At 44.3% G+C, this 57,108-nt stretch carries 61 protein-coding genes (2 of these 61 cut by a window edge); 32 read left to right on the top strand and 29 right to left on the bottom strand.

The window, feature by feature from the left end; all coding sequences use genetic code 11:
• On the bottom strand, positions 1 to 410 hold the 5' portion of the coding sequence (locus GO495_RS17225) for a YoaK family protein (protein ID WP_157300955.1). 313 nt of this gene lie to the left of the window's left edge; only the first 410 of its 723 coding nucleotides appear in the window; the start codon lies at positions 408 to 410; the stop codon falls past the left edge of the window.
• 83 nt (positions 411 to 493) lie between these two features.
• Between GO495_RS17225 and GO495_RS17220 the strand changes: the two genes are divergently transcribed.
• Positions 494 to 1,693 carry an NAD(P)-dependent oxidoreductase gene (locus GO495_RS17220; RefSeq protein WP_157300954.1) on the top strand — a complete coding sequence of 400 codons (1,200 nt, stop codon included), beginning with the start codon at positions 494 to 496 and terminating at the stop codon, positions 1,691 to 1,693.
• On the opposite strand, the gene GO495_RS17215 is transcribed toward GO495_RS17220, so the two are convergent.
• The 3 genes from GO495_RS17215 to GO495_RS17205 are packed head-to-tail and all read right to left on the bottom strand — an operon-like array spanning position 1,688 to position 4,685.
• Positions 1,688 to 2,413 (bottom strand): tRNA1(Val) (adenine(37)-N6)-methyltransferase, encoded by a 726-nt coding sequence (locus GO495_RS17215; protein WP_157300953.1) that lies wholly within the window; start codon positions 2,411 to 2,413, stop codon positions 1,688 to 1,690. The genes GO495_RS17220 and GO495_RS17215 overlap by 6 nt on opposite strands.
• Positions 2,414 to 2,417: 4 nt before the next feature.
• Positions 2,418 to 3,413 carry a tRNA (adenosine(37)-N6)-threonylcarbamoyltransferase complex transferase subunit TsaD gene (tsaD, locus tag GO495_RS17210; protein WP_157300952.1) on the bottom strand — a complete coding sequence of 332 codons (996 nt, stop codon included), beginning with the start codon at positions 3,411 to 3,413 and terminating at the stop codon, positions 2,418 to 2,420.
• A gap of 18 nt (positions 3,414 to 3,431) precedes the next feature.
• A complete protein-coding gene (locus tag GO495_RS17205; RefSeq protein ID WP_157300951.1) occupies positions 3,432 to 4,685 on the bottom strand; it encodes an ABC transporter permease in 1,254 nt (417 codons plus the stop codon).
• Positions 4,686 to 4,776: 91 nt separating this feature from the next.
• Here GO495_RS17205 and GO495_RS17200 point away from each other — a divergent pair, with 91 nt between their 5' ends.
• On the top strand, positions 4,777 to 6,360 hold the full coding sequence (locus GO495_RS17200) for a peptide chain release factor 3 (RefSeq protein ID WP_157300950.1): 1,584 nt from the start codon (positions 4,777 to 4,779) through the stop codon (positions 6,358 to 6,360).
• Positions 6,361 to 6,577: 217 nt separating this feature from the next.
• Here GO495_RS17200 and GO495_RS17195 read toward each other — a convergent pair whose 3' ends face one another.
• The 5 genes from GO495_RS17195 to porG form a co-directional block, all read right to left on the bottom strand.
• The gene (locus tag GO495_RS17195; protein ID WP_157300949.1) at positions 6,578 to 7,057 is read right to left on the bottom strand and encodes a DUF6265 family protein; all 480 of its coding nucleotides are present in this window, start codon (positions 7,055 to 7,057) and stop codon (positions 6,578 to 6,580) included.
• Positions 7,029 to 8,942, bottom strand: coding sequence for a menaquinone biosynthesis decarboxylase (locus GO495_RS17190; RefSeq protein ID WP_157300948.1), 1,914 nt, complete (start codon positions 8,940 to 8,942; stop codon positions 7,029 to 7,031). The genes GO495_RS17195 and GO495_RS17190 overlap by 29 nt, the downstream gene beginning before the upstream one ends.
• A gap of 101 nt (positions 8,943 to 9,043) precedes the next feature.
• Entirely contained in the window at positions 9,044 to 9,385 is a 342-nt protein-coding gene (locus GO495_RS17185) for a hypothetical protein (protein ID WP_157300947.1), read from the bottom strand.
• 56 nt (positions 9,386 to 9,441) lie between these two features.
• Positions 9,442 to 9,702 (bottom strand): hypothetical protein, encoded by a 261-nt coding sequence (locus tag GO495_RS17180; protein WP_157300946.1) that lies wholly within the window; start codon positions 9,700 to 9,702, stop codon positions 9,442 to 9,444.
• A 208-nt stretch (positions 9,703 to 9,910) separates the two neighbouring features.
• A complete protein-coding gene (gene porG, locus GO495_RS17175) occupies positions 9,911 to 10,801 on the bottom strand; it encodes a type IX secretion system protein PorG (protein WP_157300945.1) in 891 nt (296 codons plus the stop codon).
• Positions 10,802 to 11,131: 330 nt separating this feature from the next.
• Here porG and GO495_RS17170 point away from each other — a divergent pair, with 330 nt between their 5' ends.
• From GO495_RS17170 to GO495_RS17150, 5 genes are read left to right on the top strand one after another with little or no spacing between them, the layout of a single operon-like run.
• Positions 11,132 to 12,061 (top strand): helix-turn-helix transcriptional regulator, encoded by a 930-nt coding sequence (locus tag GO495_RS17170; protein WP_157300944.1) that lies wholly within the window; start codon positions 11,132 to 11,134, stop codon positions 12,059 to 12,061.
• 25 nt (positions 12,062 to 12,086) lie between these two features.
• Positions 12,087 to 13,199 (top strand): AI-2E family transporter, encoded by a 1,113-nt coding sequence (locus GO495_RS17165; RefSeq protein WP_157300943.1) that lies wholly within the window; start codon positions 12,087 to 12,089, stop codon positions 13,197 to 13,199.
• Positions 13,183 to 13,761 (top strand): GNAT family N-acetyltransferase, encoded by a 579-nt coding sequence (locus tag GO495_RS17160; protein WP_157300942.1) that lies wholly within the window; start codon positions 13,183 to 13,185, stop codon positions 13,759 to 13,761. Before GO495_RS17165 ends, GO495_RS17160 begins: the two co-directional genes overlap by 17 nt.
• A gap of 12 nt (positions 13,762 to 13,773) precedes the next feature.
• Complete coding sequence (locus tag GO495_RS17155; RefSeq protein ID WP_157300941.1) at positions 13,774 to 14,265, top strand: GNAT family N-acetyltransferase; 492 nt, start codon at positions 13,774 to 13,776, stop codon at positions 14,263 to 14,265.
• A 3-nt stretch (positions 14,266 to 14,268) separates the two neighbouring features.
• Positions 14,269 to 14,682: an EamA family transporter gene (locus GO495_RS17150; RefSeq protein ID WP_157300940.1), complete on the top strand. Its 414-nt coding sequence runs from the start codon at positions 14,269 to 14,271 to the stop codon at positions 14,680 to 14,682.
• Here GO495_RS17150 and GO495_RS17145 read toward each other — a convergent pair.
• On the bottom strand, positions 14,651 to 15,316 hold the full coding sequence (locus GO495_RS17145) for a helix-turn-helix transcriptional regulator (RefSeq protein ID WP_157300939.1): 666 nt from the start codon (positions 15,314 to 15,316) through the stop codon (positions 14,651 to 14,653). The genes GO495_RS17150 and GO495_RS17145 overlap by 32 nt on opposite strands.
• 78 nt (positions 15,317 to 15,394) lie before the next feature.
• Between GO495_RS17145 and GO495_RS17140 the strand changes: the two genes are divergently transcribed.
• The 9 genes from GO495_RS17140 (at position 15,395) to GO495_RS17100 (ending at position 23,927) form a co-directional block, all read left to right on the top strand.
• Positions 15,395 to 15,955, top strand: coding sequence for an NADPH-dependent FMN reductase (locus tag GO495_RS17140; protein ID WP_157300938.1), 561 nt, complete (start codon positions 15,395 to 15,397; stop codon positions 15,953 to 15,955).
• Between the two features lie 18 nt (positions 15,956 to 15,973).
• Positions 15,974 to 16,303 (top strand): HesB/IscA family protein, encoded by a 330-nt coding sequence (locus GO495_RS17135; protein ID WP_089787123.1) that lies wholly within the window; start codon positions 15,974 to 15,976, stop codon positions 16,301 to 16,303.
• 22 nt (positions 16,304 to 16,325) lie between these two features.
• On the top strand, positions 16,326 to 17,771 hold the full coding sequence (sufB, locus tag GO495_RS17130) for a Fe-S cluster assembly protein SufB (protein WP_157300937.1): 1,446 nt from the start codon (positions 16,326 to 16,328) through the stop codon (positions 17,769 to 17,771).
• Between the two features lie 45 nt (positions 17,772 to 17,816).
• Positions 17,817 to 18,581 (top strand): Fe-S cluster assembly ATPase SufC, encoded by a 765-nt coding sequence (sufC, locus tag GO495_RS17125; RefSeq protein WP_157300936.1) that lies wholly within the window; start codon positions 17,817 to 17,819, stop codon positions 18,579 to 18,581.
• A 14-nt stretch (positions 18,582 to 18,595) separates the two neighbouring features.
• On the top strand, positions 18,596 to 19,918 hold the full coding sequence (gene sufD, locus GO495_RS17120; RefSeq protein WP_157300935.1) for a Fe-S cluster assembly protein SufD: 1,323 nt from the start codon (positions 18,596 to 18,598) through the stop codon (positions 19,916 to 19,918).
• Positions 19,919 to 20,007: 89 nt separating this feature from the next.
• Positions 20,008 to 21,255, top strand: a complete 1,248-nt coding sequence (locus GO495_RS17115) for an aminotransferase class V-fold PLP-dependent enzyme (protein ID WP_157300934.1) — start codon at positions 20,008 to 20,010, stop codon at positions 21,253 to 21,255.
• 7 nt (positions 21,256 to 21,262) lie between these two features.
• Positions 21,263 to 21,709: a SufE family protein gene (locus tag GO495_RS17110; protein WP_157300933.1), complete on the top strand. Its 447-nt coding sequence runs from the start codon at positions 21,263 to 21,265 to the stop codon at positions 21,707 to 21,709.
• Positions 21,706 to 22,011, top strand: coding sequence for an iron-sulfur cluster assembly protein (locus tag GO495_RS17105; RefSeq protein ID WP_157300932.1), 306 nt, complete (start codon positions 21,706 to 21,708; stop codon positions 22,009 to 22,011). The genes GO495_RS17110 and GO495_RS17105 overlap by 4 nt, the downstream gene beginning before the upstream one ends.
• A 344-nt stretch (positions 22,012 to 22,355) precedes the next feature.
• Positions 22,356 to 23,927 (top strand): hybrid sensor histidine kinase/response regulator, encoded by a 1,572-nt coding sequence (locus GO495_RS17100; RefSeq protein WP_157300931.1) that lies wholly within the window; start codon positions 22,356 to 22,358, stop codon positions 23,925 to 23,927.
• On the opposite strand, the gene GO495_RS17095 is transcribed toward GO495_RS17100, so the two are convergent.
• Together GO495_RS17095 and GO495_RS17090 are read right to left on the bottom strand one after the other, a co-directional pair.
• A complete protein-coding gene (locus tag GO495_RS17095; RefSeq protein ID WP_157300930.1) occupies positions 23,928 to 24,494 on the bottom strand; it encodes a chemotaxis protein CheB in 567 nt (188 codons plus the stop codon).
• Positions 24,491 to 25,321, bottom strand: coding sequence for a CheR family methyltransferase (locus tag GO495_RS17090; protein ID WP_157300929.1), 831 nt, complete (start codon positions 25,319 to 25,321; stop codon positions 24,491 to 24,493). The genes GO495_RS17095 and GO495_RS17090 overlap by 4 nt, the downstream gene beginning before the upstream one ends.
• Positions 25,322 to 25,868: 547 nt before the next feature.
• Here GO495_RS17090 and GO495_RS17085 point away from each other — a divergent pair.
• Complete coding sequence (locus GO495_RS17085; protein ID WP_157300928.1) at positions 25,869 to 26,672, top strand: hypothetical protein; 804 nt, start codon at positions 25,869 to 25,871, stop codon at positions 26,670 to 26,672.
• A 183-nt stretch (positions 26,673 to 26,855) separates the two neighbouring features.
• On the opposite strand, the gene GO495_RS17080 is transcribed toward GO495_RS17085, so the two are convergent.
• The 3 genes from GO495_RS17080 to GO495_RS17070 all read right to left on the bottom strand — a co-directional run bounded on the left by GO495_RS17080 (position 26,856) and on the right by GO495_RS17070 (position 29,980).
• Positions 26,856 to 29,093, bottom strand: a complete 2,238-nt coding sequence (locus tag GO495_RS17080; RefSeq protein ID WP_157300927.1) for a monovalent cation:proton antiporter family protein — start codon at positions 29,091 to 29,093, stop codon at positions 26,856 to 26,858.
• Positions 29,094 to 29,181: 88 nt separating this feature from the next.
• Positions 29,182 to 29,511: a hypothetical protein gene (locus GO495_RS17075; RefSeq protein WP_157300926.1), complete on the bottom strand. Its 330-nt coding sequence runs from the start codon at positions 29,509 to 29,511 to the stop codon at positions 29,182 to 29,184.
• Between the two features lie 16 nt (positions 29,512 to 29,527).
• A complete protein-coding gene (locus GO495_RS17070) occupies positions 29,528 to 29,980 on the bottom strand; it encodes a MarR family winged helix-turn-helix transcriptional regulator (protein WP_157300925.1) in 453 nt (150 codons plus the stop codon).
• A gap of 138 nt (positions 29,981 to 30,118) precedes the next feature.
• Here GO495_RS17070 and GO495_RS17065 point away from each other — a divergent pair, with 138 nt between their 5' ends.
• The 4 genes from GO495_RS17065 to GO495_RS17050 all read left to right on the top strand — a co-directional run bounded on the left by GO495_RS17065 (position 30,119) and on the right by GO495_RS17050 (position 33,242).
• The gene (locus GO495_RS17065; protein WP_420808918.1) at positions 30,119 to 30,685 is read left to right on the top strand and encodes a YeeE/YedE family protein; all 567 of its coding nucleotides are present in this window, start codon (positions 30,119 to 30,121) and stop codon (positions 30,683 to 30,685) included.
• Between the two features lie 11 nt (positions 30,686 to 30,696).
• Positions 30,697 to 31,164, top strand: a complete 468-nt coding sequence (locus GO495_RS17060; protein WP_157300923.1) for a DUF6691 family protein — start codon at positions 30,697 to 30,699, stop codon at positions 31,162 to 31,164.
• Between the two features lie 268 nt (positions 31,165 to 31,432).
• A complete protein-coding gene (locus GO495_RS17055; protein WP_157300922.1) occupies positions 31,433 to 32,206 on the top strand; it encodes an SDR family NAD(P)-dependent oxidoreductase in 774 nt (257 codons plus the stop codon).
• A gap of 229 nt (positions 32,207 to 32,435) precedes the next feature.
• On the top strand, positions 32,436 to 33,242 hold the full coding sequence (locus tag GO495_RS17050; RefSeq protein ID WP_157300921.1) for a phytanoyl-CoA dioxygenase family protein: 807 nt from the start codon (positions 32,436 to 32,438) through the stop codon (positions 33,240 to 33,242).
• 40 nt (positions 33,243 to 33,282) lie between these two features.
• Here the strand turns inward: GO495_RS17050 and GO495_RS17045 are convergent, their stop codons facing one another.
• Positions 33,283 to 33,672, bottom strand: a complete 390-nt coding sequence (locus GO495_RS17045) for a winged helix-turn-helix transcriptional regulator (protein WP_157300920.1) — start codon at positions 33,670 to 33,672, stop codon at positions 33,283 to 33,285.
• Between the two features lie 288 nt (positions 33,673 to 33,960).
• Here GO495_RS17045 and GO495_RS17040 point away from each other — a divergent pair, with 288 nt between their 5' ends.
• The 3 genes from GO495_RS17040 to GO495_RS17030 are packed head-to-tail and all read left to right on the top strand — an operon-like array spanning position 33,961 to position 35,497.
• Positions 33,961 to 34,533: a YceI family protein gene (locus tag GO495_RS17040; protein WP_157300919.1), complete on the top strand. Its 573-nt coding sequence runs from the start codon at positions 33,961 to 33,963 to the stop codon at positions 34,531 to 34,533.
• 11 nt (positions 34,534 to 34,544) lie between these two features.
• Positions 34,545 to 35,078: a YceI family protein gene (locus GO495_RS17035; RefSeq protein WP_157300918.1), complete on the top strand. Its 534-nt coding sequence runs from the start codon at positions 34,545 to 34,547 to the stop codon at positions 35,076 to 35,078.
• A 26-nt stretch (positions 35,079 to 35,104) separates the two neighbouring features.
• Entirely contained in the window at positions 35,105 to 35,497 is a 393-nt protein-coding gene (locus GO495_RS17030; protein WP_157300917.1) for a hypothetical protein, read from the top strand.
• A gap of 301 nt (positions 35,498 to 35,798) precedes the next feature.
• Here GO495_RS17030 and GO495_RS17025 read toward each other — a convergent pair whose 3' ends face one another.
• Complete coding sequence (locus tag GO495_RS17025; protein WP_157300916.1) at positions 35,799 to 36,062, bottom strand: hypothetical protein; 264 nt, start codon at positions 36,060 to 36,062, stop codon at positions 35,799 to 35,801.
• Between the two features lie 206 nt (positions 36,063 to 36,268).
• On the opposite strand from GO495_RS17025, the gene GO495_RS17020 reads away from it, so the two are divergent.
• Entirely contained in the window at positions 36,269 to 37,603 is a 1,335-nt protein-coding gene (locus tag GO495_RS17020; protein WP_157300915.1) for an ATP-binding protein, read from the top strand.
• On the opposite strand, the gene GO495_RS17015 is transcribed toward GO495_RS17020, so the two are convergent.
• The 7 genes from GO495_RS17015 to GO495_RS16985 form a co-directional block, all read right to left on the bottom strand.
• Positions 37,598 to 37,861 (bottom strand): hypothetical protein, encoded by a 264-nt coding sequence (locus GO495_RS17015; RefSeq protein ID WP_089787074.1) that lies wholly within the window; start codon positions 37,859 to 37,861, stop codon positions 37,598 to 37,600. The two genes, GO495_RS17020 and GO495_RS17015, sit on opposite strands and share 6 nt — an antisense overlap.
• A gap of 59 nt (positions 37,862 to 37,920) precedes the next feature.
• Entirely contained in the window at positions 37,921 to 38,463 is a 543-nt protein-coding gene (locus GO495_RS17010; protein WP_089787073.1) for a hypothetical protein, read from the bottom strand.
• Between the two features lie 25 nt (positions 38,464 to 38,488).
• Positions 38,489 to 39,505 (bottom strand): zinc-binding alcohol dehydrogenase family protein, encoded by a 1,017-nt coding sequence (locus tag GO495_RS17005; RefSeq protein ID WP_157300914.1) that lies wholly within the window; start codon positions 39,503 to 39,505, stop codon positions 38,489 to 38,491.
• 75 nt (positions 39,506 to 39,580) lie between these two features.
• On the bottom strand, positions 39,581 to 40,408 hold the full coding sequence (locus GO495_RS17000; protein WP_157300913.1) for an MlaD family protein: 828 nt from the start codon (positions 40,406 to 40,408) through the stop codon (positions 39,581 to 39,583).
• Between the two features lie 7 nt (positions 40,409 to 40,415).
• Entirely contained in the window at positions 40,416 to 41,192 is a 777-nt protein-coding gene (locus tag GO495_RS16995; RefSeq protein ID WP_157300912.1) for an ABC transporter ATP-binding protein, read from the bottom strand.
• A 2-nt stretch (positions 41,193 to 41,194) separates the two neighbouring features.
• A complete protein-coding gene (locus GO495_RS16990; RefSeq protein WP_170302689.1) occupies positions 41,195 to 41,968 on the bottom strand; it encodes an MlaE family ABC transporter permease in 774 nt (257 codons plus the stop codon).
• 284 nt (positions 41,969 to 42,252) lie between these two features.
• A complete protein-coding gene (locus tag GO495_RS16985) occupies positions 42,253 to 42,435 on the bottom strand; it encodes a hypothetical protein (RefSeq protein ID WP_157300911.1) in 183 nt (60 codons plus the stop codon).
• Positions 42,436 to 42,469: 34 nt separating this feature from the next.
• Between GO495_RS16985 and GO495_RS16980 the strand changes: the two genes are divergently transcribed.
• From GO495_RS16980 to GO495_RS16965, 4 genes are all read left to right on the top strand, one after another.
• On the top strand, positions 42,470 to 43,375 hold the full coding sequence (locus GO495_RS16980; protein WP_157300910.1) for an acyl-CoA desaturase: 906 nt from the start codon (positions 42,470 to 42,472) through the stop codon (positions 43,373 to 43,375).
• A gap of 111 nt (positions 43,376 to 43,486) precedes the next feature.
• Complete coding sequence (locus GO495_RS16975) at positions 43,487 to 44,152, top strand: FadR/GntR family transcriptional regulator (protein ID WP_205691281.1); 666 nt, start codon at positions 43,487 to 43,489, stop codon at positions 44,150 to 44,152.
• A gap of 43 nt (positions 44,153 to 44,195) precedes the next feature.
• Complete coding sequence (locus GO495_RS16970) at positions 44,196 to 45,032, top strand: sulfite exporter TauE/SafE family protein (RefSeq protein ID WP_157300909.1); 837 nt, start codon at positions 44,196 to 44,198, stop codon at positions 45,030 to 45,032.
• A gap of 2 nt (positions 45,033 to 45,034) precedes the next feature.
• Positions 45,035 to 45,433: a DUF1634 domain-containing protein gene (locus GO495_RS16965; protein ID WP_157300908.1), complete on the top strand. Its 399-nt coding sequence runs from the start codon at positions 45,035 to 45,037 to the stop codon at positions 45,431 to 45,433.
• Between the two features lie 5 nt (positions 45,434 to 45,438).
• On the opposite strand, the gene GO495_RS16960 is transcribed toward GO495_RS16965, so the two are convergent.
• From GO495_RS16960 to GO495_RS16940, 5 genes are all read right to left on the bottom strand, one after another.
• Positions 45,439 to 47,202, bottom strand: coding sequence for an ABC transporter ATP-binding protein (locus GO495_RS16960; protein ID WP_157300907.1), 1,764 nt, complete (start codon positions 47,200 to 47,202; stop codon positions 45,439 to 45,441).
• Entirely contained in the window at positions 47,183 to 48,940 is a 1,758-nt protein-coding gene (locus tag GO495_RS16955; protein WP_157300906.1) for an ABC transporter transmembrane domain-containing protein, read from the bottom strand. The genes GO495_RS16960 and GO495_RS16955 overlap by 20 nt, the downstream gene beginning before the upstream one ends.
• Before the next feature lie 330 nt (positions 48,941 to 49,270).
• Positions 49,271 to 51,991: a glycosyl hydrolase gene (locus GO495_RS16950; RefSeq protein WP_157300905.1), complete on the bottom strand. Its 2,721-nt coding sequence runs from the start codon at positions 51,989 to 51,991 to the stop codon at positions 49,271 to 49,273.
• A 14-nt stretch (positions 51,992 to 52,005) separates the two neighbouring features.
• The gene (locus tag GO495_RS16945; protein WP_157300904.1) at positions 52,006 to 53,418 is read right to left on the bottom strand and encodes an arylsulfatase; all 1,413 of its coding nucleotides are present in this window, start codon (positions 53,416 to 53,418) and stop codon (positions 52,006 to 52,008) included.
• Between the two features lie 78 nt (positions 53,419 to 53,496).
• The gene (locus GO495_RS16940) at positions 53,497 to 54,045 is read right to left on the bottom strand and encodes a DcrB-related protein (protein ID WP_157300903.1); all 549 of its coding nucleotides are present in this window, start codon (positions 54,043 to 54,045) and stop codon (positions 53,497 to 53,499) included.
• A 235-nt stretch (positions 54,046 to 54,280) separates the two neighbouring features.
• Here GO495_RS16940 and GO495_RS16935 point away from each other — a divergent pair, with 235 nt between their 5' ends.
• The 3 genes from GO495_RS16935 to GO495_RS16925 form a co-directional block, all read left to right on the top strand.
• A complete protein-coding gene (locus GO495_RS16935; protein WP_157300902.1) occupies positions 54,281 to 55,219 on the top strand; it encodes a ring-cleaving dioxygenase in 939 nt (312 codons plus the stop codon).
• A 50-nt stretch (positions 55,220 to 55,269) separates the two neighbouring features.
• The gene (locus GO495_RS16930) at positions 55,270 to 56,883 is read left to right on the top strand and encodes a Na+/H+ antiporter (protein ID WP_157300901.1); all 1,614 of its coding nucleotides are present in this window, start codon (positions 55,270 to 55,272) and stop codon (positions 56,881 to 56,883) included.
• A gap of 145 nt (positions 56,884 to 57,028) precedes the next feature.
• A protein-coding gene (locus GO495_RS16925; RefSeq protein ID WP_157300900.1) for a glycine zipper family protein crosses the window boundary here: on the top strand, positions 57,029 to 57,108 show its beginning. The gene runs 358 nt beyond the window's last position; only the first 80 of its 438 coding nucleotides appear in the window; it begins with the start codon at positions 57,029 to 57,031; the stop codon falls past the right edge of the window.

The raw sequence follows: 57,108 nt of genomic DNA, 5'->3' as shown, positions 1-57,108 counted from the left end.
TTTTGCAATCCCATGGCAAATAACAATGCACAGGCGATCACCTGCCCCTGAATACCTGTAAGTGAACTACTGCCCACCATCCCGATAATTGTCAGAATAAGGATCTCGATGAACATAGGAATGGTATGAGCCACTGCCGGCTTTATCCTTATGACCGTTTCAATTAAAAGATTAGAAATGAATGCCCCTGCCAGGAAACAAAAAATGTAAACCAGGAAAACCAGGGCTGTAACGTAATTCTTTTTTACCAGCTCCTCCGAAAAGTAGGCAAAATGACCGGTAACGTTCGTCGTTAGTACTTTAACAGACAAAACGCCCGTAATATTTACAATGCCTGCAATAAATGAAAGTGTGGAAGCCAATCGCAGATTATGGATATATGTTCTACTTTTGCCTTTGTGCCTAAACATGGTTGCAAAATTACGAATAATGTTGATGCTGTTAAATAATTGCTTAGTTTAGAAAACCAAAACAACACAAACCTCAAATTCTGATGTTACAGATTGGCCTTATAAGGGAAGAAAAACAGCCGCATGATAACAGGGTCGCATTCACTCCACTGCAATGCCAATGGATCACACGCAATTATCCACAGGTAAATATTACCGTACAGCCGTCCGATTGGCGCTGCTTTAAAAATGATGAATACCTGAAAGCAGGGGTTACCCTTTCTGAAGACCTCTCCCACTGCCAGATACTGCTGGGGATTAAAGAAGTGCCACCAGAGAAATTGTTAGCAGGTAAAACATATCTGTTCTTCTCTCATACAAGAAAGAAACAACCACAGAATCAGCATTTACTGCAAACCATCCTGCAGAAAAATATCACGCTCATAGATTATGAATGCCTGGTGCATGAAGATGGACAACGTATTCTTGGTTTCGGGTTCTTTGCGGGCGTGGTAGGTGCACATAACGGGATATTAACTTATGGGAAGAAGACACGCACTTTTTCTTTAACGCCCGTGCATGAATGCCATGATTTTAAAGAGCTGATCAATCATTATTTCGGGACTAAATTACCTCCTCTAAAGATCGCTATTACCGGCTCCGGCCGTGTGGCAGCAGGGACCCTGGAAGTAATGGGATTACTGGGGATCAAGTACATTCCACCGGAAGAATATCTGATTAATAATTATGCGTATCCCGTATATACACAGCTGAAAGCCGGAGAACTCTATCTGAGGAGAACGGATAAGACCTATAGCAGAGAAGATTTCCATTTGCACCCGGATAAATATGATTGCAGATTTTTGCCTTTTGTAACGGCGACTGATATATTAATGAACGGGATCTACTGGGATGAACGTATTGCACCTCTGTTCACCTGGACAGACCTTGCAAAAGATAATTTCCGGATAAAGGTGATTGCTGATATTACAGACGATACCAACGGGTCTGTTCCCAGTAATTTAGGGGATTCTACGATTGAAGACCCTGTGTATGGGGTAGACAGGCATACACATCTTAAAACAGCCCCTTATCTGTCTGATACCGTTGATATGATGTGTGTGAGTAACCTCCCTAATGAGTTGCCACGGGATGCTTCGCAATACTTCGGAGATCAGCTGATGAAATATGTGTTTGATGAATTACTGAAAGAGCACAGTGATACTTTACATAATGCTACTATAGCGCAACAGGGCCATCTGACCGAGCGGTTTTCTTATCTGCAGGATTATGCAGATTTATAGATAGAGGTAATATGGTTTTAAAAGATCCGTGAATGCTGCAGTGTATATGTTACCTGTTTCACGGATAGCCATTTCCTCTATATCAGATACTCCTTCTCCCCTCTTAAAAATACCTACGGACCGGAAATAATCGTGTTGTACACTTTGTCTGACGTGCAGTATCTGCTGTGCATGAAACCCTGCGTCAGCGGCTTTTGTAGTGAAATCTTTAAAGGGGTGATAAGGGAGTAAGATGGAGAAAACACCATCCGGACTTAAATGGCTGGTGATTACGTCTAACAGTGATGCGTAATTTAAAGTAGTAGCATGCATGGCCTGGTTACGCAACTGGTCATTGCTTTTCAGGTCTGCTTCGTAAAATGGAGGATTGGTGATGATAAAGTCGTATAATGCTGTTACAGGTAACTCCTTTACATCTCCGGTTATTACACATATTCTGGCGGACCAGGGCGACAGGGCCATATTCCCGGCAGCCTGTGTAGCAGCATCCCCATCCAGTTCAACAGCGGTAATTGTTGCTGTGGGTAGTTGCTGTGCCAGCATCAGGCTTAATAAGCCGGTACCGGTGCCAATATCCATGATCTCTGACGAGGGCAGGGTATTTTCCAGTATGTAACGGGCCGTATAAGCACCCTGAATACAAGCATCTGTGCATACTTTCATTGCACAGTCACCCTGATAGACAGTAAATTCTTTGAAACGGAAATAGTTGTTTGCCATGAGATTAAAAAGCCGCTCTTGCACCAGGAATAACATCCAGTCCTGCAAACTCGCCTGCCTGGTATTTGTACCATGCTGTAATGGCGATCATCGCAGCATTATCCGTACAATATTCAAATTTAGGGATATAGGTATTCCAGCCATATTTCTTCCCCTGCTCTTCCAATGCTTTCCTTAAACCTGAATTCGCACTCACCCCTCCTGCTATACCTATTTCTTTAATACCTGTTTCATTAGAGGCCTTTACCAGTTTATTCATCAGTATACTGATGATACGCTGCTGGATAGAGGCACAAATGTCTGCCAGGTTATCCTGTATAAACTGCAGCTCCTGTTGCTGGATAAAGTAAAGTATAGACGTCTTAAGACCGCTGAAACTGAAGTTAAGTCCGGGTATCTGCGGCTCCGGGAATTTGAACCTTTTAGGGTCTCCCTGAGCAGCATATTTATCGATAAGCGGACCACCAGGATACGGCAAACCCAGTAATTTGGCGCTTTTATCAAAAGCTTCTCCCGCCGCATCGTCCAGTGTTTCACCGATGACTTTCATTTGCAACGGACTGTCGCAGCGCACTATCTGGGTATGCCCACCAGATACGGTGAGGCATAAAAAAGGAAAGGAAGGTTGAGATTCGGCTATGAAATTGGCCAGTACATGGGCCTGCATATGATGCACCGCTATCAACGGGATATCCAGCGCCATGGCCAGGGATTTGGCAAAAGAACTACCGACCAGCAAAGACCCCATCAGGCCGGGGGCCTGGGTAAACGCAATCGCGCTTAACTCCTCTTTGCTAACACCGGCTTTTTTCAACGCCAGGTCTACCACAGGTACGATATTCTCCTGATGCGCCCGGGAGGCCAGTTCAGGCACTACGCCACCGTATTGCTCATGCACGGTCTGATTGGCAATGCAATTGGATAATATTTTCCCATCCACCAGCACAGATGCACCGGTATCATCACAAGAAGACTCTATGGCCAGTATTTTTACAGACATGGGCGCAAAGGTAGGAAATTAGTTACTCCTGATTGCCACCACAGCGTCTAATTTAGAAGCAGAAAACGCCGGGATAAACCCTGCAACCATCCCTACAAAAGCAGAGATAGTCAACCCCAGTATAATATTGGAAAGTGTCAGCGTTACCACGAAAGTACTGAGACTATTGGCTACCAGCGTACCCATGAACACCAGTAACAGGCCTATCGTTCCTCCCACAATACACAACAGGATGGATTCTATGAGGAATTCCATGAGGATCACACTGCGTTTGGCCCCAATGGCTTTTTTAAGCCCGATGATACTGGTACGTTCTTTCACCGTTACGAACATGATATTGGCAATCCCAAACCCTCCTACTACCAGCGCAAAAAAAGCGATGAAAAAGCCTCCCATATTGATAGCTGCAAATACCCCGTTGAGATCATCAGTAGCACTGGTAATCTCGTTAAGGGAGAAGTTATCTTCCATTGTAGGTCTTAACCGGTGAACGGCCCTGATTACCCCCCTCAGCTCATCTTTCATTTCGGGCATGGTAGACGTAGGCGCTGTTTTAACCAGGATATAAGGGTCCGCATAACGCCGTTCATCCACGATAGTACGACCATATTTATAAGGTACTATCACAATATTATCATAGCTGACGATGTCCAGCATGCTGGAACCTTTCTTTTTCAACACTCCTATTATCCTGGTCGGCCTTCCTTCAATACGGATGGTTTTGCCCAGTGCCGCTTCCGCAGAACCAAACAGTCCTTCCCAGAGGTTAGCCCCGATGATGGCCACATTGGACGATCCGTCGTTTTCCTTGCCTATAAAGAAGTGACCCGCTGAAATGGAAATCTGCTGTACTTTGTCATAATCCTGCGTAACAGCCATAAAATCCACTCCTTCCATATAGTCATTCTTATATTCTATCCGCTTATTACCGGAAGAGAATGCAAATGCGGCCGCACTGGCACTATGTACCTTGTCCTGTATGTATTTCAGCTCTTTGTACTCAGGCAGTGGCCTGTTCATGTATTTCCACCAGGGGGCATCCGGCCCACCTTCCCAGGGCCATTTCTGGACGAATATCACGTCATTACCCAGCGCTGCCAGGTCATTCCGTACATTGCTTTCCAGGCTGTTAGTAGCCGTGAGAACGGCAATAATGCAGAATATACCGATGGTTATACCTAAGAGGGAAAGGAAAGTGCGCAGTTTATTAACCCGCAACTCCTGCACAGCCATTTTAAGGCTGCTCCATAATATTTTTATAGTGGCTATCATAGATACATGTAAATTAATGATTAATCATGATATTCACCATTCTTCTCATTCTTTCTAAGTACCTTTGCAAACATTTTTGGTACAAACTAATATGAAGTACGCAAGCGAAATCAACAAACGGAAGACATTTGCCATTATAGCCCACCCGGATGCCGGTAAAACTACCCTTACAGAGAAGTTCCTGTTATTTGGTGGTGCTATCCAGACGGCCGGAGCGGTAAAATCCAACAAGATCAAGAAGCATACTACCTCCGACTTTATGGAAATAGAGCGCCAGCGTGGTATCTCTGTGGCTACTTCCGTAATGACCTTCGAATACAGGGACATGCTGGTAAACCTGCTGGATACTCCTGGTCACAAGGACTTTGCTGAGGATACTTACCGTACGCTCACCGCTGTAGACAGCGTTGTACTGGTGATAGACTGTGTGAAAGGGGTGGAAGAACAAACCGGTAAACTGATGGATGTATGCCGTATGCGTGATACCCCGGTGATCATATTCGTCAATAAGCTGGACCGTGACGGTAAAAACCCTTTCGACCTGCTGGACGAACTGGAAGAAAAGCTCAACATCAAGGTGCGCCCCCTCAGCTGGCCTATTAACGGCGGTAAAGACTTCAAAGGCGTTTATAACCTCTATAATAAAAGCTTCGTGTCCTTTGCTCCCAACAAGAAAGCAACGGATGATGATATCGTTCCCCTCTCAGACCTTACCAGCTCTTATATAGATGAACATTTCAATACACAGGATGCAGCACAGTTACGTGCAGACGTGGAACTGATTGAAGGTGTGTATGATACGTTCGATAACACAGAATACCTGCAGGGTAAAATGGCCCCCGTATTCTTTGGTAGCGCGGTTAACAACTTTGGTGTTAAAGACCTGCTGGACACCTTCGTGGAAATTGCACCTATTCCCCGCAGCCGGGAAGCCAGTACCCGCCCCGTAGATGTACAGGAAGATAAATTCAGTGGCTTTATCTTTAAGATCCATGCGAACTTAGATCCCCGTCACCGCGACCGTATCGCTTTCCTTCGTGTATGCTCCGGACGTTTTGAAAGGAATAAGTTCTTCCATCACGTACGACTGGATAAAGAAGTGCGCTTCAGCAATCCGTACAGCTTCCTGGCCCGTGACAAGAATATAGTAGATGATGCTTATCCGGGAGATGTGGTAGGTTTATTTGATACCGGTAACTTTAAAATAGGGGACACGCTCACGGAAGGAGAAAATTTCTACTTTACAGGTGTTCCCAGCTTCTCTCCGGAGTTGTTTAAAGAGGTGATCAACAAAGACCCGATGAAAACCAAACAGTTGGAAAAAGGTCTTTTACAGTTAACAGATGAAGGGGTGGCACAGTTATTTACCCAGCATGGTGGTAACCGTAAGATCATTGGTTGTGTGGGTGACCTGCAGTTTGAAGTGATCCAGTACCGCCTGTTACAGGAGTATGGCGCTTCCTGCCAGTTCAATACCCTTCCTTTCTTTAAAGCCTGCTGGATTACCGGCAATAAGCAGAAGATAGAAGAGTTTATCCGTTTTAAAGGTGCGAATATCGTATCTGATAAAGATGGTCACCTGGTATACCTGGCACAGTCTGAATGGTACTTAAATACAGAACGTACCAATAATCCTGAAATTGAATTCCATTTCACATCTGAAATACATAAATAATAAAAGCCGCTGCTGAGATCAGTAGCGGCGTATTTTGAATTGTACGACCAACTCGAAGTACAATTGCAGACTGTCTTAAATGTAAAATGTACAGCAAAGCTATATCAGCTTTGCTTTTTTTATTTATCGATTCGGGAATTTGATTTACGCAAAGAGGAATTGAACAGGTCAGAGCCTATTCAGAGCATTAAAAAGGCCCCTTACGGAGCCAATTTACTTATTCTCTGATATACTGTAAGATAATCTCACTAAACGTTTTTTCCTGTTTCCCCTCAAAATGTGCATCCATATGCCGGTCGTCTTTCCACCGGTAAGTGATCTTCTGCGGATAAGGACTATCCAGGTTCTCTGCCACAAATCCCACCGTTTTCAATACGCGTATCTTAAACCGCAAAGGTTGTCCTGTCTGAGGATCTTTCACAGCCGCGATCGTATAAAAGAGACCTTCCGGTGTGCGTAACAGTTTCATTTCATCCTGCTTCACACTGTCCTTCTCTGCAATACGCCAGCTGGTACCCTGCCACACATCATCATTTACCTTCACCCAGTTCTCCCTGAAGGTACTATGTTTGGCCCGCATCAGCCACTTGCCCTCCATACGGTCCAGGAAATGAAAATCGGCATTGGTTACCTGCGCCTGAGCGTGCAGGCATATTATCAGCAGCAGACTACTGCTGAACAATAGCTTCCTCACCATACATCTGTTGTTTATATTTATGTGAAGGGGAAGCGATAAAAGGTCCGATGTTGAGTGATGCCCATTTTTCATCTACCTTTTGGATAGTAGCATTATCAGCTACAATGATATTGGGCCAGTCGCGTTCGAAATTGTCCAGTAAGCGGGTCTTCTGTGTACCATCCAGACCAATACCCGCCGTCGTCTTACCAGGATTACCCGGCACCACAAAATTATCGCGGCGGGGGTCCAGGTTATTACAAAAACGCCATAAAGCAGAAGCCAGGTCGCTTACATCTACGGTATGTTCTACATAGAGGACCATCTTGACCCCTGCCATTTCCGGCAGGCTATATAACTGTTCGTTCAGTTCCTTGATATGGAAAGGACGGCTCTTTTCTACGGCAATTAAAATACAGGGAATATCCTCTTTCAATAAGGAATCATTGATCCCTTTGATTTCACCGAAGCGCTGCATGATCTCTGCGACATTGATTTCCCTGGCAGTTGTGATCATTTCAACATTCCCTTCAATCTCTTCTTCGTATTTACGGGTACCATCAATACACATCTTACCGCCAAACCCCATTTTAGAACAGGAATGGTCCAGTACGTCCATAGGTCCCTGGCTAAAGTAAATATCCGTAGCCGGGTTCAGGTGACGGAACATGTATTGTGCTAACTGTTTGTAGTCATGAATATTGGCGCCTTCATCTGTCACCGCCAGGATCTTGTTGAACATCATTTGTCCGGCCCCCCACATCGCATTCATCACCTTCTGGGCCTGACCAGCATAATCCTTTTTGATCTGTGCGATCACCAGGTTATGGAACACCCCTTCTACCGGCATTTCCATATCGATGATTTCAGGCACCAGCGTCATTTTGATAGGCGCCAGGAAAATCCTTTCCGTGGCCTTCCCTATCCAGGCATCTTCCTGTGGCGGGATCCCAACTATAGTAGACGGGTAAACAGCATCTTTACGGTGAGTGATAGCAGTGACATGGAAACGTGGGTACCAGTCGGCCAGAGAATAATACCCTGTATGATCTCCGAAAGGTCCTTCCCATATCAGCTCTTCATCCGGTTCCACATATCCTTCTATCACGAAATCTGCATCAGCAGGTACTTCCAGTTCGGGCTGGGAAATACATTTTACCAGCTCTACTTTCTGTTTGCGCAGGAAACCTGCCAGCATGTACTCATCTACGTTTTCAGGTAAAGGAGCGGTAGCGGAATAGGTATATACAGGGTCGCCGCCTAAGATAACGGCTACCGGCATACGCTTCTTCAGCTTTTTATATTCCATGAAATGTTTCGCTGATACTTTATGTTTATGCCAGTGCATGCCGGTCATCTTATTATCAAACACCTGCATGCGGTACATCCCTACGTTGCGGGTACCGGTATGCGGATCTTTGGTATGAATAACAGGTAAAGTGATGAACGGGCCACCATCTTTAGGCCAGCAGGTAAGAACAGGTAATTTGCTGAGGTCGGGGTCTGTCATGATAACTTCCTGGCAGCTCCCTTTGCCGCTCACTACTTTAGGCATCCAGGAGGCAAACTGACCCAGTTTAGGTAACATGGAGAGTTTATCCAGTATGCCTTCCTTTGGTTTAGACAGCATTTTAAAGAGATCTTCTATCTCGTGGGCTACATCATCCAGTTCTTTTACGCCCAATGCCAGGCACATACGTTTGTAGCTGCCCATTGAGTTGATTAATACCGGGAAATCGTAACCTGTATTTTCAAAAAGCAATGCTTTGCCACCATGGGGTGATTTGCTCACCCTGTCTGTAATCTCAGCTATTTCCAGCTTAGGATCCACATAGGTCTTGATCCTTACCAGTTCTCCTGCCTTTTCGAGTGTATCTATGAATTGTTTCAGATGTTTATATGCCATAGCCCAGTTACTAAAAACGAATGACGAATTACGATCAGGCGCAAAGATACGCACAATCGTAATTCGTCATTCGTAATTTGTAACAGAAAAACCAATTAAACTTAGAAACCAACTACTATCGGGCCGGTTGCAATTACCACCCGGGGACCACGTGGGTAATATACTCTTGGTGGCGGGGGTGGCGGAGGGCAGGGTTCTTCATAATAAACCACTCTTGGCTCCGGACGGCAGACATAACCACCGCCGTAATAACCGGCATATCTTGGAGCAGGACGGCAATCATCCCTACGGTATTCTCTTTCGTAACCACGGCCACCATGGCCGTATCCGTGTCCGCGTCCTCTGCCACCCCAGTCGCCTCTGTCAAAATCTCTTCTACCCTGTGCCTGAGTGCTAAGTATAGCTCCGCCTATTAGCATTGTAATTAATACTATCCGTTTCATAACTGTATGTTTATGTTGTTTAGAGAAAGGTCGTTGTTGAAATTTTAAGAATGATATTAAGCATAGTAAGCAATGCTGTCCGGATATTTCACTGTATTTGCCGGCATAAAGCTATACCTCTTATAGTGATGATGACGTATTGGTCTGTGATGCCAGTGATGACGCACTACATGACGGTGTGGATGCGGAGGCACTGGTGGTAATGGCGGCCTCGGAAATCCAGGTGGTACTGGTGGTAATGGCGGATGCGGAGGCTGTGCATTTACAAACACTATACTTCCTAAGAAAAATATGCTGAGAAATAATAGCTTTTTCATGATCCAAACATTAAAATAATGAGTTGATATGTGGTGTGATCCGGATCTTATTTTTAACAGTTTTTAACAGTTAGAAACAGGCTGCTAAAGGCTTTACCGTTTCATTCCATCGTGCTGTTGTATATGTAAAGCCAATAAGTATGCCAAAAAAAATCTCCCGGTAGCAACCGGGAGAATAGCATGATATAGAACGATGAATAATATTGTTTTACATACGCGGACAATCTGAAAATTTCTGTTTTCCCCAATGTCCCCAGGGGCCTTTTGTGCCTCCAAAACGATAGCCAAGGGTGAATCCTGAAAAAATGTACCAGTCGTCATACTTCTGAGAGCCTCTTGGGAAACCATCTATAGGATAAGTTCCCTTACCACGGTAGGCATAATCTACCGATTTCTGTCCCCTGTATTGCAGCAGCGTGTTCCTGTCTACATATCCCATACTCACATCATCCAGATAATCTGAAAAAGTTCTCCTGATACCTATTTCAAAGCCCAGTACCCAGGAGTCTGTCAGCAGGAATTTAGCACCTGCACCAAAAGGAATGGCGATAGAACGCAGGTTATACTTTTTTCTATCCGGGTACATAGGCAGTCCCTGCCCTTCTGTAGTTAATGCACGCAGCTTTACCACGTTACCGTTAGCATCTCTGGCGGTAGGATAAAAACTAAAAACGGCGATCCCTCCGAATACATAAGGAGTGAATCGTTTTTCATCAATATCAAGGAAATTAAATTCACCGATCAGGCTTCCTTCTATAATAGGAGAACGGAAACTGAGGTTACGGGCTACCAGCTCCGCTCTTTTATTTGTGCTATCAGCACCGGCGATCCTGCCGTAAGTAAACCCGGCACGCAAACTAAAATAACGGTTAAAGTCCCTTTTGGCAAAAACGCCAATGGAATACCGGGTATACCTGAAGTCTACACGCTTTTCTGCAAGGTCTCCACTGTAATTACTAGCTCCTAAAAAACCACCTACCTGCCAGTACTGCTGACTGAAACCTGCAAAAGGCGCAAAGATCAATACCAGGACTACTACCTTCTTAAATACGGTTACTGTTAAACGGTTCCTCAATGCACATAGATTTGGCACCAACATAAGGGCTGGATTAAATAATAGTGATCTGTACATGATTGATGTACATACTTTCAAGGCAGGTATAAGGGGATATCAGAACAATTGTCTTATAACGTCTAAAACTGACAAAAATTGTAGCACAGGCAATTATACGCTCTAAGAACGGGCGCAAAATAATGCTTTTCTTCTCTCCTGCAAAGCCCGATGTCATATTAATGCAGCATTTATTATCACATCAGTTGTTGGAACGTTTTTTTTCATAATATGCTTTAAAATTCTTATTTTGAGTTAGTTCTAATCAACTTAATAATGTAGACACCCTGCTGATAAATCCTCTTAAAATAACCCGCGATGAAAAACAAACCTCCGACCCAGGAGTCCATGGAACAACTTGCTGTGAAAGCACTGGGCTTTGCCGACGATCACGTAGCCGATTCTTTTGAAATGAAAGACGTATCCGAATGGCTGGGCATCTCCTATTCTTACTTTTACCACAGCTTTACGGCTGTGATGGACGAACCTTACTGGCAATACGTAAAACGTCATCGCCTCGAATTAGCTGCCGGATTGCTAAGACACAGCGGCTATAATATCAGCGATATCGGAGAACGTTCCGGTTATGCTACGGTAGCTGCCTTTACCAAAGCCTTTACGCAATACTTTAATAAGAGTCCGCGTAGTTTCCGTAAGATAGATACCCTGCCCAAAGAAAAACGTACCCTGGAACTGGTAGACGCCATTGTTCAATCCTTCGATAAGAAAGGAAACCTGATTGCCCCCTATTTTTGCTTCGACAGAACAGAACCCGAAGTGCTGCCGGAAGGTATGTTGTTCTATACCCTGCTTTCTCACAAACAGGACCCCGTAGTACAGATGATCATGAAAATGAACCGGGAAGAACAACGGATGCGGAAAATATTATCCGGTCTGGAACTCCCCCATGCAAGAGTGATCACCAGTACCCTCGACGCTGTACCCGTTACAGAATATGAGAAAATGAGCATGTATGCCGGTATACTCGTCCCCGCCAAGGATGTAACCGCACAACTGCTGCATACTACAGCAGCCGAAGGACTGATGGCCAAAAGAATGCCCGGAGGGCATTACCTCCGCCTGCCCTTGCCCATGGATTTTGCAACAGCCGGTATCCCTATGTACGAGTTTATCAACCGGTATGTAAGGGAAGGCGTGTTCAAAATGAGTGGTAATCATTTCTTCATATCACTGCTGGCGCCTAATGCCTGCGAGATATATATTCCATATTTGAAGCAACTATTATAATATATTTGGGTAAAATACACTGTCCATGAATGAAGTGAAGTTACCCTTCAACGCACGGTTGGCTTTTACCCTGATATCCATCTTACTTATTATATACATACTAAGGCTTGGGCATGAACTGATCATACCTCTGATCTTTGCCTTCCTGGTATCTATTACGCTGCTTCCCGTGGCTAACCACCTTGAAAAATGGCGGTTTTCACGGGGAGCAGCTGCTCTTACCGTTATCCTGCTCTTTCTGGTTATCCTCGCAGGCATTACCATGCTGCTGATTTCACAAATGGGTTCTTTTGTGGACGACTTCCCCCACTTACAGGCACAGCTGCTGAAATCCCTGAACGGCCTACAGGGATGGATAAACGTTCATTTCCATATCAATTCACATAAACAGATGGACTACCTGGAACAGGCAGCCATGGGCACCCTCGGTTCTGCTACCAGCTTCCTGAGTACCACGGTATTATCTGTCTCCTCCCTCTTTATCTTCTTCATTTTCGTCATGTTATACACGTTTTTCCTGCTCCTGTACCGGCGGTTGCTCGTCACCTTCCTGATACGGGTGTTCAAGGATGAACACCGGGAGATACTCGAAGACGTTATTATCCAGACACGTTCTATCATTAAAGGGTATTTAACAGGACTCATGATTGAAATGACCGTAGTAGCTATTGTGAACTGCACTATCTTCTGGATACTGGGTATTAAATACGCTACACTGCTGGGTATTATGGCGGCTATCTTCAATATCATCCCTTACGTAGGGATCTTCGTCGCTACCATCCTGTGTATGCTGGTGACCCTGACCAATAGTTCCGTACCCATTACTATTCAGGTAGGGCTTTGCCTGTTATTGGTGCATTTTACCGACAGCAATATCCTGCTGCCCCGTATTGTGGGTTCCAAGGTGAAAATCAATGCGTTGGTAACTATCCTGGGCGTAGTGGCCGGTAACCTCATATGGGGCATTCCGGGTATGTTCCTGGCAATCCCCATTATTGCCATCCTTAAAATCGTTTTTGAACATATAGAATATATGCACCCATGGGCCCTTTTACTGGGTGATGTGACGCTTAAAAAGAAAAAAAACGAAGTAACCGAAGTAACCAAAGACCCCGAACCCGATGTCGCTAGCGAATAATTCAATTACGGAAGTACCCGTACTTACCACAGAGAATCTGATACTGCGTGCCATAGACGAAAAAGACCTGGCAGGCTTGTTCGCTATTTTTTCCAGCGAGCCTGTGATGAAATTTATGGATGTGGAACGTTTTACCAATATTTCCGAGGCTGCTCAGATGGTTACTTTCTTCCGGGAAAAACTAAGTATCGGTGAGGGGATTCGCTGGGCTATCTGCCTGAAAGACAATGATCAACTGATAGGTACCTGTGGTTTTCATCATATCAGTCCAACGCACTATAAATGCGAGATCGGGTATGATCTGCTGCCTGCTTTTTGGGGAAAGGGAATTATGACCAATGCGCTCCATGCCATATTGCAATTCGGGTTTGAACAGATGAATTTCAACAGGATTGAGGCCATTGTAGATCCTGTTAATACAAGGTCTTATGCATTATTGGACAGACTTGGTTTTCAACGGGAAGGATTACACAGACAATCATTTTTCGAGAAGGGCAGGTTTGTAGACGTATACATTTACAGCATGTTACAGGGGGATTATAAAAATGAACTTCATTTTTAATATTTTTGTCCCATGCTATTTAGGAATGCCTCTACAGAAGATCTAAAGGAAATAGTTGAGATCTATAATACTACCATTGCAGGAAGAATGGTAACTGCTGATACTGAACCAGTTACAGTAGATAGCCGGATAAAATGGTTTAATGAACATTCCCCGGAAAAACGCCCCTTATGGATGGTGGAAGAGAACGGTATTTGTGTCGGATGGGTCAGCTTCCAGTCATTTTATGGGCGCCCGGCTTACAATGGAACTGCAGAAATAAGCATCTATCTACATGAAAATCAGCGTGGTAAGGGTCAGGGAAAAGCTATTTTAGAATACGCGATGACACAATGTCCCTCCCTTGAAATACATACTTTACTGGGATTCATCTTTTCGCATAACCTTCCCAGCATCCGGTTGTTTGAGAAACTGGGATTTAAAGAATGGGCACATCTGCCCAATATTGCCGTACTCGATAATGTAGAAAGGAGTTTAAGTATCCTTGGTAAAAGAATTTATTGATCTATGTGGGTGATTTACGCTTTGCTCTCTGCTATTTTTGCTTCGCTGACAGCCATTTTTGCTAAAATAGGTGTGGCGGATATTAATTCGGACCTGGCAACTGCCATCCGGACTATCATCATTGTGATAATGGCCTGGGGTATTGTGCTGTTCCGGGGAGAAAGCAAGGGATTACAGCATATATCAAAACATGGACTGCTTTTCCTGGTATTGTCGGGACTGGCAACAGGGGCATCCTGGATATTTTACTTTAAAGCATTACAGATCGGGAAAGTATCCCAGGTAGCTCCTGTGGATAAACTGAGTGTGGCATTGACTATCGTGCTGTCAATTGTATTTTTACATGAAGCACTGACCATCAAAACTGCCATTGGGGCGGCGTTGATTATGGGAGGTACGCTGGTACTGATTTTATAAGGGCTATTTTATATACACATCTGCGATCTCCGGCAATAATGTGGTTGGTACGGATAACTTCCACTTCATCTCCTAATATAGATGCAAAGGTATTAAGCTCTGATTTACAGATATTTGCACATTTTGAAGCTGCATTACAAATGGGACAGTGATTCTCTACAAAGATAAAACCCTCATCTTCTGCATGCCATTCGGCCAGGTATCCTTCGGAGGTACGTATGGCAGCGAACTGTTCCAGCTTTTCGGCCAGATCGGTGATGCCCTGAAGGGCAAGGGTATATTTTTCCTGTTGCAGACGTTCGCGGGCAGCCACTACTTTTTCAAGCGCTGCATCGCCCAGCTCTTTACGGATGGTTTCTATGAGTTGCAGGGTAAATTCTCCATGCGTATCAGGGAAATGAGCATGCCCCTGGGGGGTAAGATTCCAGATTTGTACGGGACGGCCTACTCCTTTTGTAGTGGTAGCCGACATCACAAGGCCCTCTTCTGCCAGCTTTAATAGCTGCAGCCGAGCGCCTTCTCCTGTTATTTGTAAAGCGGCAGCGAGCATTGCGGCCGATTGTGGCCCTTTCGTCTTCAGTAACTGCAGGAACCGGTCTGCCGTCGCTTTGGTGATGGGTCTATAATTTTCCAAGTTATTACTTGTTTTATTATCAAATGTCGTAATTTTGTAGGAGTAAAAAAAATTTGTTGCTACATCAACATAGATAGAATGAATGTATTGATCTTCAACGGCACGATGGACAGCAGCCCCTATACTACGGCGAATAAACTGACAAGTTACTTTGAAGAGCAATTCCGTCAGAAAGGCTTTAATACAGAGGTGTTCAGTCCGGCAGGTGGCCATATTCCATTTTTTGAATACCCTAAAGGAGAAGTGCCTGCTCCCGTACAGGCGATGTGCGACGCTTTCCTGAAAGCAGATGTGCATGTGTGGTTAACGCCACTTTATCACGGGAGCATGACCGGGGTGATGAAAAACACCCTGGACTGGCTGGAAATGACCAGCAAGCTCAGTCATCCTTATTTAACAGGAAAGGTTGTAGCTTTGGTCTGCTGGGGAGATGGTTCACAGGCTATGCAGGGCATTAATGCGATGGATTCGGTAGCGAAGGCATTAAGGGCATGGGTACTGCCATTTTCCGTACCTATTATGAAAGAACACCTGTACGATGCCGAAACGAATGATTTTACAGTATCCTATAAACATAAGTTCGATATGGTGATCTCCCTGCTGGGGGATGCCAGGATGGTAAGAACGGTTCAACATTAATTATAATAAGGAAGCAATATGATAACAGTATCAGAAAAAGCAGGCGAATATATCAAGGCGCTCATGATCAAAGAAAATCATGCCCCTGATACCTTTGTACGCGTAGGCGTAAAAGGCGGCGGTTGCTCCGGACTGGAATACGTGATGAAATTTGAAAGCACTGATCATCAGGAAGGAGACCAGACATTTGAAGACAGAGGCGTAAAGATAGTGGTGCAGATGAAAAGCCTTTTGTACCTGTACGGTACAGAACTCGACTACTCCGACGGACTGAATGGCAAGGGCCTGTATTTCAACAACCCAAACGCTACCCGTACGTGTAGCTGTGGAGAAAGTTTTGCGGTGTAGCATTAATTAACTAATTCGGAAAATGAGAAATAGCAACGAAATAATAGATGATATAGCCAACAAGGAATACGAGTTCGGCTTTACTACTGACATTGAGATGGATATCGCTCCTGTTGGCCTCAATGAGGACACCATTCGCTTTATCTCTGCTAAAAAGCAGGAACCGGAATGGTTGCTGGAATGGCGACTAAAAGGTTTTGCTGCTTTCAAGAAAATGAAGTTCCCTAACTGGCAGCACTTTCAAATGCCGGAACTGGACCTTCAGAAATTGTCTTACTATGCAGCGCCTAAAGAGAAGAAAAAGCTGAACAGCCTGGATGAAGTAGATCCTGAACTGCTGGCTACCTTCGATAAACTGGGTATCTCACTGAAAGAACAGAAAGTACTGGCTGGCGTGGCCGTAGACGTCGTATTCGACAGCGTATCCGTAGCTACCACCTACCGCGCCAAACTGGAAGAACTGGGCATCATCTTCTGCTCTTTCGGAGAAGCTGTTAAACATCACCCTGAACTGGTAAAGAAATACCTGGGCACCGTGGTTCCTCATTCCGATAATATCTTCGCTGCACTGAACGCCGCCGTATTCTCCGACGGTTCTTTCGTATATATTCCAAAAGGAGTGCGCAGCCCAATGGAGCTGAGTACCTATTTCCGTATCAACGCAGAAAACACCGGTCAGTTTGAACGTACCCTCATCATCGCTGATGAAAGCGCCTACGTAAGCTACCTGGAAGGTTGTACCGCTCCTAAACGCGATGAGAACCAGCTGCATGCCGCAGTAGTGGAACTGGTTGCGCTGGATCACGGAGAAATCAAATACTCTACTGTACAGAACTGGTATCCCGGAGATAAAGACGGTAACGGCGGTATCTTCAACTTCGTTACCAAACGCGGTATCTGCAAAGGTAACGGTAGCAAAATATCCTGGACACAGGTGGAAACCGGATCTGCCATCACCTGGAAATATCCCAGTGTGATCCTCCAGGGTGATAACTCTGAGGGTGAATTCTACTCTGTTGCAGTGACCCGTAACAAACAGATCGCAGACACCGGTACCAAAATATACCACCTGGGCAAAAATACCCGCAGCCGTATCATATCCAAAGGTATCTCTGCTGGTCATAGCGATAATACCTATCGCGGCCTGGTACAGGTAGGACCACGTGCTGCCAATGCACGTAACTATACGCAATGCGATTCCCTGCTAATAGGTGACCGTTGTGGCGCTCATACCTTCCCTTATATAGAATCAAGGAACAGTACTGCTACCGTTGAACACGAGGCTACTACTTCCAAGATCGGGGAAGACCAGATATTTTACCTGAATCAACGTGGTATAGAAACAGAAAAAGCAGTAGCCCTTATCGTAAATGGCTACGCAAAAGAAGTGCTGAACCAGCTCCCGATGGAGTTTGCCGTAGAAGCGCAGAAACTGCTGTCTATCACACTGGAAGGTAGTGTAGGGTAATATATCAACAACATTTATACAAGAAAAACAACAGAGAAATATATCATGCTGACGATTAAAAATCTGCACGCAGAAGTAGACGGTAAAAAAATACTGAAAGGCATTAACCTGGAAATCAAAAGAGGTGAGATGCACGCTATCATGGGACCTAACGGTTCCGGCAAAAGCTCACTGTCTTCTGTACTGGCTGGTCGTGAAAATTATACGGTTACTGAAGGTGAAGTAATCTTTGAAGGTAAGAACCTCCTGGATCTCTCTCCTGAAAACCGTGCCCGCGAAGGTATCTTCCTGGCATTCCAATACCCGGTAGAAATACCAGGTGTATCTAACCTGAATTTTCTGAAGACTGCCTTAAATGAAATCCGGACCTACCACGGCCTGGCTCCTATCGAAGCAAAGGAATTCCTGAAACTGACAAAGGAAAAACAGCAACTGGTAGACTTTAATGCCAATCTGATGAACCGTTCTCTGAACGAAGGTTTTTCCGGTGGTGAAAAGAAACGTAACGAAGTTTTTCAACTGGCCATGCTGGACCCAAAACTGGCTATCCTGGATGAAACGGATTCCGGTCTGGATATCGATGCCCTCCGCATCGTTGCTGCTGGTGTAAACAAACTGCGTAGTGTAGACAAGGCTTTCATGGTTATTACCCACTATCAGCGTCTGCTGGACTATATCGTTCCTGACTTTGTACATGTGTTGTATGATGGCCGTATCGTAAAAACCGGTAACAAAGAACTTGCTTTGGAACTGGAAGAAAAAGGCTACGACTGGCTGAAAGAAGAGGTACACCAGAAAGAATCCGTTTAACATTTAACCAGAACATGACCAGCGACAAATCATTTTTCGACTTTATATCAAACGGGCTGCCGGGGCCGGAGCTGAGGAAAGACGCGGATAACGCGATCCTTCCTGCACGCCAGCTGGCTTTCAGCCGGTTCAGGGCATTGGGTCTGCCTTCTGTGAAAACAGAAGAATGGCGCTATACCAATATACAACGCTTTCTGAAGGACTCTTTTTCCTTAGCGCAGGAAGAAGGTACTATCACCGCTGAACAACTGAAAACGGTGAATACCAGGGTCCCTCAACTGGACAGCTACACAGCTGTACTGGTGAACGGACGCCTGCAAACGGCATTATCCAAACTACCCGCTGAAGGAAAGGTCTCCATCTCTACACTCAGCGGTGCAGCTAACAATACTCAATTACAGTTATGGTTCGATAAACACCCGCACCTGCAACAACAGCCCTTTGCTGCGTTGAATGCGGCCCTGTTTGCAGACGGTCTCTTTATCGAAGCTGGTGTGAATGCCAGTCTGGATAAACCCCTGCACATCCTCCATATCTACACTACCGCAGAAAATGCCTTCATACAGCCCCGCCATCTGCTGGTGCTGCATAAAGGCGCCACACTGGAGATTGTAGAATCTTCCGTAGGCCTGAATGAAACAGCGATCGCTTTTGTAAACAGTGTTACTGAAATAATACTGGAAGAAAACGCAGAGCTGTGGCATTACAACCTGCAGAGCAGTGAAAAGAACAGCCGTCATATTTATCATACTTCTACCGTGCAGAAGGCAGATAGCCGTTACCATCACTTCAACTTCACCCTGCCGTCCGCAGAGCTTACACGCAATAACCTGAGTGTAGCCCTCACCGGCAGCAATACAGAAACAAACCTGCATGGCCTTTACCTCGCTACTGATCAGCAGCATGTAGATAACCATACATTCGTTGATCACCTGGTGCCTAACTGTAACAGTAATGAACTGTACAAAGGCGTGTTACTGGACAACTCCAATGGTGTTTTCACCGGTAAGATCCATGTACACCAGGATGCACAGAAAACCAACGCTTTCCAGCAGAACAATAACCTGCTGATGAGCGAAAAGGCAAGCATCAACTCACAGCCGCAGTTAGAAATATATGCGGATGATGTGAAATGCAGCCATGGTTTCACGGTAGGCCGTTTCAGCGAAGAATCTTTGTTCTACCTGCGTTCCCGCGGTATTGGCGAAGAAGCAGCGAAAACACTGCTGGTAAACGCTTTTGCGTTTGACATTACCGACCAGGTACATATCCCGGCATTGCAGGACTTCCTTTCTGAGAAGATCCGCAAGTATGTATCTGGCGCTATCAACAATTAATTAAGTAAGAAATTACGATCTTTGTATGAGGTCATCCGGGTTCATACCTGGATGACCTCAAATGTATCAGAGAAATAATAATATTCATTATGCAACACGTACCCGACATAACTGTTCCGGCATTGGACGTAGAGAAGATCAGAAGGGATTTCCCGCTGTTACAGGAAAAGGTATACGGCTTACCGCTGGTATATCTTGACAATGCGGCTACCACGCAGAAACCACAGGTCGTTCTGGATGCCCTGGAACAATACTACACTACCATCAACAGCAACGTACACCGTGGTGTGCATCACCTTAGCCAGCGTGCTACAGATGCATATGAAGGTGCCCGTAAAATTATAGCCAGCTTTATCAATGCACAGAAACCGGAAGAAGTCATCTTTACCAAAGGCACTACCGATGGTATTAACCTGGTGGCCAACTCTTTCGGACGTAGCGTGATCAAACCGGGAGATATTGTGCTGGTATCTGCGATGGAGCATCACTCCAATATCGTTCCCTGGCAGATCATGTGTGAAGACAGAGGCGCTGAGTTACAGGTAATCCCTATGAATGAACAGGGTGAGTTACTGATGGACCAGTTTTCTGCTTTGCTGAATGACCGTGTAAAGATCATTGCTGTTACCTGGGTGTCTAACGCATTAGGTACAGTGAATCCCGTACATGAGATCATCTCCCGGGCACATGCACGTAATATCCCTGTGTTGCTGGATGCTGCGCAGGCAATACAGCATATGCCGGTAGATGTGCAGGAACTGGACGTTGACTTCCTGGTATTCTCCGGACATAAATTATACGGTCCTACCGGTATAGGCGTATTGTACGGTAAAGAAGAATGGCTGGATAAACTGCCTCCTTACCAGGGTGGCGGAGATATGATCAAGACCGTTACTTTTGCCAAAACAATTTACAACGTACTCCCGTATAAGTTTGAAGCCGGTACACCGGATATCAGTGGCGCTATTGCCCTGGGAACAGCCGTGGAATATGTGCAGAAAGCAGGTATAGAGAATATACAGCAGTGGGAAGAACAACTGATGGAATACGCTACGCAGCGTTTACAGGAAGTAGAAGGTTTACGCTTCATAGGGCAGGCGAAGAAGAAATCCGGCGCTATCTCTTTCCTGGTGGATGATATCCATCCGTACGACCTGGGAGAGCTGCTCGATAAGCAGGGTATTGCCATCCGTACAGGACATCATTGTGCGGAACCGGTGATGAGTGCGTTTTGTATTCCGGGTACCGTACGTGCCTCTTTTGCGATGTATACAACAATGGAAGATATTGATAAACTGGTAGCAGGTATTCAAAAAGCTGCTTCCATGTTAAGATAATGGGATTATGACTATCAAAGAAACACAGGACGAACTGATATCGGATTTCTCCTTCATGGAAAACTGGATGGATAAATACGAGTATATTATCCAGCTGGGAAAAGATTTACCGTTGATAGATGAAAAGTATAAAACACCGGACAACCTGATAAAAGGGTGCCAGTCGCAGGTGTGGTTACATACTGAAATGATTGATGGTAAACTGGTATTTACAGCAGATAGTGATGCAGTAATTACCAAAGGGCTGATCAGCCTGATGGTAAGTGTATTATCCAATCATACCCCGAAGGAAATTACAGAAGCAGACCTGTATTTCATTGAGGCAATAGGTCTTACCAGTCATCTGTCCCCTACCCGATCCAACGGCCTGTTAAGTATGCTGAAGCAGATGAAAATGTATGCTTTTGCTTACCAGGCTACTTCTCAATCACAAAAAAACGGCACGGAATTATGAGCGATTTAAGAGATAAAATAGAAGAAGTACTGAGGACTGTACACGATCCTGAAATCCCGGTGAATATTTACGAGTTAGGACTTGTATACGAAATCAGGATAGGTGATAATAACCGCATTGGTATTACCATGACGCTTACAGCACCGGCCTGCCCTGTAGCAGGAGATATTGTACGCGAAGTAGAAGAAAAAGTAAAGGAGTTGGAAGAAGTGTCTGATGTGGATGTAACCCTTACTTTTGATCCACCCTGGACCAAAGATATGATGAGCGAAGAAGCCAAATTGGAATTAGGCTTTTTGTGATAGAAAAGGGAACTTCTCACGGAGTTCCCTTTTCCATTAGAACACCATTTTCAAGAATGTATTTAGTCGTTTGTTTTCCATCCGCATTTATTTCTCCCTCTTTGTATAAAGGATAGGTACGCACCAGGTAAGGCGGCTGTACATAAAAAGAATCCTGCCCCTTATATCCTTTCAGGTCGGTCTTATCCAGGCTGTCTCTTTTAATCGCAATACCCTTATCATCGTTTTGTCTTTTAAAGAGTTAAGAACTCTTATCAGGGATCAACTAGTATGCCCGAAATCTTAGTACTTTCTTATCTTTAGCTTGATTTTGAGGTATCCCTGGCGCTTTATACTTGAAAAGAATGATATTAATTGTAGACGACAAGCAGGAAAATATTCTTTCGTTAAGGAAAACACTTGAATTACACGATTTTGAAGTAGACACAGCACTTTCCGGAGAGGAAGCGTTGAAGAAAATCCTGAAGAATAATTATGCATTGATCATACTGGATGTACAAATGCCCAGTATGGACGGCTTCGAAGTTGCGGAGGCGATCTCTGGCTACAGCAAAGTCAAAGATGTACCTATCCTGTTTCTCTCTGCTGCCAATAAAGATAAAAAATTCATTGCCAAAGGATATGCATCGGGCGGACTGGATTACATCACCAAACCCGTAGACCCCGATATCTTACTATTAAAAGTAAAAACATTCATCAAATTATACGAGCAGAACAGACAGCTACAGGCCATGCACGCGAATCTTCAGCAGGAAGTTGAAGTACGTAAACAGGCACAGGCCGCCCTTAATGCTAAAGTACAGGAACAGCATTCTATCCTGGAATCCCTGCCTCAGGTGGCTTTTACTGCCCGTGAAGATGGGGCTGTAGAATATGCGAACCGTTACTGGTTCCATTATTCCACATCTCTTGATAAATTCCCGGAAACATTTGACCAGGACCAGCAACCCATTTTTGTATGGGAGAATGCGGTAAAGGCCGGTCTGCCTGTAGAAAAAGAAGTCTATCTCCATCATAGAATTCATAATCATTTCCGTTGTCACCTGCTACGGGTAATACCGCTGGAAGAAGATGGCCGTATCATCAAATGGATAGGCACTTTCACAGATATTGCCCATCAGAAACAGGCGAACGAGATCCTGGAACAACGGGTAATAGAACGTACCCAGGAATTACAGGAGATGAACCAGGCACTGGAAGCCAGTAACCACGAGCTGCAACAGTTCGCCTCCGTGGCTTCTCATGACCTGAAAGAACCGCTGCGCAAGATCCAGCTTTTCGGTACCATTTTACGCGACCGCCACCTGGGCTCCAATCCGGATGCATTAGGGTATATGGAGCGTATTGTAAGCTCTTCTGCAAGAATGACTAAGCTGATCAATGATCTGCTGCGCTATTCACGTCTTTCTGCAGGAGATAATTTTGAACTGGTGGACGTGAATGCGACCATCGATGAAATACTGAATGATCTTGAATTGTCTGTACAGGATGCCAACGCGGAGATTACAGTGCAGGCCATGCCGGCATTACAGGCCATTCCAGGGCAACTTAGACAGGCATTCCAGAATATTATCAGCAATGCATTAAAGTTTACCCGTAAAGGTGTGAAACCCAGTATTCAGGTGAAGGGAGAAAGAGTGGCACATAAGGAATTTGAGAGTGAGATTGCGGCGGAAGGACCCTACTGCCGGATTACCATCACGGATAACGGGATTGGATTTAACGAAATGTATCTGCCAAAGATATTCAACCTGTTCCAGCGTTTACATGCCAGTGAAGCTTATGAGGGAACGGGCATTGGCTTGGCGATTGCAAAGAAAGTGGTGGAAAAACATCAGGGGATTATCAGTGCACAGAGTAAGGAGAACGAAGGCGCCACTTTTATCATGGTGTTACCAATAGAGCAACCACAGTAGTTATTTCAGTGATTTTACGAATGTTATCATTTCCTGTATCGTCAGTACCCTGTCAACAATAGTGCTGTTCAGGGCATGCCTTGGCATAAAAGATACCTCTGCCTCCTCAGGGTCCTGCACCGCAGTAAAAGCCCCCAGTTCCCGCGCAGTTGCGAGTCCGTCGGCACCATCCGTATTAGCCCCGGAAAGCAGGATACAATATAAGCGGTCACCAAATACTTCTGCCGCAGATGTAAATGTTACATCAATACTCGGCCTGCTGTAATTTACTTTTTCAGAATCATCCAGGGTAAGAGAGTAATCGGGTTCTATCAGCAGGTGATAGTCCGAAGGTGTTATATAGATTACGCCGGGCATCAGCACATCCTTCTCCTCGGCTTCTTTTACCGGTAATTTTGTTCTGGTGGCCAGCAATTCTGTTAACAGGGAATCACTGTCGCTCTTCCTGTGAATTACGATAATCATCGATAAAGGCCAGTTAGTATCGAGTACTGGCAATAGCTGTAGCAATACTTCCAGGCTACCGGCAGATCCTCCGATAACGAGGAGTTTAGGAAGCGATGTCATATTGATATTTTTCTCCAGATTTTTTCTTTTTGAGATACAGGCTTAAATAACGGAGCTACAGTTGTAAAACGTAATGTTTCCTTTGCTCCAAGTGCCAGGAAACCCAGTTGTTCCAGGCTGTCACTGAACAGGTGTAACACTTTATCCTGTAAATCTTTATTGAAGTAAATTAAGGTATTGCGACAGACAATCAGCTGAAACTCATTGAATGAACGGTCTGTTACCAGGTTGTGTGCCGCAAAAATGATCTTGTTGCTCAGCTTCTCGGAGAACTTGGCATACTCATAATTGGCGGAGTAATATGCTGAGAAATCCCGCTGACCGCCCGACTGCTGGTAGTTCTGGGAATATTGCTGCATATGGGCCAGGGAAAAGATACCTTTCCTGGCTTTCTCCAGCACGGTTTCATTGATATCAGTAGCGTAGATCACTGCTTTATGCAGCAGGTTCATTTCCTCCAGTAAAATCGCCATGGAATATACCTCCTCTCCTGTTGAACATCCGGCATGCCAGATGCGGATAAAAGGATAAGTAGCCAATACCGGCAATACGCTTTTGCGTAAGGTCAGGAAAAAACCAGGATCGCGGAACATTTCGGTCACATTCACCGTTATCTGCTCCATGAGATAGGTAAGATAAACGGGGTCTGACTTCACTTTATACCGGAATTCGGCAAAACTGGGGAAGCGGTCGGTAGCATATACCCTTTGTAAACGGCGTTTAACCGAGGCAAACGAATAATCGGTAAAATCGTACCCGTATTGTTCTAACAGATCGTTCAGCAGTACTGCAATTTCTTCATCTTTTATGTGGTGTACACTTTCCATCGTTCTTATAACAGCATGCTGCAATTATTCAGCCTGATTTACAAGCTTGTAATTTCGCAAAGTTTTTCGTGATTAACTATAAGCATTTTATGACATAAGCATACACCCATTACAGAGTAGTGACTCAGTTTGATTACATAATCTTTGCGCCAGGTGTTGTTGATCAATAAATACACCTTATCTGACCTGAATATTAGGTGAAGTTAAATTGAAAAACAAATCCTGAACCCATATTCCAAAGCTAAATCAGTGAACTAAACAGTCAGATGCCGTGTATTTATGATCAACAACATCTGCCAATCTACGCTGTCATAAATAATATTCAAACTGAGTCACTACCCATTGCAGTAATATTTCCACAAAAGCAGCTGTTTGATCTTCAAATTGACGTTACTCCCCGGATCAAATTTGTTCCGGGGTATTTTTTTATTATATTTTATGCATTAAAATCCAACTAAAATAGTATACAGTTTATACAGACTGACGATATCTTTACTGTAGGCTCCGCCAATGGGGTACAGTTTTTTTACACCTAACTATGCCAATTATGAATGGATTATTGAACAAGGGTACGCTTGGTGCGACCTTTCTTATGGCTGCTGCTATGCTCAGTGGTTTCCGTACCGTAAATGGTAAAATGCACCTGCACGGTATTACCACCGCTACAGACAAAACAGTTATTACCTACAATGCGGACAAAAGCATTGCTAAACTGGTAAGTACACACAAAACCAGCGATGAGAGCTACGTGGTAGCCCGCATACCGGTGTATGAAAACGGGCGCCTTGTAAAAACACTGTTTACAGATGGTGACGAGTCTGATGCACCTGTGCTGTTTTCTACTTTTACCTATTCTTCCAAAGGACTGGTAGAGAAGATCAATTATTATGAGGACAACGTTGTAAATGCTTATGATTCATTGGTATATAACAATACCGGTAAAATCACTGCACGCTATTTTTTCAGCAAACAGGAAGGAAAGAATGGTTTTGAAAGTCATAACTGTCAGCTGTATACCTGGAATGCCCAGGGCAATATCAGCAGCATGGAGAACATGGGCCGCCTGAATGATAAAGCGGAGTTCGTGCTAAGCTCCGGCATCAGCTACAAATACGATAGCAAACCAAATGCACAACAGAGCATCCCGGTACTGAGCTACATCATAGACGTAACGCCTGCTAATTTATCTGCCAATAACATCATTTCTGAAACTATTACGGCCGTTGCTGGTAACGCTATTGTAAATAACTACGCGTACACTTATAATGCCTCTCAATATCCTGTAAAAGTAACAGCTACTTATGACGGTGGCAAAGAAACTGTTGCTACAGAACTGGAGTGGGCTGAGTAGTTTATTAATGCTACATAATAGACTCCGGTAGGAGTCCCCTGATATTAGCAGTTTTAGGGGATTCCTAACGAAGTCTGTGTTTTGTTGTTCCATTTGTTTGCTACAAATACGGAGCTCCTCTTCCTACCTGAAGCATACTTAATGCATGGATAGTGCTACTCTCAGGCATATTAACCGTGTACTTTATTTCTGTTGCTGCTCTTTAATAAATGCGTTCAGCATTTTACCACTGCCTGCGGCCCATACAATATCTCCTGCATCCAGGACGGTATTGGATTCTGGGTTTAATAAGCGCTGTCCTTTACGCTCAATGCCCAGTACAATACCACGGGTACGTTCCCTGATACCTGCTTCACGGATATTGATACCTGCCAGACGGGATTGTTTGCCTATCAGGAACTGACGCAATACGATAGGGTCCGTATCTTCCAGACTTGTACCCACTTCATTCGCAGATTCCAGGAAACTGTTGAATTTCTCCAGCTGTTCATCCGTACCAATACTTGTAATTACATCTCCGGGATACAATCGTGTATCCTTATCAGGAGCGTACAACTTCCGCCCTCCCCTGTTCACCAGCGCAATATTTACCCCGTACTGTTCTCTCAATGCCAGTTCCTGTAATGTTTTACCCGTTACAGGTGAATGTGCATGTATCTCTACCACTGCCAGATGCGCATCCCAGGGTGCCAGCACCGATTTATTGATATTCCCCACCCTGGCATCACGCGCATTGAAGTTAGAAAAGAAACGTTCTTCTATCGTGTTATAGAATTTCTGTATCCTTTGCCGGAGCATAAATACCAGCAACAAAATAATTGCTGTTACCAACACTGCAATAGTGTAAGAAAAGAACCTGTCTATAAAAAAACCTATCAGGATAACTGATAAAATAATTCTTGATACACGCAATAATAATAATGGTCCTCTGTATTTTTTCTGTTCCCATATATGAGAAGAGGCTTCATTACTCACCCTGCGGAAAGCAAGCGCCCAGAGGAACGGCAAGAGTAATACCAGTGTGATGGCAGCGCTCACTATACGCCCGTAATTATATCCATCGATCTTAATATTGATCAATGGTAAGAGGTAGTAATACGATAATAGAATGATGGACAGGATTACCACAAAGTAGATCACCGTGTTCATGAAATAAGAGCGGAGCAATTGTTTCCAGTCGCTCACTACGGAGATCGTTTGTGCCGCCGCACTATACCTGTTGAGGTATGTTTTCCAGCGATGCGGTAATACGCCAGCCAGCTTTTCATACATAGGTGCAGACAAGCGGATCATGTAAGGCGTAGTGAAAGTAGTGACTGCGGATACCGCCACTGCTACCGGATACAGGAAATCGCTGGTTACTTTCAGGGACAGTCCCAGTTGTGCGATGATAAAAGAGAACTCCCCTATCTGCGCCAGGCTCATACCTGCCTGTACGGAAGTCTTTAGTGGTTGCCCAGATACCAGTGCCCCTATGCAGGTACTGATGGTTTTACCCATCAGGGTCACCACGGTGATGATCATTACCGGGCCTGCATATTTGATCAGCATGGCCGGATCGATCAGCATACCTACGGATATAAAGAACACGGCGCCGAATAATTCTTTCACCGGTTTTACGAGGTGTTCGATTTTCTCTGCCTGTGTAGTTTCTGCGAGTATAGATCCCATGATGAATGCGCCCAATGCCGGAGAGAAACCTGCATGAGTAGCAAGTACCACCATGAGCAGGCAAAGCCCCACGGCTGTTACCAGCAACGTTTCTTCATTCATCAGTTTCCGTGTTGTCCTTAATAGTGTAGGCAGGAAAAAGATGCCTGTCACAAACCATGCGATGAGGAAAAACACAAGCTTTAATACAGAACCAAGCATTTCCCCGCCTGCAAACTGCTGGCTTACTGCCAGCGTAGAAAGTAATACCAGCAACACGATGGCTACGAGGTCTTCCACAACAAGAATACCGAATACGAGTCCGGCGAACTGCTGTCCTTTGATCCCCAGTTCTTCAAAAGCACGAATAATGATAGTGGTGGAAGAGATAGAAAGAATGCCACCCAGGAAGATGCTATCCATAGTGGACCATCCCATCATCTTACCTATAAAATATCCAAGAAAAACCATGAAGGTAACTTCCACTATCGCCGTAATGGAAGAAGCCCCACCTACTTTAATCAGTTTCTTGAAACTGAACTCAAGTCCCAGGCTGAATAAGAGGAATATCACACCAATTTCTGACCATACTTTAATATTGGCCTCATCGGATACGTTTGGTAATATAGACACGTGCTGCCCCACCAGCAGGCCGGCTACAATATATCCCAGTACCAGTGGTTGCTTCAGTTTCTTGAAGATGAGCGTAGTAATGGCTGCAGCAATTAGTATCAATGCCAGGTCGGCAATTAAAGGTGGTAAATGTATCATCCGGTAATTTTAGTTCGAAATAGAAAATCCTGCTGATGATAAGGTATCACCAGTCATAATGGAGGTATAATAAAGATAAACAGGAAAATTACCAGAAAAAGTGCTGGGGGAAAATTATACACTTTACAATAGCCTGCAGATCGGGCAATAAGCGCCTGACGAATATTCCGCTGCCTGAAACAATAACCGTTGTAAGAAAATGATCTTTAAAATAAACGGTAGCAACGGGGCTGAATGAAGAGGTCAGCGCCTGGTTGGTGATAATCTCAATGATTATCTCCGGCGCATCATTATGCCCCTGATACTTTACCTGTGAGGTCGTGGAAAATGTTTGGGAGCCCCTGATCTTTTCTGCATTGGCGCTAAGCCCGCAGCAAAATACCAGGAAGAAAAAATACAGAACGAAAGCACACCTCATGCAGACAAAGATATCATTATCCGCGCATTTTATCCAGCAGGTCGCTCAGCGTCTTCGCTTCATCTTCTGTCAACCGTTCAATAAGATCTTTATAAAAGCCATCCATTGGTTCATCCAGTTGGTCCAGCAACAGTAATCCCTGCGTGGTGATATTGATATCCATTTTACGGCGGTTATGCGGACAAAGTCTGCGCTGAATGAAGTTCAGTTTTTCCAGCTTGTCCAGCAGACGGGTAACATCACTTGCTTTATCCAGCATTACTTCTTTGATACTACCGGCAGATAATGGTTCAGGATGTTTACCTCTGATGATGCGTAAAGCATTGTAGTGTTGCGGTAAAAGTCCGTGGGCTTTCAGGTTAGTACCCAGGGCATCCCTCAACCAGTTGCCGGTATACAGGAGGTTGACCACCACCTTATGATGTTCATCCCGGAACTTACGCTGATTAATAGCTTGCTCTATTCTCATACTTCAAAGATAATAAATATGCGTGTTGCAACATATTTGGATTACTGCATTCTTTCAACATCCTGTGGATATTTAAAATGATATCTTTGCACACCACCACTCATATAATATCTATCTAACATACTTAAAACCGACATTATGCTGATGAATGCATTAAGCGCGCCCTGGCCCTGGTATGTTGCCGGTCCACTGATAGGGCTTATGGTACCGCTGTTGTTACTGCTGGGAAACCGGCATTTTGGTATCTCGTCTTCCCTGCGGCATATCTGTGCAGCTTGTTTGCCTGCCAAAACACCTTTCTTCTCTTACGACTGGAAAAAAGAATCCTGGAACCTGGTTTTCGCAGCAGGCATATTACTGGGAGGGGCCATTGCCACCTTCCTGTTCACAGATCCTCAGCCGGTGGTGATCCATCCTCAGCTGGCAGCAGAATTACAGGGTTATGGGGTAACGGACCATCATGCATTGTTGCCCGTACAACTGTTTAACTGGCCGGCGCTGCTGACGCTCAGGGGATTTATCCTGATGGTGGTGGGTGGTTTCCTGGTAGGATTTGGCACCCGGTATGCCGGTGGCTGTACATCCGGACATTCCATTATGGGGTTATCAAACCTGCAATGGCCTTCCCTGGTAGCAACCTGCTGTTTTATGGCTGGCGGGTTTATCATGGCTAATCTTATCCTCCCATCTATTCTTCATTTATAATTATCCTTATCATGAATACTGATTTTGAAGTAGAAAGCCTGGACGCCCCGGCAAAGCAGGAACCGGGATGGCGTCAGTTAAAGTACCTGGTAGCAGGTGTATTTTTCGGGATTATCCTGGTAAAGTCGCAGGTAGTGTCGTGGTACCGCATCCAGGAAATGTTCCGTTTGCAGTCATTTCACATGTATGGGGTCATTGGTTCGGCAGTGGTGACGGGGATGATCTCGGTATTTCTCATTAAGAAGCTGAAGATCAGGACGATCCATGGTGAGCCCGTCACTTTTACGGATAAGCCCTTTAATAAAGGGCAGATATTTGGCGGTTTGCTGTTCGGATTTGGCTGGGCGATGACGGGTGCCTGTCCGGGGCCATTATATGCACAGATCGGTGCAGGCTTCACCGTTACGGTGGTTACCTTGTTCAGCGCAATTCTGGGTACCTGGGTGTACGGAATAGTGAGAGAACGCTTACCACATTGATTTAAACGATTACACATTTTGTTAATTTTTTGTTAACGGGGTGTTTTTACCAACGTTTACCAGATAAAATATAGCCTTTACCAAAATTGACTACGTGGCTGAAAATGGTCATATATCTTTAGTTCAGGTTTTTCATAGGATATGGTTAAAAAATTAAGGGCGGTATTCTTACCGCCCTTCCTTATTTCTGCAACCTGAGACCTCTATTTTCATATTGTTTAAAATAGCGTTATCTTTCCGCAATTTTTAAGGGGTATTCACAACAAATATGGCATACGCACTAATAACAGGAGCCAGCAAGGGCATTGGACTATCAATGGCTAATCTGCTGGCAATGAAACACTACGACCTCCTCCTGGTAGCCAGGTCGGGCGAGGAATTGGAAACAGTTGCGAATACACTCAGAACAAAATACAATGTACAGGTAAGCTGGCTGGCACAGGACCTTTCACTGCCCAATGCTGCTGAAACTGTATATAAGTGGTGTACCGATAACCACTATACGGTATCTGTTCTGATCAATAATGCAGGTTACGGGATCTGGGGAACGTTTGAATCACTGACCCTGGAAAAGCAGTCCAATATGCTGCAACTGAACATGCAAACGCCTGTAGCTCTCTGTCACTATCTGCTTCCGATGTTAAAAGCACAACCGCAATCGTATATCCTTAATGTTTCCAGTACAGCTGCTTACCAGGCGGTACCAACGTTAAGCCTCTACGCCGCATCAAAAGCCTTTTTACTGGTCTTTACGAGAGGATTACGACAGGAATTAAAAGGCAGTAACATATCCGTTAGCTGTCTTTGTCCCGGACCGGTAAATACCAACTTTGTGGACCGTGCTGGTATGCAGGCAATAAAAGCCACTGCCGAGAAGTTCGGAATGCATCCGGATACGGCCGCAGATATAGCGCTGAAAGGAATGTTTAACAAGAAGGCGGAGATTATACCTGGTGCGCTAAACGTAATAAGTGCGTTTTCCACAAGGTTATTCCCCAAAAATATGGTGGAAAAAATTGCTGGTAGCCTCTATAAAAGTTAGTCAATTATAGTTTATTTTTGTAACTTGTAAAAAGTACTTATCTTTATCCTATAAATTCAGTAGACTAATAAATGCTACCACCATCGACTATATTTCAGCTACTCCGCAGGTCTTCTTCACCTACCAGTAAGAGATGTCCTTATTGTTAGATAATTCCTTCTATCAAACCTCACAGCGAACTATGTGGCTATTTATCGATCATCAATCAATTTAAATTTTTCAAATTATCATGGCAACAGCTTATACTACGTTTACACTGGGCAATTCACTCACAACAGAACAAAAAGCTTTTTTTGAGGAGCATGGATTTATTCATTTCTCAAACGCGCTGACTTCTGAAACTGTACAGCAAATCATTGAAGCATCTGAACAGGTACAACAAAAGTGGATCAGTGATAACGTGGAAAAGATCAATGGTGTACCTATTAAGTACGGTATTGACCTCAATGGCAACAAAATCGTACAACGTTTTGCATTTATAAATAAGCACACACCTGTATTATCGGAACTCCTGAATGATGAACGCTTACAGGGATTACTGGAATTGATCGGGCCGGATGCACGTATCGGAGTAGATGAAAAGGATGGCATGGTGTTCAACCACTATGTAAATGGTCCTGAAAGCAAGTTCACTAAAATGGGCTGGCATACGGACGGTCTGCGCGACATCTTCTACGGTGGCCGTTTGAACCCGATGCTGAACCTCGGAATTCACCTGAGTACTTTACAGCCTGAGAACGGCGGATTAAGGATTATACCAGGTACGCACAAACAGAGCTTGTTAAGTATGCTGTTTAAGAAAAGATATTTCATTGATCACCGTCCTGATAAGAAAGAGATCGCTATTATGCCTAAGGCTGGTGATATCACTGTTCACGACGGTCGCCTATGGCATCGTGTGGCACAATCTTCAGTAGTAGGAGAAGCCAGCCGCAGAAGGGTGATATATGTTCCCCTGATCGCCGGTAAATATGAGCCGAAGAATGAAAAAAGTCCAACTCTCCTCTATCAACGCTTTGCAGGTATTGTAAAGTAATAACATATTAAAACGGGGCTGCCTCAGGGTTAGCCCCGTTTTAATATGTAGTCTTCTTTTGCCTCAGCTCATAGGCTTTCCGGTTCTGAAGGATAGCATCCAGATGCTCCACTCCCCACCCGGTCAGGCTCTCAATATGAGGTACCAGGCTCTTACCCAGCGCCGTCAGCTCGTATTCCACCCGTGGCGGAATTTCCGGAAAGATCTCCCTCGATATCAACCCATCTGATTCCAGTGAACGCAAAGTTACCGTGAGCATCTTCTGTGAGATATCCCCAATGTGCTGACCAATTTCACTAAACCTTAACCGACCCTTGCCAGATAACAATTCCACCACTAATATGGACCACTTGTCACCAAACCTGTCCAATACCTGTCTGATAGGACAATTCACCGCTGCAGAAAATTTACCTGAACTATTTTCTTTCATAACAATTTGATTTTCACGATTGTTACTAAAAAGTAAGTAAGGCTCTTATCAGTGCCTTCTTGTTTAGAAGTTACACTCCATATACCTTTGACTTTCCAAAAGAGAGTAACACTCTTAAGATTGTAAATTTATAACAAATATTTAAAACAGTGATTAAATGATTGCAGCAAGAACCGCTCTGTGATGTATATCGGGAAGAAATATATGTTGAAACATCAATCATCAAAAAAAAAGTATAATTTTACAAATAGAATAACTTCAATCTTAAATTTTCAATTTTAAAAACACATGAAAAAACTTACCATCGTTGCATCTTTATTATTAGCCCTGTCTGCAACTACATTCGCTCAAACCTGGAATGTTGACAAAGCACACTCAAGACTGTCTTACGCAGTGAACCACATGGGTATCTCTGAAAGTGAAGGCGCCTTCAGAACCTTTGATGCAAAGATCACTTCTTCTAAAGACGATATGTCTGATGCAGTAATTGAAGTAACTGCAGACATTAACAGCCTTTCTACTGATAACGAAATGCGTGACAAACACCTGAAAAGCGCTGATTTCTTTGATGCAGAAAAATTCGGTACCCTTACTTTCAAAAGCAAATCTTTCAAGAAAGTTAGCGGTAAGAACTACAAACTGGTTGGAGATCTGACCCTTCATGGTGTAACTAAAACCGTTACCCTGGATGCAGTTTTCAACGGTACTGCTACCAACCCAATGAACAAGAAAGTATCTGCAGGTTTTAAATTTACCGGCACTATCAAACGTACTGATTTCGGTATCGGCGCTTCTATGCCAGTGGCTATGCTGGGCGATGATGTGAAGATCCTCGGTAATGCAGAATTTGTTAAAGAATAAGTTTAACAATAATGAAGAAACTAACAATATTTTCGGTAACACTGCTGCTTATAGCAGCAGTGTTTGCCTTTACAGTAGTATCACCGGTGTGGAAAATAACCGATAAATATAATATCAGCTTTTCCAGCAATGAAGCTGGTGGTATATTCAAAACATTTAAAGGCAGTATCGCATTTGATGAGCAGAACCTGGCCGTATCGAATTTCGATGTGACCGTAGACGTTGCTTCTATCAATACAGGTAACGGACTTCAGAACAAACACGCTAAAAGCGATGAATGGTTTGATGCTGCCAAATATCCTGTCATTCATTATGTATCAAAGAAAATCGTGAAAGCCGGTAACGCATACCAGGTTACAGGTGACCTTGAAATACATGGTGTGAAAAAGGAATTTACTATTCCTTTTACCTTTAAACGTACAGGTAGTACTGCTACCTTCAACGGTACCTTTAACGTAAACCGTAATGATTTCCATATCGGAAAACCAGGCGGCGATGTTTCTGATATCATTAAAGTAGAAGTAGCCGTACCCGTTACCAAGTAAGTGATCATACTTAAATCTGCAATTACATGCTGAAGAAATTATTATTACTGGGTGTAATATCCGGTTTACTGGCAGGCATTGCCTCCATTATATACCAGAAAGTGTATGCGGCTTCACTGGGAGAAGGATTCACTGAAACTGTTACAATTGCAAAGATACTGGGCAGCTCTGTTGGGGGTACTTTAATAGCAGCACTGGGTTACTTTTTATTGAGCAAAGTATTGAAAGGTAACACTGAGCCGGTTTTCAACCTGATCTTTACCATCCTTTCCTTTGTTACAATTCTCGGACCTTTTGCAGCTAAACTGCCAATGACCATTGAAGCGCCGGAATTATTTCCAGGCTTAACGATCCCAATGCACTTTTTCCCTGCACTGGCATGGTTTACACTGAAGCCTTTATTTGCTAAGTCAGTATAAAAAATGAACTCCGCCTGGAGTTCCGTGTTTGTAGCAGATAAATATCTTCTAAATAATGACTCCGTTAGCGTTCCCTGTTCACAAATATAACAGGGGACGCTAACGGAGTCTGATTTTGTTGAATAACATATCTGCAAATACAAGGCTCCCAACGGAGCCTGATTGAAGTAATTGATTCAAAACCTAACAAAGCCAGCAATTGGCTACCCCCTTTTTCCATAAAAGCACCTACCTGTAATTGCAGTTCCCGGTCTGATGATAGATAATTTAACGGCCAGCTGATCTTTAGTTATATAACTATTTATTGTATCTGAAAGAGTAGTTTTGCAGTCAGCTGGTCGGACAATGGTGCACGCGCTATTTCCGCATCTACCTGCTCTTCCACACTTTTACGGGCAAAAAGGTTATACGGAAAACGTAATATGATCTTAAACTTTACAGCTGGTTCATCTTTATCAAGCCTGTAACCGAATTTAATTTCCTTCACTTTGTTCTTACCTAAAGCGCTGGTAAGGTAGCGGGCAATATCTGCCGGATGCTCCAGGGGCGTTGTGTATTGTTCCATGATGGTTAAAAAGCTGCGGCTTTTGCATAGAAGCCAGTTTTTCCAATAATATCAACTCCAAAGTCATTCATGGGGTATGCGGGGATAAAACAGCCAGAGTAATCGGATACAACAATTTACGAACAATAATATTCAGACAGCCATTAAAATATAATTAACTTGCTGATAAATAGCAATTCAGGACTGATATACCTAGCCTTCGACACATGAAATTATATCTATTCACTCCTATTGATAAAACATTCAGGGAGGAATTTTACTATATTATTAGAAAACAGAACCTTAAGATTGCTGGTCTGGTTTCTTTTATAACTGCTATCGCAGCATTTGTGATACGCATTATAGCAGATCTATTGCCACAAACGCATCAGCTTCCCCCCCAACAGTTTCATGAATTAAGCATTACAAATCTATTCATGATCACCGGCTCTACTCTTGTGGCTATTACTATATTCATTATCAGAAGAAAGATCCCGGTTAACAAACAAAATCAATATCACTTTTTGAGTCTTATATATGCATTAATATTTATAGGCACTTCCATGTCACTTACCTTTACGGCACAGCATAACCCTAAAAACACCATGACTATGCTGCTGATAGGCGTGATCTGTGTGGCGATAGTGTTTGTATTTCTGCTATGGGAATTATTACTGCTGATTGGTATTTCGGGCATCATCTTTTCCCTGTTCATCCACCTTTTCCAGGTAGATCCGGTAACGAGAGTAATGAACCATATCGTATTCTGGGAAATCATGCTCTGCTTTTTTGTAACCGCCCGGTTATTATACTCCTTCCATGTTAATTATTTTATTAAGATAAAAACCATTGAGAGAAAGAATGAAGAGATTGCACAGGCAAACCGGTTGAAAACAGAAATCCTGGCCATCGTAGCGCACGATCTCCGCAACCCTATTTCCGGGATTCGTTCCGTCGTACACCTGATGCAGGAATATCCCTATACACCGGAGCAGGAAAGTAAATATATGGACTGGATCATGGATGCCTGTAAAACGTCCGACCAGATCATTGAAGAGTTATTACTGGCCGCACAGAAAAGTGACGGCACAAAATTACAGACCAATTATATCTCTCTGAACCAGTGGATAGAAAATGTGCGTGATAACTGGGAACAGCAATCAAAACACAACAGGAAAGTACTGCTGGAACTACATCCCAGAGAGATCAAGGCGCATATCCATCCCGGTAAAATGCAGCGTGTCGTAGAAAACCTGTTACATAACGCTGTTAAATTTACACCGGAAGATGGGGCCATTACACTGGGTATGCGCCCGCACAGAGGCGGTGTCCGGATCTCTGTTGCAGATACAGGAATTGGTATACCCAACGAACTATTGCCTGCGCTCTTTGACCGTTTTACGTCTTCAGGAAGAGAAGGATTGAATCATGAACGCTCTACCGGGCTGGGACTGCATATCTGCAGACAGCTGGTGCAACAGCATGGGGGAAATATCTACGTAAACTCTAAGGTAAACAAGGGGACTACGTTTAATATAGATTTGCCGTACTCAGTACTATAGTGTGGATGTGGCATCTTTTCCACGATCGTCCTCATGTACCACTTCCAGGATACGGGTAGCAATTGCACTTACCAGCTGCGGATCGGCAGCATAATCGGGATTGGGTTGCAGAATACCGGTACTCTGTACTAAATAATCGATGGAATGCTCTTCGTCCAGTACAGCCTTGTAATGCTCTATGCCCCTTGATTCGAGCGATTGCACTACTACTACATAGTTGCTACCTTTCAGGTCAAAATCCAATGTAAAATCTTTCATATGGCATCGTGTTTAAATGGAACAATGTTATGCTATACAACAAATTTAAGGCCGTCCCGTTAGTCTTCGCTACCTTTTCCACCTACAAACCAGTGTTCTTTCTGTTTAAACAATACATTGAATGTAGTCAATGATCCGTAAACACGGGTAATGTATTGCTGCAGGTTCACTTTATCCTCATCACTCAGCAGTTTGTGACTGTTAATCTGCTGTTCCAATACCCGGAGACGGTCGCGCACCATTACTATCTTATGAAAGAACGCCTCTACAGGTATTTCCTTTGGTTTCAGGGAAGGATCCTTCGGCTGCAACAACATAGTCCCCCCCTCCCAGCGGTCCCCCAATGGTACGATTTCAGAAGCATCTCCCCATAACCGTAATATCTTGAGTAAAGAAGTTTCTACGGCTGATACGGTTTCTACTTCTATCGTTTTGTTCTCTGCATGTAATATCTCAAATAAAGGATCTGTTTTATCTACTTCTATAATACCCTGGTCCATAAATGTTACCACAAACTGTGCGTACTTAACACCAATGATCACTCCGGGACCATACCGGGCATGCTGCACACGGGAACCTTTGCCTGCTGTTAATTCTTCCATCAGATAAATATAATAAAAGTTCCTTTTAACCGATACTAACCATTGCTTTAATTACACCGTTGGCAGGATCTAACCAGCCCCCGAACTCGTCCTTCACCTGACCGAAATCCACCCGGTGTGTGATATATGTGGTAGGGTCCACCTCTCCGCTTTTCATAGCGGCTATCACATGTTCAAAGTCCTGACGGGTAGCATTCCTGCTGCTCATCAGGGTAGCCTCCCTTTTGTGAAATTCCGGGTGACTGACAACCAGTTCCCCCTTCTGCAAGCCTACCAGCACATACCTGGCGCCGTGAGACATATACTGAAACCCGTTGTTAATAGCCTGTTGACTACCCGTTGCATCTATAACAACCGTAGGCATATCATTGTTGGTAATTCTTTTCAGTTCTTCTATAATATCTGCCGTTTTAGCATTAATCGTATAGGCTACTTTCAACTTATCCTTACAAAAATTAAGACGCCCCTCATTGATGTCCATGGCAATGACATTGGCTCCGGCAATACGGGCAAATTCCATAATGCCCAGACCGATAGGCCCTGCTCCTATTACCAGCACAAATTCCCCGGGTTCCACACCTGCCCGGCGAACACCATGCGCCCCTATGGCCAGTGGTTCTACCAATGCCAGCGCATCCATACTTAACCCCTGACCATGTACCAACGAATAAGAGGGCACAGAGAGGTATTCCGCCATGCCACCATCTATATGCACACCACATACACGAATATTGGTGCAACAGTTAGGTTTACCACTGCGACAGGCAATACAGGTACCACAATTGAAATAAGGAATGAAGGTAACGGCCTCTCCGGCAGTAAAGCCGGGGGCATTGTCAAAAGAGACCAGTTCTCCTGCCAGCTCATGCCCCAGCACACGGGGATAAGCAAAAAAGGGCTGGGTACCTTCAAAAGCATGGAGATCGGTACCACAGATACCTATGCGCTTTATTTTTATAATGGCATGATCAGGTGCCGGCGAAGGCATTTCTCTTTCGCCATAATCGAATTGACCGGGAGTGGTGCAGATTAATGTTTTCATACGTGAGGATAAAAATAGACAAAAAAATGAACGCATCTCATCTAAGATAAAATGCGTTCATGATCTATTAATAATCTATTGCTCTTTTTCTATTTTTATTGTTGCAGAGTCCTTACCCTTTGCATTCTTTAGCTTTACCTCCGACTTCCCGGCCTTCTTCAGTTTCTCATCCGCCTTATCATCTTTCTTTTCTTCTTTCTCTTCTTTCTTCCGGGCTTTATCTTTTTTTCTGAAATAACCACGCAACAGGAAGTTATGCTTTAATGCTTCCATATTTTCACTAAAACTTTCTGCACCTTTATGAGCCGACCTCATTGTTCCCTTTGCTTCGCTGATCGTTCCTTCCAGGCTCTTTGCCAGGCTATCGCTGTACAGCAATCTACCTACACTGCCCTTCCCCCGGTTCACCTGTGTAACAATGCCTGCCAACTGACCGGTAATCACTTCTGCGTTCTCTGCCACACTGGAAATACGGCCCATCACCTTATCCATTTGCATAGGTTCTATGGTACTGATGGTATCCCCGTCATTTACAGGAGTGGTAGTTTGTGTACCAGAACTGATGGCCACCAGTTTATCTCCCATTAAACCCTCAGAACTGATACGGGCAATAGCCCCTTTTTTAATAAAAGGCTGTACTTTTTTCTGTATACGTAATCCTACACGGGCAGTAGAATCAGTCAAAATATCAATGCTTTCCACAGTACCTACGTTGATGCCGACAAAGCGGATATTATTCCCTTCCAGCAATCCTCCCACGTTTTTAAAGGTGCCGTATAACACAATGGTGCTGCGGAACATACTCTTATTCCGGCCGATTAAAAAGATGCCTGCCAGTAACAGTAAAATCGTGGCAGTGGTAAATATGCCGACCTTTATCTTTTGTGAGGTTTTATTCTTCATGCCCGGTTTATTTAAAAAAATTATGTACAAGTTCGTCTGGTGATCTGGTTAGTTCATCATAAGTGCCGGTTGCTATATATTTTCCTTCATTCATCACTACTATTCTATCTGCCGTAATTCTTGCGCAGGACATGTCATGGGTAATGATGATGGATGAAGTATCATATTTTTCCTGTAGTGCTACTATCAGTTCGCTAATTTCTCTGGATGTAATGGGATCAAGCCCGGTAGTGGGTTCATCATACAACATGATTTCCGGACGGAGGATCAACGTTCTGGCCAATCCTACCCTTTTACGCATTCCGCCGGAAAGGTCTGAAGGATATTTATCAATGGCGTCTTCCAGTCCCACACTCTCCAGTGATTCATGTATCCGTTTTTCTATCTCCTGTTTATCTTTTAGTTTTAATACTCTTGTTAAAGGGAAAGAAAGATTTTCTTTGACAGTCATTGAATCATAGAGGGCTCCACTCTGAAAAAGAAATCCCACTCTGATCCTCATCTCTCTTATTTCATCCCGCGTCATTTCTTTCACTTCCTTACCCAATACTTCCAGGCTGCCTTCATCCTGTAACATCAATCCGGCAATACATTGGATGGTAACGGATTTACCCTGACCGGAACGCCCCAGTACCACAACATTTTCCCCTTTATGTAATTCCAGGTTGATATCTTTCAATACCTCATTATCATCAAAGGATTTTTTCAGATGTTGTATGCGGATCACCACATTATCTGTGTCCTGCACCACTACTTCCTGTTCCTGTGTGTCTGTATCGTTCATAACTAATAAACTATCATGTTAGTGATCTGTACAGCAATAGCATCCAGCAGGATGATCCACAGCGAAGCGCTTACCACAGCAGAATTAGCGGCCAGGCCAACGCTTTCGGTACCACGCTTTGAATGATAACCTTTGTAACATCCAACAAAACCTATTGCATATCCGAAGAAGAAGGTTTTTATCAATGCCGGCACTACGTCACTGAATTTCAGCGCTGCAAATGATTTCCTGAAGAATAAAGAAAAACTTACGTGTTCCTGTAAATTCACACCTACATAACCACCCAGGAGTGCCAGTCCGTCCGCCATGATGGTCAGCAGCGGTACCATGATAGTACAGGCGAGGATACGGGTCACTACTAAGTATTGGACCGGGTTCGCACTGGATACTTCCATGGCATCTATCTGTTCGGTCACCTTCATACTCCCCAGTTCTGCACCTATACTGGAAGCTATTTTACCCGCACAGATCAACGCGATAATCACCGGCCCTATCTCCCGGATAATAGAAATGGCTACCATACTGGGTACATAACTCTGGGCGCCGAACGTTTTAAGTGTAGGCTGTGTCTGTAATGTGAGTACAAAGCCAACGATGAAACCTGTAATGCCTACCAGGCCAATGGATTTGTAACCTACTATATAACACTGACGCAGGAACTCTTCCCATTCAAAGCCTCCTTTGAAAATATTACGGGCAAAGCGACCGGTAAACAATACCTGATCGCCGGCTATCTCCATGTATCTGTTAAAGGATGAAACGATTGCACTTGCCATAATAAGTATAGATATACTCTTATAGATGGAATTTCATGCCAGCACCGAATACGTTGCGAGACAAGCGTTTTAATAAGGAATAACCTCTTTATTGGGTATTATTTTACACAACCTGTCATATCAATAACATCTATTCCCTGATCCCATGCAACATGAGTAGTCCCGGCCCTATCGCTGATACTTCGTAAGGAACCAGTCCGAATCCTTCCCGGCCACTAAAAAAGTGACTGTTAAACAACTGCTTCCGGTACTTAAAGGCAGGGATTGCAGTGCAAATTCTGCGACTATACAGAAAAATAGGTATTTGTTATAGGAATGTTATCTTCTTCCGGCAGTTCCTTTAGTTCGTCCGGTTCTTCCGCTGACGCCTCCCGCGCATCCCCGTCTGATAGCCGGGGTGGCGGGGATTCAGCCCGTGGCGGGTCCGGCAGCAGCGGGCAAAATTGCCGGCTGCTGATCTTGGTCATTGTTTATTCTATAATTATGAAATACTTTTGCAGTATGAATTCTGAAAAACAATTGAGAGGAGGTGTCAACTGGCTAAGACAGTTCGACTTCATAGGTATACAATTACTACCACTACTGGCATTCTTCACACATGTGACGCTGTTCGACTGGATTTTATGTGCTGCACTGTATGTAATCCGTATGTTCTTCGTTACCGCTGGTTATCATCGCTATTTCTCGCATCGTACATATAAAACATCGCGTTTTTTCCAGTTTATATTAGCAGGTGGCGCACAAAGCAGCCTGCAGAAAGGTGTGTTGTGGTGGGGAGCCAATCACCGCGCCCATCACAAGCACAGCGATACACCGGAAGATCCGCATTCAGCTAATATTTATGGTTTCTGGTATTCCCACATGGGTTGGATCATGGGACCTGAATTCAAGCCTACACGCTATGAGCTGATCAAAGATTTTAAACAGCCGGAACTCTTCTGGTTAAACAAATACCATTGGGTACCAGGTGTTGTACTGATGATTGCTGTATATTTTGCAGGTAACCTGGTAAACGGTCATGGCTTATTTGAATGGCATGCCGGTTTATCTACACTGCTGATAGGTTTCTTCCTGAGTACCACCCTGGTATATCATGGTACGTTCACTATCAACTCTTTAATGCACATGTGGGGTAAACCACGTTACAAAACAGGAGATCTGTCCAAAAATAGTCTTTTGCTTGCGCTGATAACTTTGGGAGAAGGATGGCATAATAACCACCACTACTATCAAAGTGCTACCCAACAGGGATTCTTCTGGTGGGAAATAGACATCACTTATTACATTATCCGTACACTTGGTTTCTTCGGCATCGTATGGGATATCCGTGGTGTTCCTGAAAAAGTGAAGGCTGCTAACAGGCTGGATGCTGTAGTAGAAACTAAACAACCGACTCTCGTTCAATAACTTATAATCATTGAGATATAAGCCGGCTCCTTACAGGAAGCCGGCTTTTTTATTGCTTTTAAATTAAACATCTGATGTTTGAGACAAAGTGCCTACCTTTACAAACATCAGATGTTTACTGTTATGGCAAATACGATCAAGCTGGCCGACAAGGTCATTTTTGAGTTGCAGAGGGAGATTTCCCTGGGCAAATACAAGACGGGGGAACTCATCCCACCGGAGCCGGTACTGATGGAACAGTTCGGTGTTGGCCGCTCTACTATCAGGGAAGCGATTAAAACACTCTCTAATTCAGGTATCCTGAGGGTACAACAGGGTGCTGGTACATTCGTATGCGCCCCACCTGCTGCTGCCGAACCGCTGGACCAGCGATTACGCAGGGCCGCCCAAAAAGAAGTGAACGACGTGCGGAGCCTGCTGGAAGCAGAGATTGTGCAACTGGCGGCACAACACCGGGAAGAGAAAGACCTTTCCGCTATGCGGGCCGCCCTGGAAGACAGGTGGCAGGCGATCTGTAATAACTCGTACAGCGACTGTGCAGATGCTGATATCCGCTTTCACAAAGCGGTGGCCCTGGCATCTCACAACAGCGTGCTGGCCGACCTCTACCAGACATTCACCAACATCATCAGAGAATCCTTTCAACTGCGTCAGATGGATGTGCAGGTCTTTAAACAGACGCATGATCTGCACGTGCAACTGTTAAAAGCAATAGCACAGCAACAGGCTGTTAAAGCAGTGAAAACAGTTAAGCTGATACTGGAGAATAACTTCTAAACATATCATCTGATTCCGGAGAATAATTTCTAAATATATTGTAATGTCAATTTTAGTATTCACACTTATTTTATTACTGGGGGCCTTTGCTGCCGGACTGCTGGGTTCACTGACCGGGCTTGGTGGAGGCGTGGTACTGATCCCCCTCCTTACACTCATTTTTCATGTAGATATCCGCTATGCTATCGGAGCGTCACTGGTAGCCTCTATTGCTAATTCTTCCGGCGCTGCGGCAGCCTATATCAAAGAAGGGATCACCAACGTAAGGATCGGGATGTTCCTGGAAATAGCCACTACTACAGGGGCCATAGCGGGTGCCGTGCTGGCCGTATATACTCCTACTCACCTGGTAGCCATCATCTTTGGCGTAGTGCTGCTCTTTTCTGCCGCCATGACCGTCCGTAAGAAAAACGAACACGCAGATACACAAAGCGATAATAAACTGGCGAAACTGATGCGCCTCAACAGCTCTTACCCGGTAAAGGGAGAGATCATTGAGTATAAAGTTAAAGGAGTACCTGGTGGTTACCTGCTGATGACACTGGCAGGTGTGGTATCCGGCTTACTGGGCATAGGTTCCGGCGCATTGAAAGTATTGGCGATGGACAACGTGATGCGCATTCCATTTAAAGTATCTACCACTACCAGTAATTTCATGATAGGTGTAACTGCCGCTGCAAGTGCGGTAGTATACCTGCAACGCGGATATATTGATCCGGGAATCGCCATGCCGGTAGTATTGGGTGTACTGGGCGGCGCTTTTGTTGGTTCAAAACTGCTGGTAAAAATTAACACCAAATGGCTACGGCTGATATTCAGCATTGTTATTTCAGCGCTGGCTATTGAAATGATTTACAATGGTTTAATGAGAAACTTATAATAATGAAAAAGTTATTTTCAAAAACGTTCTGGCAGGAAAGGGACGTAGAGATGTTCATAGGCCAGCAGCTTCGCTGGGGAGTGATTTCCGCCAGTGTTATTGCTTTTATCGGTGGTATTATTTACCTCTATAGTAATGGTAAAGGCGTCCCCTCCTATACTGAATTTACCGGTGCGCCATTATATGTAAGACATCTGCCGGGCATCCTTCATGGCGTTTTCCAACTGGATGGCATGGCTATTATTCAACTGGGCGTAGTGGTATTACTGGCAACACCTATTACCCGTATAGCCTTCTCCGTACTGGCGTTTGCCATGGAGAAAGATGTACTGTACGTAATTATCACACTGATCGTACTGAGCGTGATTACCTTCAGCATTTTCAGCGGGTTTGGCGGATGATATGATCAGGTGCTGCGCTCATGCTGTAACAGCATGTTCATGGCATGATTAAAAGAACCGGCACGGATAATCTCTCCATCATTTACAAAGAAGATCTCATCTGCATTCTCAATAGTATTCAAACGGTGTGCAATGATAACACGGGTAGTTTGTTCCGGTAATCTCTTCAGGATATCTTCCAGCAATTGCTCTGTTACCGTATCAATATTCGCTGTTGCTTCATCCAATACCAATAGCTCAGGGTCTCTCAGCACTGCACGCATAAAGGCGATCAGCTGTTTTTGTCCCAGACTCACACTCTCTCCACTGGATACTACTTTTGTATCCAGTCCTTCGTCGAACCGTTCCAGTAAGGTATGCAGGTTCGCCTTTTCCATCACATCCATCAGTTGTTCGCTGGTGTAATCCGCATAGTTTTTATTACCGTAGATGATGTTCTCTCTTATGGTGCCTGTAAAGAGGAACGGCTCCTGCAAAATGAACCCGATCTTTTGGGTACGTTCTTCCGGAGAATAAGAGCGGATATCTTTCCCCTGTAATAAAACCTCTCCGTCTGTTGCATCATATAAGCGGGCAATCAGGGAAGCGGTGGTCGTTTTACCTCCACCGGTAGGCCCTACCAGTGCATAGGTCTTTCCTTTTTCCAGGCGGAAGTTGATATTGTGCAGGATATCCTTTCCATCAGGATAGCTGAAGTTCACGTTCTTAAAGGTGATGAGCGCTGTATCTTCTTCTTTCTTATCCGAAGGCACCACTTTCAGGTTGGATTCCAGGTTCAGTATCTGTGAAATCCTGTCCCAGCCAGCCATTGCCACCTGGAAGTTAGTCCACAGTGCTGCCAGTTGACGGATAGGGTTATAAAAATAGGTAGCATACGACAGATAACTGATCAGCAGACCAATGGTAAACTGACCTGTAGAAATGAGATAGATACCATATGCCAGCACAGACAGTTGCGCCAGGTTAGCGCATAAGCTGAATACAGGCATGAAGATGTTATTTACCAGGCCGGCACTTACAGCCGTTTTATATTGTTCTTTATTGGCAGTAGCGAAACGTTTACGGAAGTAATCGCGGCGGTTAAAGGCGATGATCACTTTAAAGTTGCTGAGGCTTTCCTGGATCTCAGAACTCATGCTGCCGGTACTTTTCATATTGGCTGCATTCTTCCGTTTTACCCAGGGAGAGATCAAACGGGTAAATACCAGCAGTAACAGACCAGGCGCCAGTGTGGCCAGTCCGAGTCTGAGATTGATGCATAACAGGAAAATCCCTGCTCCTACCATGCTCACAATACCACCAATGAACTGCATTAATGACTGGGAAAAGAACTGGTTGAGTTTATCTGTATCGTTATTGATACGGGAGATAAGATCACCTGTTTTATTCTGGTTAAAGAAGGCGATAGGCAGTTCCTGTAGTTTTGTGAAAACCGCATTACGCAGGCTGTACAACATACGTTGTCCTACCCCGCCCATCAGGCGTGTTTGTACATAACTTGTTGTCAGCGAGATGAGAAACATAATGAACAGGATACCTGAGTATAACAGGATACCGTTATACTGTTTCGTCTGTACGTATTTATCGATAGTATGACCTACCAGGAAAGGTATAGTAAGGTTAATACCAGAGCTGATCATGATCGTAAAGAACGCGTTGATCAGCCGGCGCTTTTCAGGGCCCAGGAAAGATAACAGCTTTCTCAGGGCGCGGCCGGTGGTAGCTTTTTGTTGCGGCGCGGCCGCTATTTTATTCAGGTTGTAATTCATAGTTACTGGTGCTGCGTTGCGAATTGTAAATCTGTATGTACTCAGGACAGGACTGCATCAATTCCGGGTGGGTGCCTATGGCGATCACTTCTCCTTCCATCAGCAATATGATCTGATCATAATTGGCGGCGGAAGCAATTTTCTGTGTAACAGATATGAGCGTGAGATCGGGATAGTTCTGCTGTACATTTTCCAGAATACGTTGTTCTGTATTGGTATCCACCCTGGCAGTGAAGTCATCCAGCAGGAGAATGCGCGGATTGATGGCTAATGCCCTTGCCAGCATGATACGCTGTTTTTGTCCGCCGGAAAGGCTGGAACCTCTCTCAGAAACAATGGTTTCCAATCCATCGGGCAGTCCTGCAATGAAATCTTTCAGTTCGGCCGTCGCTATTGCCTTTTCCATCAGTGCGTCACTCACCTTTTCATTGAAAGCGATGTTTTCACGTACGCTCATGTTAAAGATGATGCTATCCTGGAATACCAGCCCTACCTGTTGTAGTAATACATCTTTATCATAATCACTGATATTTGTATGATCGTATATGATTTCACCGGTATCGGCCGTAAGCAGCCCTATCAGCACATTAAGCAATTGCGTTTTACCTGCCGCTGTAGGGCCTATGATCGCGGTACGACTGGAAGGTTTTATAGAGAAGGAAATATCTTTCAGCACCGGTTTGCCGCCTAATGATAAGGAAACATTCTCTATTTCCATAGCACCTTTCAGTGTATCAGTCACCGTACCTGGTTCCACGGTATCAGGCGCATTCAGCACATCAAAGATACGACCGTAAGAGGTGGTTGCCTGTGCGATGATATTACTCATGAAGCCGATGACGATAATAGGGAATATGAGGATGACGATATAACTGTTGAAGGCTGCCAGGTTACCGAGGGACATCTCTCCGGTGATCACAAAATGACCACCCAGCATTAAAACAGAAAGTAAGGCCAGGTTAGCCATGAAGCTGATCACAGGGATCAGACCTGCAAACAGGCGGATAATGGCAGTACCCAGGTCCCTGGATTTACCGTTAGCCGAAATAAAGCGGTCGTATTCCGGTTGTTGCGCATTCAGTACCCTGATAAGAGCGGCTCCCAATACACTTTCATTAATGATCTTATTCAGCCAGTCTACCACTTCCCTGCCCTGTTTGAACAACACCCTTACTTTACTGAGGACGGTATAGAATGTAAATCCTATCACCGGAATGATGGTAATAACTACCAGTCCCAGTTTCCAGTCGATCGATAATAACAGCACACTTGCCCCGATAATAATAAACAGAGAAGAAGCGATGGATACGATGGCCTGTGAAACAAACAGTTTGATAGAATCAATATCAGAAGTTAAGTTGGTAAGTAATCTACTCGGGTCTGATTGCTGAATATAAGCAAAAGTTTGTCTGGAGATTTTAGAAGAGAGTTCAGTACGAAGTTCTCTTGCTACTTTTTCCGAGGCATAGGTTTGTATAATACTTTGCAGATAAGTAAACACAAAGATCAGTACAGCAGCCATGGAAAACTCAATAATCAGGGTGTTTATCACGAGCGTACCACCGGTATAAGCATCGATGGCTTTCGCTATCATGCGGGGCAGTACCAGGTTGAGCCCGTTACTCAGTAACGCCAGGAATATCAGTAAGGCTACCATACCCCGGTAGGGTTGCAGAACAGACATAATACCTGGCTTTGCCGGCCCCGGTGCAGTTGAGGGACGTTTCACTTTATTCATATTGGCAACAATATATAGACCTGCCGGTTTAGCAGGGGTTAAAATTACGTTAAAATAGCGGGCTTCGCTATTTGCAATAGTGCAGACGAACGAAAAAAGAGAATATTTTAAGATGGGATAAAAAAAGCCCCGGACCAAGCCGGGGCATTGACGCCTGGCGTCAACAGATTATTTTTTATGGAGCAACCCGGTTAGGCGATACCAACCGAAGGTTTCCATGAATATTCTGTAGATTGCATGAATACCTCCTTTTCTTTGATGAGTAATGAAATTAATCATTTTATCTGAAAAAGTTATCCATTTTATAAATTTTAACAGATAACTTTTGTGTTACATATAAGGCGTTATTACTACGGGTCCTATCAGGCCGGAAGGCTGTAGTTTCCAACCAGACGCGTCAAAATCGGTATAGTTGATATTTACAAAATTGATCTCGTGATAGCGACGCCAGGGGATTTTCTGCTCATCCATATATTTGATACGGTTGGCCATCAGGTTAGCCACTTCTATCCTGATCTCATTTTTCCCTGGTTTTAAGAACTTACCTATTCTTGCTTTGAAAGGGATACTCCAGAGGATACCGGCATCTTTACCGTTGATCCATACATGAGCACTCTCATGCACTTCCCCTAAGTCCAGTACATATTCTTTCGCGTTGGTAGCAGGCAGTATAAAAGACTGCTGATATACCCCTGTTCCCGAGAATGAGTGCGTCATTGTATCCGGCAATGTTGTCCAGGATACCAGTGATGGCATTGTTACAGGAGCAGGTTTAAAAGGTCCGCCCTCGGTGAATTGCAAGGTCCAGGAACTGTCTAACGCGATAGGTGCTGAACTTTTATCGAGATAGGTCCAGGCTTGTAATGTGGTATCCTTTGTTGCTTTCAGCATGAATGCTTCACCGGGTTGTAACTGTATTTTCACGCCGGTATTATTGGTGGCAGCCTTTCCATAATCACCGGTTTGCGGGTCCATGATGATAAATGTACCGGCGCTGGCATTTACTGGCAGGTATTGGTCAACGGCTTTAGGCGTATGATTTACAATGTAATAGTAAGTATCAGCGCCTGCTTTGCGGCGGATGAATTTCAGTCCTGCATCGGTGAGCGCTTCTCTCCTGATGCCCTGCTGTTCCAGTGCCTGTTGCATATCCGGGGCCAGGATGATCTGTCCTTTCCCCATTTTTGCTATACCGTTATCTGCAAAAGGAACAGATGCCAGTAATTTCTTTAGCTCTATCCTGCGCTCCTTCACATCGATCAGACCAGGAACATCTTCCGGCAATGCTTCCATCATTACGGTAGCTCCCTGTTGAGCCAGTGCGATGATCTTTTGCAGGGTACCTAACGGCATCATCGTACTTGCCGGGATAATTAATACTTTATAGGGAGATGCAACATCACTGGTACTGATGAGACCATCTTTAGCAACGGCGTTATTCAGCAGATTATCAGAGATAAAGTCCAGGGAATAACCGGCTTTCTGCAGGTTCACCACCTGGCCGTAAAATGCCGAGGGATGTAACCATTGGTCGATATCATGCACCTTTAAGGTAATTTCATTCCCTTTGGGATTATTCCAGATATCATATATTGGCCAGTAGATCAGTAATTCATTATCCGGTTTACCTGTTTGTAATACGGACTGCACGCGGGTGATATAATTCGTTAATCCCGGTAAATGTGGCCAGAAGCTGTTGGATGGCACAAAATTCGTTGAGGCATAGAATAACCAGCCTGGCCATTTTACGGCTTCAGGAGAATAAGTAACTCCATGAAAGAATACATGATTTACCCCTGCCAGGAAACATTGTTCCACTTCCGGTTTGCACTGTGATAAAGACGTTTTAAAATGTTCTGTAAGCCAGGTAAATGTTTCACTGGATACCAGCGGATGCCCGTTCACATGTGCTGCTGAGGAAGCGAATTTCAGCATTACCGGGTCAGGATCTACATTTCTGATATCTGCGCTATCGCGGCGAAGACCGGGGATAGGAAAATAAGTAGAGCCGTAGGTTTCACATTCAGGGATATCCACTGCGGCGTATAAGTCTAACAAGTTACCCGGAGAACCATGTGCCTGGTTTTTAGAGATGGCTTTATACTGATGCGCCCATTGGGTCCATGGCCTGGTGAAATTATTGAGAATGAGATCGGCCATGACTTCCCTGTAATCTGATTTTATACGGGCTATAGTTTCCGACGAATCTTTCCTGTAAAATGAGCGGATTTCAGACTGCAGATCATAATGTTTTCTTTTATAGAACTGCTCAAAGAAATCAGCGGTCCAATCAGCCCCATATACCTCATAGCTATCGTTATAATAGGCCCTTACACCATGTGATCGCTGATGAAATGCAGTATCAAAACGATGGAGATATACCTTTAAAGCAGGAGCGGAAAAATGGTCCAGGGAAAAGCCTTCTCCACCTGGCGCGGCACGTTTTACTTTCTGTTTTGTTTTACCATTAAAGAAGGCGTAAACGTCCCAGACACCAGACTCTATTCTCCATTGCAGGAAGCCATTTTCATCTACTTTATCCATAAAGTCCACGATCCTTCCATCTGCTGCATACCCGGTTAATGATTGTAATGTTTCATCATCTTTGGCCAGTTTAATTGTATCACCTGTTTTTAAAGATGGGTAACGCCGTATAATCATTTTTGATGCAGCATATTCAGGTGTAACCTGCGGACCTCCAAAAGGCCAGCCCGTACCGGTAGTAAGGTCTACCCCCATGCCCAGTTTACCGGCAGTAGCGACGGTATAATCCAGCATTCTGACCCAGGCCGGTGACAGGTAATCAATGTATTGTTTTTCATATCCTATAGCCCCGTAAATAGGCGCTATTTCAACACCTCCGAAACCGGCCTGGCTATACTTAGCCAATGAGGCGGACAAGTCCTTTTCATTCACTGCATTTCCCATCCACCACCACCGTGTCCAGGGCTTTGTCTGAGATGTCTGCTCCGGCCAGATCTTCTGCGCATCAGATGTAATAATAAATAAGAGGTACAAGGCCGTTACCAGCAGCGTCTTTACAGTTTTCATAACGTTTCTTAGTTTTACTTTTCGGTCCCGGACCAGTCAAACTCTTTGTTCTCAGCAGGCATTTTCGCTTTCTTCATCAAGATACTTAATTCTTTTACCTTAGCGGGATTAACAAGCGCAAGGTTTTTCTTTTCACCTATATCAGTGCCAAGATCATAAAGTTCGAACTTCTCAGGCTGACCTTTATACTTAAACCGGATCAGCTTCCACTCTCCTTTCAATACAGCTTCCTGCAGATAGCCTTCATTGAACTGCCAGTAAAAATAATCATGTTTGGCGATTTGTGTATCTCCGGTTAATGATTGTTTAAATGACACCCCATCTATTCCTGCAAGTGTATGAGAATGTGTGATATCCGTAAAAGTAGGCAGGATGTCCCAGAAAGCCCATTGCTGATCGCTGACACGGCCTGCAGGTACTTTGCCCGGCGCTCTTACCAGCATGGGCACCCTGATCCCTCCTTCATATAAATCCCGCTTAATGCCTCTTAAAGGGCCATTACTGTTGAAGTATGCAGGATCAGCCCCTCCTTCTTTATGCGGGCCATTATCACTGGTAAAGAAGATGTAAGTATTGTCATCCAGGCCCAGTTCTTTAATCAATGCTTCCACTTCTCCCACATTGTTATCCAGTTTAGTGATCATAGCAGCAAAAGCCGCATGTGGGTTCTTCTGACTGCGATAAGTACCACCATTCTGCAAATAAGGTGTTTCGGGCGGGAACCTGCTGCTGCCATCTGCATTTAAAAATGGCTGCATATCCTTTGCCGGTGGGTCCAGCTCTGCATGGGGAATTGTTACCGGTAAGAACAGGAAGAAAGGTTTATCCTTATTCTTTTTAATAAATGAAAGCGCATGTTCCATAATGGCATCATGGGTATATATAGTAGTGTCATGCGGTATCCTGCTGATTTTACCGTTCTTTACCTCAAACAGGTAATTGGTATAATAATCATGTGCATGGCCCTGATTCAGGTATCCATAGAACTCATCAAAACCTTTGATCTCCGGTGAACCCGTAGTACCTGCTTCTCCAAGCCCCCATTTACCGAACATACCCGTTACGTACCCGTTTTGCTGCAGTAACTGGGCAAGGGTACTGTCCTGCGGACGAATAGGCAAACGGGTATTACCTCTTATATAGGCATGCCCCATATGCTTACCTGTTAGTAAGGCACACCTGGATGGCGCACAAACAGTATTCCCTGCGTAAAAACTGGTATAACGGATGCCTTCTGTCCCCAGGCGGTCTATATTCGGAGTAGGGATCTGGCTTTTGTTATTGTAGGAAGTGAGATTACCATATCCCAGGTCATCTGCCACAATGAAGATAATATTGGGCTTGCTGTTCTGACCCAATGCTGCCGGAGCAGCAAAAACAGCACTTATAACGGCAATAGCGATCGCCCTGTAAACTTGCAGATGCATTTCAAAACAGTTATTTACAGGGCGAAGCTATAAAAATCTACTAAATTAATAGACTAATATTTTATCTCTGGTATTTTATCAGGAAACACTGAACGAATTCACTACTTCGTCGAATGATTTCTTATAGTCTGCACGCTTACCTTTAGGAGTGGTTACAGTGATCACATAGGCGACCCCGTTTTTAGGGATCAGCGCCATGATAACATCCATATTCAGTCCGTTCTGGCTATGTGAATATTCCAGGAACTTCACCCTGGAGCCATTGATCTCCTTCTCTGACGTAGCTCCTTCGGTAAAGTTCTGCATGTACTGTGCCATCATGCCCACATTCTTCTTGTAATACTCTTCCAGGGATGTACCATGCATGGATTCACTTACTACATTGATATTAGGACGAAAACCATCTTTAGCAGACGGGGCAAACAGGAAGGTAGCATTTACACCATTTAAAGACGTATCCAGCCTTTGCCATCCTTCAGGCACAGTTACATTGAACGTGCCCACTCCGGCATTCATACCCGGATTTTTGCCTACCTCTGATAATACTTCGTCTGCTGTTTTAGGGGTTTTAGGACTATTCTGACATGCAGCCAGTACCAATAATAATAACGGTAAATACTTCTTCATGACAAATGTTTGATATCTGATAAAGATACTCAAAAAATACTCAGTTGCTTGTTTTTGGGTATATGTAGCCAATTCGCAATAATTTCATGAAGTATGAAAGGTTATGGTTGAACAAGCCACCCTTTTTTCTTGTCATAGATTAATGGATTACGCAACAAAATAGTGGAATTTTACATCAACAAACAAGGAATAGCGATACAAAATTGCTGACTTTTACACTTGAAAATCAATGATCATGGAAAATAGAATATTAGGCATCCATCACATCACAGCCATTGCCGGCGATGCTAAACGTAACTTTAATTTTTACACCAAAGTCCTCGGACTCCGGTTTGTAAAAAGGACCGTAAACTTTGATGATCCTCAGACCTATCACTTCTACTTTGGAGATGAACAGGGCAGTGCAGGTAGTATCCTCACCTTCTTCCCATGGGGCGAAGCCGTAAGACAAGGCCGCCGTGGCGCTGGAATGGCTACTGAAATCGGTTATTCAGTACCGGAAGGAAGTTTTGATTTCTGGATCAAACGCTTCGAAGAAAATAATGTCATCTATAACAAACCAGCTGAACGCTTCGGGGAAAAGTACCTTACTTTCCTGGACCCCGATGGTTTGAAATTAGAACTGATCATACCTAAGACCCCGGATAACAGGAAACCTTATGAAACAGAGGCAGTGAAAGCGGACGTAGCTACAAGAGGTTTCTACAACGTGACCCTTACATTGAATAATGTACAGGCGACTGCTAAAATCCTTACCGGTATCTTTGGCTATACATTAACAGGCCAGGAAGGTAACCGTTACCGTTATACGACCGACGCTATCGGTACTGCCAATGTGATCGACCTGGTGGAATTACCTACAGAAGAACGCGGACTGGGTGCCAATGGTACTGTGCACCACGTTGCCTTCAGGGTAAAAGATGATGAAACGCAGATGGCTTTCCGCAAAAAGATCATCGACATGGGCTTTCAGATCACACCGCAGATAGACCGTAACTACTTCCACTCCCTTTATTTCAGGGAACCCGGTGGTGTACTGTTTGAAATAGCTACGGACAATCCTGGTTTTACCGTGGACGAACCACTGGAAGAATTAGGTACGCACCTGAAACTGCCTGCCCAGTATGAATCCCAGCGCAAACAGATCGAAGCACACCTCGTTAAGCTCGATTAAATAATATTTACTATTTTGGTAGCGGCTATAGCCGCTACCAAATTTTTTTTATGTACCAAGAGAATCTGCTGCTCATACTCGTTCTGCTCTTTGCGGTGTTTTTACTCATCATGCTGGGACAAAGACTCAGAATATGTTATCCTATTTTCCTGGTACTGGCAGGCTTAGGTATCAGTTTTATTCCGGGCATCCCACGTATCGAAATAAAGCCGGAAATCATCTTCCTGATATTCCTCCCCCCCCTCTTATATGAAGCCGCCTGGTACACTTCCTGGAATGATTTCTGGAAATGGAGACGGCCCATAGGTATGCTGGCATTCGGCCTCGTATTCTTCACTTCCCTGATCGTTGCATTTGTCTCAAATGCCGTGATTCCGGGCTTTACGCTGGCATTGGGCTTCCTGCTGGGTGGGATCATTTCTCCCCCTGATGCCGTGGCGGCTACTTCCGTACTTAAAAACATAAAAATTTCCAAACGTATCACTACTATACTGGAAGGTGAAAGTCTGATTAACGATGCTTCCAGTCTGATCGTATTCCGTTTTGCCCTATTGGCCATCATAACCGGCAAATTCTCCTTTGGACTGGCTATCGGTCAGTTCTTCCTGGTAGCAGGCATGGGGATCGTTATCGGCCTTGCGATAGCATATATCGTGTACCTGGTGCACCATCACCTGCCTACTACGCCGGGTATCGATGCGGCATTGACCCTCATGACACCTTACTTCATGTACATAGGGGCAGAACACTTTCACTTTTCCGGCGTAATGGCAGTGGTAAGCGGAGGACTGTTCCTCTCTTTCCGCTCCAATGAAATATTTACCCAGAGTTCGGCCCGGCTACAGGCAGTATCTACCTGGGCTACGGTGGTATTTATTTTAAATGGGTTAGTATTCATTCTTATTGGTCTTGAACTACCGGTGATCATCGAGAACCTGGGTAACTACTCCATCTGGGAAGGTATTAAGTATGGTTTGCTGATCAGTCTCATTACGATCGTCATCCGTATTTTATACGTACTGCCCATTGCCTATGTACCAAAATGGCTGGGACAAAAAGTGCGGATGGACCATGTGAACCCTACCTGGAAAGGCCCTGTCATTATAGGCTGGGCGGGTATGAGAGGAGTGGTGTCACTGGCATCAGCCCTGTCTATCCCAATGTTACTGGACGACGGTAGCGCTTTTCCGCTCCGTAACCTGATCCTCTTTATCACTTTTGTGGTCATCCTGGTAACGCTGGTTTTCCAGGGCCTTACACTGCCTTTAATCATCAAATGGGTAAATATAAAGGATACGGAAGATTTTCCTCCGGATGAAGAGCAGGATGCAGCTATTCACCTGCGACTGATGCATGTTGCATTAAAGGAGCTGAATGAAAAATATGCTGTTGAAATGAAGGAAAATGAGCTGGTAGGATTTCTGAAAGATAAGCTGGAAAGTGATATCACTATTGTAGATCAGCGGCTGGCATCAATGGAATGTGATGCCACTCAGCAGAAAGAAATAGATGTCTATAACAAGGTATTGATTCACCTGTATACCATACAACGCACCGAATTATACAAAATGCGGAAAGAGAAAATTTACAGTGATGAAGAGATCCGGAAACATGAAAGTCAGCTGGATCTGGATGAAACTAAAATCACACAAATCCAGCACTGATATAAATACATGAAAAACAAACAAATAACAAAAAATCAGTATCCACATTTAACTATTTTTCAATAAAATGAAGGATAATACAGTAGAATGGCATAATTTTAGCGTGGCATCTATTGAAGAACCATAAAATTTAAACAATCAGGCCATGAAACAGTTAATTTTAACAGTAGCAACAACTTTAGTATTATTCGCCTGCAATAACAAACCTGACCCTGGTGTAGCAGC

The organism is Chitinophaga oryziterrae, from assembly GCF_009758125.1.
Classification (GTDB): Bacteria; Bacteroidota; Bacteroidia; order Chitinophagales; family Chitinophagaceae; genus Chitinophaga; species Chitinophaga oryziterrae.
Note: the sequence above shows the minus strand (reverse complement) of the source record. Positions and strands in the feature narration are given on the sequence as shown.

Excerpts from the sequence above, each read along its gene's own strand:
- sufD (WP_157300935.1), top strand. The coding sequence starts at position 18,596 with ATGACCAGCGACAAATCATTTTTCGACTTTATATCAAACGGGCTGCCG.
- GO495_RS17080 (WP_157300927.1), bottom strand. The coding sequence starts at position 29,093 with ATGATACATTTACCACCTTTAATTGCCGACCTGGCATTGATACTAATT.
- GO495_RS16930 (WP_157300901.1), top strand. The coding sequence starts at position 55,270 with ATGTACCAAGAGAATCTGCTGCTCATACTCGTTCTGCTCTTTGCGGTG.
- GO495_RS17035 (WP_157300918.1), top strand. The coding sequence starts at position 34,545 with ATGAAGAAACTAACAATATTTTCGGTAACACTGCTGCTTATAGCAGCA.
- GO495_RS17040 (WP_157300919.1), top strand. The coding sequence starts at position 33,961 with ATGAAAAAACTTACCATCGTTGCATCTTTATTATTAGCCCTGTCTGCA.
- GO495_RS17020 (WP_157300915.1), top strand. The coding sequence starts at position 36,269 with ATGAAATTATATCTATTCACTCCTATTGATAAAACATTCAGGGAGGAA.
- GO495_RS17155 (WP_157300941.1), top strand. The coding sequence starts at position 13,774 with ATGCTATTTAGGAATGCCTCTACAGAAGATCTAAAGGAAATAGTTGAG.
- GO495_RS17220 (WP_157300954.1), top strand. The coding sequence starts at position 494 with ATGTTACAGATTGGCCTTATAAGGGAAGAAAAACAGCCGCATGATAAC.
- GO495_RS16945 (WP_157300904.1), bottom strand. The coding sequence starts at position 53,418 with ATGCATCTGCAAGTTTACAGGGCGATCGCTATTGCCGTTATAAGTGCT.
- GO495_RS16960 (WP_157300907.1), bottom strand. The coding sequence starts at position 47,202 with ATGAATTACAACCTGAATAAAATAGCGGCCGCGCCGCAACAAAAAGCT.
- GO495_RS17105 (WP_157300932.1), top strand. The coding sequence starts at position 21,706 with ATGAGCGATTTAAGAGATAAAATAGAAGAAGTACTGAGGACTGTACAC.
- GO495_RS16990 (WP_170302689.1), bottom strand. The coding sequence starts at position 41,968 with ATGGCAAGTGCAATCGTTTCATCCTTTAACAGATACATGGAGATAGCC.
- GO495_RS17055 (WP_157300922.1), top strand. The coding sequence starts at position 31,433 with ATGGCATACGCACTAATAACAGGAGCCAGCAAGGGCATTGGACTATCA.
- GO495_RS17050 (WP_157300921.1), top strand. The coding sequence starts at position 32,436 with ATGGCAACAGCTTATACTACGTTTACACTGGGCAATTCACTCACAACA.
- GO495_RS17150 (WP_157300940.1), top strand. The coding sequence starts at position 14,269 with ATGTGGGTGATTTACGCTTTGCTCTCTGCTATTTTTGCTTCGCTGACA.
- GO495_RS17030 (WP_157300917.1), top strand. The coding sequence starts at position 35,105 with ATGCTGAAGAAATTATTATTACTGGGTGTAATATCCGGTTTACTGGCA.
- GO495_RS17090 (WP_157300929.1), bottom strand. The coding sequence starts at position 25,321 with ATGGAAAGTGTACACCACATAAAAGATGAAGAAATTGCAGTACTGCTG.
- GO495_RS17000 (WP_157300913.1), bottom strand. The coding sequence starts at position 40,408 with ATGAAGAATAAAACCTCACAAAAGATAAAGGTCGGCATATTTACCACT.
- GO495_RS16980 (WP_157300910.1), top strand. The coding sequence starts at position 42,470 with ATGAATTCTGAAAAACAATTGAGAGGAGGTGTCAACTGGCTAAGACAG.
- GO495_RS16970 (WP_157300909.1), top strand. The coding sequence starts at position 44,196 with ATGTCAATTTTAGTATTCACACTTATTTTATTACTGGGGGCCTTTGCT.
- GO495_RS17115 (WP_157300934.1), top strand. The coding sequence starts at position 20,008 with ATGCAACACGTACCCGACATAACTGTTCCGGCATTGGACGTAGAGAAG.
- GO495_RS17085 (WP_157300928.1), top strand. The coding sequence starts at position 25,869 with ATGAATGGATTATTGAACAAGGGTACGCTTGGTGCGACCTTTCTTATG.
- sufB (WP_157300937.1), top strand. The coding sequence starts at position 16,326 with ATGAGAAATAGCAACGAAATAATAGATGATATAGCCAACAAGGAATAC.
- GO495_RS17190 (WP_157300948.1), bottom strand. The coding sequence starts at position 8,942 with ATGGCATATAAACATCTGAAACAATTCATAGATACACTCGAAAAGGCA.
- GO495_RS17200 (WP_157300950.1), top strand. The coding sequence starts at position 4,777 with ATGAAGTACGCAAGCGAAATCAACAAACGGAAGACATTTGCCATTATA.
- GO495_RS17180 (WP_157300946.1), bottom strand. The coding sequence starts at position 9,702 with ATGAAAAAGCTATTATTTCTCAGCATATTTTTCTTAGGAAGTATAGTG.
- GO495_RS17015 (WP_089787074.1), bottom strand. The coding sequence starts at position 37,861 with ATGAAAGATTTTACATTGGATTTTGACCTGAAAGGTAGCAACTATGTA.
- GO495_RS17005 (WP_157300914.1), bottom strand. The coding sequence starts at position 39,505 with ATGAAAACATTAATCTGCACCACTCCCGGTCAATTCGATTATGGCGAA.
- GO495_RS16985 (WP_157300911.1), bottom strand. The coding sequence starts at position 42,435 with ATGACCAAGATCAGCAGCCGGCAATTTTGCCCGCTGCTGCCGGACCCG.
- GO495_RS17170 (WP_157300944.1), top strand. The coding sequence starts at position 11,132 with ATGAAAAACAAACCTCCGACCCAGGAGTCCATGGAACAACTTGCTGTG.
- GO495_RS16955 (WP_157300906.1), bottom strand. The coding sequence starts at position 48,940 with ATGAATAAAGTGAAACGTCCCTCAACTGCACCGGGGCCGGCAAAGCCA.
- GO495_RS17160 (WP_157300942.1), top strand. The coding sequence starts at position 13,183 with ATGTCGCTAGCGAATAATTCAATTACGGAAGTACCCGTACTTACCACA.
- tsaD (WP_157300952.1), bottom strand. The coding sequence starts at position 3,413 with ATGTCTGTAAAAATACTGGCCATAGAGTCTTCTTGTGATGATACCGGT.
- GO495_RS17045 (WP_157300920.1), bottom strand. The coding sequence starts at position 33,672 with ATGAAAGAAAATAGTTCAGGTAAATTTTCTGCAGCGGTGAATTGTCCT.
- GO495_RS17060 (WP_157300923.1), top strand. The coding sequence starts at position 30,697 with ATGAATACTGATTTTGAAGTAGAAAGCCTGGACGCCCCGGCAAAGCAG.
- GO495_RS16940 (WP_157300903.1), bottom strand. The coding sequence starts at position 54,045 with ATGAAGAAGTATTTACCGTTATTATTATTGGTACTGGCTGCATGTCAG.
- GO495_RS16950 (WP_157300905.1), bottom strand. The coding sequence starts at position 51,991 with ATGAAAACTGTAAAGACGCTGCTGGTAACGGCCTTGTACCTCTTATTT.
- GO495_RS17215 (WP_157300953.1), bottom strand. The coding sequence starts at position 2,413 with ATGGCAAACAACTATTTCCGTTTCAAAGAATTTACTGTCTATCAGGGT.
- GO495_RS17140 (WP_157300938.1), top strand. The coding sequence starts at position 15,395 with ATGAATGTATTGATCTTCAACGGCACGATGGACAGCAGCCCCTATACT.
- GO495_RS17135 (WP_089787123.1), top strand. The coding sequence starts at position 15,974 with ATGATAACAGTATCAGAAAAAGCAGGCGAATATATCAAGGCGCTCATG.
- GO495_RS17075 (WP_157300926.1), bottom strand. The coding sequence starts at position 29,511 with ATGAGGTGTGCTTTCGTTCTGTATTTTTTCTTCCTGGTATTTTGCTGC.
- GO495_RS17110 (WP_157300933.1), top strand. The coding sequence starts at position 21,263 with ATGACTATCAAAGAAACACAGGACGAACTGATATCGGATTTCTCCTTC.
- GO495_RS17010 (WP_089787073.1), bottom strand. The coding sequence starts at position 38,463 with ATGGAAGAATTAACAGCAGGCAAAGGTTCCCGTGTGCAGCATGCCCGG.
- GO495_RS17025 (WP_157300916.1), bottom strand. The coding sequence starts at position 36,062 with ATGGAACAATACACAACGCCCCTGGAGCATCCGGCAGATATTGCCCGC.
- GO495_RS17100 (WP_157300931.1), top strand. The coding sequence starts at position 22,356 with ATGATATTAATTGTAGACGACAAGCAGGAAAATATTCTTTCGTTAAGG.
- GO495_RS17095 (WP_157300930.1), bottom strand. The coding sequence starts at position 24,494 with ATGACATCGCTTCCTAAACTCCTCGTTATCGGAGGATCTGCCGGTAGC.
- GO495_RS17070 (WP_157300925.1), bottom strand. The coding sequence starts at position 29,980 with ATGAGAATAGAGCAAGCTATTAATCAGCGTAAGTTCCGGGATGAACAT.
- GO495_RS16935 (WP_157300902.1), top strand. The coding sequence starts at position 54,281 with ATGGAAAATAGAATATTAGGCATCCATCACATCACAGCCATTGCCGGC.
- GO495_RS17165 (WP_157300943.1), top strand. The coding sequence starts at position 12,087 with ATGAATGAAGTGAAGTTACCCTTCAACGCACGGTTGGCTTTTACCCTG.
- porG (WP_157300945.1), bottom strand. The coding sequence starts at position 10,801 with ATGTTGGTGCCAAATCTATGTGCATTGAGGAACCGTTTAACAGTAACC.
- GO495_RS16975 (WP_205691281.1), top strand. The coding sequence starts at position 43,487 with ATGTTTACTGTTATGGCAAATACGATCAAGCTGGCCGACAAGGTCATT.
- GO495_RS17195 (WP_157300949.1), bottom strand. The coding sequence starts at position 7,057 with ATGGTGAGGAAGCTATTGTTCAGCAGTAGTCTGCTGCTGATAATATGC.
- GO495_RS16965 (WP_157300908.1), top strand. The coding sequence starts at position 45,035 with ATGAAAAAGTTATTTTCAAAAACGTTCTGGCAGGAAAGGGACGTAGAG.
- GO495_RS17185 (WP_157300947.1), bottom strand. The coding sequence starts at position 9,385 with ATGAAACGGATAGTATTAATTACAATGCTAATAGGCGGAGCTATACTT.
- GO495_RS17065 (WP_420808918.1), top strand. The coding sequence starts at position 30,119 with ATGCTGATGAATGCATTAAGCGCGCCCTGGCCCTGGTATGTTGCCGGT.
- GO495_RS16995 (WP_157300912.1), bottom strand. The coding sequence starts at position 41,192 with ATGAACGATACAGACACACAGGAACAGGAAGTAGTGGTGCAGGACACA.
- sufC (WP_157300936.1), top strand. The coding sequence starts at position 17,817 with ATGCTGACGATTAAAAATCTGCACGCAGAAGTAGACGGTAAAAAAATA.
- GO495_RS17205 (WP_157300951.1), bottom strand. The coding sequence starts at position 4,685 with ATGATAGCCACTATAAAAATATTATGGAGCAGCCTTAAAATGGCTGTG.